We start from the raw sequence: 57,671 nt of genomic DNA, 5'->3' as shown, positions 1-57,671 counted from the left end.
CATCCAGAGTTAATTAAAAGCATTAGACCACGTTATACTAATACGGTTATGGTTCTTTTTGATGATTCCTTAAAGATAGCGGATGCTTCATTTTATTTTCCCGTTGATCGTTTCATGGTCAATCGTTTGTCAAATGATTTTGTGGCAAAGAATGGTGACCTTCTTGATAGCTATTTTTCGATGACCAATGGAACGAAGAAAAATTACCATGATGTTTGGGCGACCACCTGTCATATTCCAGAAGAGAAAGTATATTTATTAGAATTATCATTTGAATAACGCAATGTAAGCTGCGACAAAAGATGTCACAGCTTATTTGTTATAAAGGGAGAGTTTTGTAGTGCTTGTTTCAACGATTGTTTTAACGGTAGCGGCAGTTTTAAGTAGTATTATTTCCAGCTTTTTTCCGCACTTTTCAATTAATTATATTAGTATTTTCGTCGGCTTAATTATTGGCTTAGTTCCCTTTTTTAATAGTCGTGTTGCTCCTTTCCACACAGAAGTATTCATGTATATAGTAGCTCCATTGATTTATTTTAAGGGGCAATCAACGAGAATAAATTTAATTGGAAAAAGGTTGCGACAAATCTTTGAAACGGCTGTCCTCTTAGTGATTGTAGGAACAATATTTGCAGGTTTTACTGTATCGCTTTTAGAAATTCCACTGGCACTAGCATTTCTGATGGGTGCCTTAAGTACTCCGACCGATGCTACTGCAACTGAATCAGTTTCAGAAGGTTTAATTGTTCCTGAAAGATAAGAAAATCTTTTAAAAATGGAGTCATTATTTAATGATGCTTCTGGGATTATCTTAGTAGCTGCAATGGCACTGTGGGTGAAAAACGGTCAGTTCAACTATCAACAAACATTTTTTGACTTTTTGCGTTCAGCTGGTGGCGGGATAATTATTGGCATTTTGGCAGCCCTTGTAATGATCAGTTTTCGTCAATTTTTAGGGCGAATTAACCATGATGCTTATAATGCGCAAATATTATTATTTGTTAGTACGCCATTCTTTATTTACTTTATAGCTGAAGAATTAGAAGTATCTGCGATTATTGCCGTAGTTTGCGCTGGTTTAATGCAGAATAGCGAAAGTGTCCGAAGTCGTTTTATAACACCCCGCCAATTTCATAATGGGCTAGTACTTTTAAAATTGATTCGGGAGCTCTTAAATAATACCGTCTTCGTTATTTTGGGAGTATTGGTTGTCAGAATCATTCGTGATGACTTAATTATTGGGAATACAAATTCACAATGGATTGTGATTGGAATTTTACTCTATCTTACTAATCTCCTTGTTCGTTATTTCTATGGACTATTATCAAAGATGGGTAATAAGGAAAGTATAATTTTTGCTCTGGGGGGAGTCCATGGAGCAGTAACACTAGCCTTAGTATATATGATTATTGACAATGTTAGCTCAGCACAATTTGACATGATTATGTTAGCAGAAATGCTTGTTATTATTTTGAGTATGGTGGTGCCTTCAATCGAATCGTATTTCGCTTTATTCTTGATCATGATATGTCAAGTAAGGAGACGGGAAAACAGATTCAGCGTTTACGGCAAGAAATGGTTAAAGAAGGCTTGAGGGCCTTGGAAAAGATATACCTTCCAGAAAACATTCGAGAAAGTGTCGTTTATGATTCACGGGGTCAAAAGAGTGCTAATTCATTCGCAGACTTTTGGCACCAATGGGCTAAAGCAAGTCGCTATCCAGAGTTCAATGAGCAGGAAAAGGAACTGGAACAACGAGCATTATTATGGGCATTCCGGGCTGAAAGACAATATCTTGATATGGTATCTCAAAAGGAAAATCGTCGCGACTATCTTTTTGAGTTTTACAATGAAATTCTATTAGCAGAATCGATTTTGCTTGACACTGAAAATGAATATTAAATTAATTTGATTTTAAGTTGACGAAAAATTGAAATTAACGTATACTTCTATTTGTACGTTATTGCCCGCTGGTCAAATTGGTTAAGACGTCGCCCTCTCAAGGCGGAGTTACGGGTTCGATCCCCGTGCGGGTGAATATGATTGAGTCTGTTACTCATTTGGTAACAGACTTTTTTATTTATATTACAAATTTAGTAAAAGCGTTAAGAAAAGGTTTAATTGATGCTATGATGGATTTGTGTAAATAGAAAAAGAATAGGATGGATTTGGTGAGTTAATTATGCGAGTAATGAATTTAATGATAGTATTAGCAGTTATTGCGATTATTATTTTAGCTGCTCAATATTTTTCTCAGTTACGGAAGAACCGCAACGGTAATAATTTCGTGAGTGGGGGCCGTGTCTTTTTTAACTGGACGCTGGTCGCTGTCTTAGTAATTTGTGTTGGGGGAATAATTTTTGGTAGCATTCATTCACATCGCCAAGAAGCAAAGCCAGCTCAAACTGATAAGACCGAGAATGTTGAATATACTGCTTCCGACAGTGATGATTTGGGTAAGGTTTCGATTCAGTTTGATCGGAAAGTTACTTTAAATGATAATGGAGAAGCAAAAGTTAAGTTTAAGGTTTCTCCACAAACTACTTTGACAATCCGGGGACATAAGAGCAAAGAGATAGTTAAGACATTTAAAGCAAGTAAGGGCGAATCATTGGTTAACCATACTTATACATTTGATGTAGCTGGTACCTATGATATTATTGCTGAACGTGGTGATCAAAAGGTAACCAAGCAGTTAAAGGTTAAGGAAAATGATAATGCCCAAGAAAGTTCATCAAGTAGTAGTTCAGTAAGTTCTAGCTCTTCTTCAGTTGCTTCCTCAGTAAGTAGCACAGTTTCCTCGTCTTCAAGCTCGACTGCTTCCACCGCGCAAAGTAATAGTGAAAGTTCAAGCAGCACGACAGCAGCTTCATCGAATAACGGAGGAACTTCAAGAAGCTACAATACTTCTCGTCCACGATATAGTGGCAATGGCGGTGGAAATAGGACCTCTGGTAGCAGTACCCCGACTGCTCCTGCGCAAGAACCAAGTACTCCTGCCTATAGTCAAGAAAACAATGGCTATGTTAGCGATGGCCCACAATAATAATTTTTATTCGTAATCAAATATCTAATGATAAAAGAATAAACTGCTTTCAAAGGAACAAAAGATGATTTTTTTATATGAAAAATTATTCTTTTGTTCTTTTTTATTATCACTAATAACGTAAAATCGTTGATATATCAAGAACGAAAAGCAAAAAATACTGAGAGGTATATTCCTAAACAATTTATCAGTATTGAAATAAGAATGAAGTATATTATACTCGATATTAAATAATAGTTATCGAATTATAAAAGTATTTAAGGGGGAGAAAAAAGATGCTTGATACAGATGAGATCAAAAAAATGAGGTACTTGGTGTTGAGCTTGCCCCGGTTGAAACTGTTAGCGGACAAGTGAAATTAGGGGAGAAATCTGCTTCAAGCGTTGCTTCACTCAATAGAACGCCATTATTGGAAAAAATGCTTAAAGCGGTGCCAAATTTTGCGGCTCAACAACAAAAATTGAACGGCCAAGAACCGGTAATAAAAAATAATCCAGCATTAGGTGAATATCAACTAATTGATGATTTAGGTGGCTTAATGCATGGGACTTACTTACAGGCAACTAATAGTGAAAGTCAGGATAAAGATCGTTCGCTTGTTAGTCGTAATTCAATGAGTGAAACGGCATCATTAGTTAATTATCGCGCAGCTACTGATTTTAGTGGATATGGTCATTTGAAAAATAATACAGAAACTACCAAATCAGTTGAAGTTGTCTATACGCTGCCTACATTTGAAGGGAAACAAGGAACGGTACAAATTGTACTTGATGGGGCGCGGATTAATGAATTTGACGGTCTTGAATATAAGGATGAAAAGGGAAATGTAATTCCTGGATTTGATATTACCTATAGTTGCCAAGGACACGAAGGAGAGTATTCAACGATTGATACTCTTAAGCAGCGTGATGATTTTAGCTGGGAAAAGGTAACAGCGGTTATGGTATTTGGTTCCTTATTGCCAAACAGTTCTTACCGTGTTGAATTTCCTTTTAAGATTACAAATCTAGAAAATATTAATACTCAAGAGCAATTTAATTTAAATGAATATGCCTTTTATGATTTAACAGTTAATAAGCATACAACGTCACAATTAAACTTCCGCTTAAGTACGCCTGTTTTTTGCCCATGATGCCTATTAAAATATCCCATTCATGGCATTCAGCCGAACTGAAGATGGTGATGAGGTATTTCCAGAAGATGTTCAAGCAATGATGCCAACTTTGGGTGAAGTACCATATGCGATCAGTAACTTTAACGATGAAATTTCATTTGAGACTGATGGAGATAATGTAATGTGGCAAGGCGGTCAATACTTCTTTAAGCTGGCCGCTATTCAAGGTGCGATTCAAGAAAAGGGATTTTCAGTCAATGTTGATAAGACAGGGAGAAAGTTAATGGAGGCCTCTGCCTTTATGGTTCAACCTACTTATCTTGATTTTGAAAGTTTTGACTTCATTCCTTATGTTGTCATTCACCAACTTCTTATTACTAAATCATTTACGCTTAAGGCAGAGGCAAAAGATGATTGGAATTCATTTGGCGGGATTGAAAAAGTTTGTGGTCTCTCCGCAACTAATGAGGAACTTCCGGTTAGTCCTGAGCAAACATTTATTGTGGATGATTCTGAATTAGTCGATGCAACCCCTGGTGATTATAATGTCATTATTGGTTATTTCCTTAACGGGAGTGAGGACAATGATATGTTAATCACTTCACTGGCAAAGGTAAGGATGGTTGAAAATAAACAGACAATTAATGTTTACTATGTTGACTTGGTTAATATCCCTGATAAAACCAAAGATGATTTACAACCAAGTGACGAAAAGATTCTCGAAAATCAAACCCAAACTTTTACTGGCCAAGGTGATGAAGATTATCATAATGAACTCTGGGGTGAAGAAAACGGCTTTGAGATTTATGAATATGACCAAGGTGCTAAATTAGGGACCTATGTCGGTGGACGACCAGCTAAAGATTATTATGTTTATCTTATTCATAAAATTGAAAAAATCAATGAAGATCATCAAGTAACACGAACAATTACTTTTAATATGCCAGATGGATCCAAGCAGATCATTAAGCAAACTGGAAAAATTCAGCGTTTTGGAATTACTGATAAAACGACTAATGAAAAAACATAGAGTGATTGGAGTAAAGCTACTCTCCCCGCAGTTACCGCACCCCCATGTTCCTGGATATACGGGTAAAAACGTTGATGCTGAACTAATTTCATTAACGTCAAAAGATAGCAATATTAATATTATCTACCATCCAAAGCAAGTTAGTGTCAAGATTAAATATGTTGATGAAGCTGGGGATGTAATTGATGAGCAAATAGTTTCTGGACTTGCTGACGACTTGATCAGTCATATGCCAACAGTTGAAACTGACCGTCTTGCTGATGAAGGTTACGTGATTGTTAATAATGAATTGCCACAAAATGCTCGCTTAATAGCCGAAGACAGTGATCAAGAAAAAGAATATAAGGTTATTATTAGTAAACAAGATTTACAGACACAACAAATTACCGTCTTTTATGTTGATGTCCCTGATAATCGATTACCAATTATCAAGCCTTCTTCTGGGCGGATTATTGATAATCGGACCCAAAGATTAAATGTTACAGAAGGACAAACATATAGTAATGAACTATGGAATTTTGAAGATGACGGGTATGAATTGTTTAAGGCTGATAAAGGGGCATTAAAGGGGAAGTGCTTTGCTGGTAGTCTGGAACAACAATATTATGTTTACCTCACTCACCAAACTACTCCCCTAAAGAAGGAACATCACGTAACGCGAACGATTCAGATTACAATGCCTGATAAAACACAACAAGTTGTAACTCAGGAAGCAATTGCTACTCGTTTTGGCGTTCATGATGAAGTGCTTGGTAGTGACATTTGGTAAGAGTGGAGCAAAGGAGTGATCCCTAAATATATTCCAGCACCAATCGCGGGGTATGATGCATCTGCTATTCTAGCTGAACAGGTTGATGACAATGCGAGCGATCGAAATGAAAAGATCAGTTACACTCCACAACCAGCTAAAATTTTGGTTAAATTTATTGACCAAACTGGTGCAAAATTAACATCCGAGGAACTTACTGGGGTAACCGGTGAAGAATTTAACTACGATCCAACTCCGCAAATTAAGTCATTTGAAGATGAGGGATATGTGCTTGATGAAAATAGTTTCCCTGCTGATCATCATTTTACGGCCGGGGAACAGACCTATACTATTACTTTAAAGAAATTAGTAGCAGTAACCCCTCATGGTAATAGTGAGGCAGAATCAACAATCGAACAAATTAAGTCGAACGATGATGATAAAACTGGAAATAAAAAGGGAATCTTTGCTGCATTTAAAGGCTATTTTAAATAAATGAATTAATAAAGGAGTACAGGAGGAATAAACCGCTAATGGTAAATTCCCTCTGTACTCCTTTTTGAGTTAAAAATATTAATTATCATAATTGCCGGTGATTGGGTTCATTTCATGGATTTGATTTGTAGCGGGGTCATATTGATAGATACCAGTAAGGTGAGCTATATTTGGATCGCCGCCTTGGTTATTGCGAACTTCAATTTGATAATTATTATTTTGATTATTCTTAGTCATGTAATAATGATTGCCATCTTGTTGAACACCACTTGTCTTGACAAAACTCGTTAGGACTTGTTGATCGTTTTGTGCTGAGGAAGTGGAATTGGTAGTTGCTGATTGGCTGCTAGAACTACTAGTTATGGATGAACTAGGAGCTTTTGCCGTTTGATTAGTTGATTTTTCTGAACTGTTAGCTACCTTTGAGTTTGCGCTTGTTGAGCTTGTATTTGTTGAAGAAGTGGACTGTACACTAGTAGGTGCAGAGGTTTGCTCCTTTGCCTTTTCGCTACTAGTGGAGGAGGCCGCCTTTTTACTTGTTTGTTGACTTACTTTTGTCGCAGAAGTAGATGTCTTTGTTGGAGCTGCTGCGCTATTGGTACACCCAGCTAGTCCAAGGGCTGCTAAAATTACTAATGAACTTGCTAAAACTTTATTTGTCATCTTCATCATTTTAATGACCCCCTCAATCTCTCTTATTTTTATAACATCATTACACCTATATTATACCGCCTTTTGAAATGATTTTGTAACATTTTTGACTTATTTGTCACAATTGACTGATTTTGTTTAATAAATTTCTGGATATTTTTCCTTTGTCTGATTTACGTTAAAATAAACCTTATTGAGGAAGTGAATTAAAACGATGAATAAATACGATTTAACAATTACTAAATTACACCAAATGGTTAAAGAGGGAGTTGTTCCAGGAGTTAGCTATTTGATTTTTGATCATCAACATACGATTAAGGAAGTAACAGGGATGGCCCAAATTTATCCCGAGACTGAAATATTAAAACCAGGCATGCTCTATGATATTGCTTCACTAACGAAAGTGATAGGAACAGTTCCGGTTATTGCCCAGCTTATTCAGAAAGGAACATTGTCTTTAGATGATCCGGTAAAGAAGTTCTTACCAGAATTTAATGATGACCGACCAACTATTCGCAATCTTCTTACCCATACTTCTGGGATTACTGGTTATATTCCCCATCGTAATGAGTTGACTGCCTCCGAACTAAAGAATGCTTTTTTGACGAAAATGCATGTGGAGGATAGCTTGAACCGCCAAATCAAATATGCGGATGTAAACTATTTGTATTTAGGATGGATTATTGAACGAATTTATAATCAACCAGTTCAAAAGGTTATTACAGAACAGGTCCTTAAACCATTAAATATGCCAACTGCGACATTTAGGCCTCAACCAGCTAACTGTGTACCAACAGAAGTACAAGAAAAACGGGGCTTAATTAGAGGAGAAACTCACGATCCTAAAGGGTATATTTTGGGAGAAAGTTGTGGATGTGCTGGCCTCTTTGCATCGTTGAAAGATTTAGAGGTCTTTAGTCACGCACTTATTGAAAATAATTTAAAAGGTCTTCTTACTTCTGAAACAACTGATCTTCTTTTTACAGATCAAACACGAATTCCTGGTCCACATAGTCGCTCTCTTGGATGGAAACTGTTTCACGCTAAAGACCACCACCTTTTGATTAGTCACACTGGATTTACGGGAACTTGGATGGTATTAGATCGTCAAACTGACCAAGGCTTTATTGTATTGACAAATCGCGTCCATCCCAGTGCTAAAAATCAAGAATATTTAGATGCTCGTGACCAACTTTTTGCAATTTATTTAAAAGAAAAAGAAAAAACTTTGTGAAATTTATATGCAGTCAATTGAATAACCGCTTTCACAGAATATGCGCTTTAGGGGTAAGAAATGTATAAAAACTGTCGATAATTTATATTAATAACTTCTTTTTATATGATTCACTAAATATTGATTTGACGGCATTTGACAACGTTTACATAAACTAATATGATGTAGTTGTAGTCAAGTGATACTTCAAAAAGGAGTGATATTGTATGCAAAGTCCAATTCACGTTACATCAGAAATTGGAAAGCTTAAGACAGTTATGTTGCATCGACCAGGTAAGGAAATCGAAAATGTTTATCCTGAAATTCTTCACCGGATGCTCGTAGATGACATTCCATACTTACCGATCGCTCAAGAAGAACATGACCTTTTCGCCCAAACGTTACGCGATAATGGCGCTGAGGTATTGTATCTTGAAGATTTATTAACAGACGCACTAGCAGATGATAATATCAAAGAAGAATTCCTTGAAAAGATCATTGCTGAATCCGGTTATGCTGCTGGAGCAATCCATGACGGCTTAAAGGAATTCTTACTTAGTTTCAGTACTAAGGACATGGTTAACAAGATTATTGCTGGTGTACGTAAAGATGAGATTAAAACTAAGTATGCTTCTCTTACAGAATTAGCAGAAGATAAGGATTACCCATTCTATATGGATCCAATGCCAAATGCATACTTTACTCGTGACCAACAGGCATGTATCGGGGATGGAATTACCATTAATCATATGACCTTTAAGGCACGCCAACGCGAATCTCTCTTTACTGAGTACATCATTAAGCACAATAAGCGTTTTGCTGACAAAGGTGTTGAAGTATGGCGAAACCGTTATCCTGAAGGCCGGATTGAAGGTGGAGATGAATTAGTTCTCAGCGATCATGTATTAGCAATTGGTATTTCTCAACGAACATCTGCAAAGGCTATTACAGAATTAGCTGAAAGTCTCTTCGAAAAGTCTGATTATGATACAGTAATTGCTATCCATATTCCTCACAATCACGCAATGATGCACCTTGATACTGTGTTTACAATGATTAACTATGATCAATTTACAGTTCATCCAGCAATCTTACATGATGGCGGACATGTTGATGCATACATTATGCACCCAGGTAATAATGGTGAAATTTCAATTACTCATGAAACAAATCTTAAAGAAATTTTGAAGAAGGCACTTGATAAGCCGGAAATTGATTTGATTCCTACTGGTGGCGGTGACCCAATTATTGCCCCACGTGAACAGTGGAATGATGGTTCTAACACACTAGCAATTGCCCCTGGTGTAGTTGTAACTTATGATCGGAACTATGTCTCAAACGATTTGCTGCGTAAGCATGGTATTCTCGTTCACGAGGTTCGTTCAAGCGAATTATCACGGGGTCGTGGTGGTCCACGGTGCATGTCATGTCCAATTGTTCGTGAAGATCTCAAGAAATAAATAAGATAATAAAAGCAGCAAATTTATCTGAGTAATCTAGAAAGGGTATAATTTTGCTGCTTTTTCTTGTATCATTTTAGTGTAATTAACATGATAAGAAGGGAACACGAATGGATCGAAAGGCAAGAAGAAAATATATTGAACAAGTGGTTAATGATCGTAAAATTGAGACACAAGAAGAATTGCTTAAGCTGTTAACTGAGGCAGGTTTCGAAACAACACAAGCAACAATTTCAAGAGATATTCATGCGTTGAATATTGTTAAAGCAAATGATGGCGATGGTCATACCCATTATGTTCAACTTCATGTGACACCCGAACATAATTTTGAGCGCTTATATCAAGGGATTCATGATAATGTGCGGACAATTGAAACTGTTCAATTTATGAACGTAATCAAAACCGCACTAAATTCTAGCTATGCGACGATTTTGGCTGGAATGTTTGATGAACTTGATATTCCGGAAGTTGTGGGCACACTTGCTGGAAACGACACCTTGATTATCATCAGTAAAGATAATGATGATGCTAAAATGGTCTATGACTTAATCATTCAACATATGCATTCATAAACTGCATAGGAGGGATATTTATGGATGAACAAAAGAAAGGTATTGGTAGAGGCGAATTAATCGCCTTAATTGTAAGTTCATGTATCGGTACCGGAATATTTGGTATCACTAGTGATGTAGCGGCAGCGGCAGCGCCAGGACCTGCATTATTGGCCTGGATCTTTGTTGGAATTGGCTTTTTAATGCTGGTTCTCTCGCTAAATAATTTATCCGAAAAGCGACCAGATCTTACTTCAGGGATTTTCTCATACGCTGGTGCCGGCTTTGGACCATTAGGTGAATTTATTTCTGGATGGTCTTACTGGTTATCCGCATGGCTGGGAAACATTGCTTTTGCCACTATGTTAATGAGCTCGATTGGAACGTTCTTTCCAACATTTAAAGGTGGTCAAAACTTACCATCAATTATTATTGCCATCATCTTCTGTTGGCTATTGACAATCTTAGTTAACAATGGTGTTGAAAGTGCATCCTTTGTTAACATGATTGGGACAATCTGCAAGGTCTTACCATTGGTTATCTTTATTATAATGATGGTTGTTTGCTTCAAAGCTGGGATGTTTACAGCAGATTTCTGGGGACGGGTTGCTAATAATGCTTCTCGCGGTACCACAACTGGTTCTGTTTGGGAACAAATGAAAGGTACCCTAATGACATTAATTTGGGTATTTATCGGTGTTGAAGGTGCCTCTGTTATGGCAAGTCGTGCTAAGTCACTTACAGCCGCTCGTGAAGCTTCTCTTATTAGTTTTGGCCTTTTAGTAGTTATTTATGTATTGATTTCGATTTTGCCTTATGGTGCATTAAATCGGGCAGAATTAGCTGGAATGGGTCAACCAGCTATTGGTCATGTTCTTCAAGCAACTGTTGGTAGTTGGGGCTCGATTTTAATCAATGTTGGTTTAATCATCTCAACAATTGTTTCTTGGCTTTCTTGGACAATGCTTCCAGCCGAAACAACGATGTTAGTTGCCGATGATAAAGCAATGCCAAAGCTTTGGGGAAAGGTTAATGCTAAAAAGGCACCAACTGCTTCCTTGATGATTACAGCGGTATTGCAAACAATCTTCTTGTTCTCGTTGCTTTTCACTGATAAAGCCTATGAATTCGCATATTCCTTATGTAGTGCAGCAATTTTATTCTCATACTTATTTGTTGGACTTTACCAAATGAAATACAGTTCTGCACACCAAGAATGGGGACAATTTACAATTGGTTTGCTCTCGGCTGCATTTATGTTCGCATGTATGTTCCTTGCTGGATGGCAAGAAGTATTATTAGTTTCAATTAGTTTTATTCCTGGATTCTACATTTACTACTTAGCATGTAAAGAAAATGATCGTAAAGTTACAACTGCTGAAAAGTGGACAATGGCGCTGATTTTAATCCTAAGTATCATTGCAATTTGGCTTGTTGCTAATGGAACTATTGCCATTAGCTAGGTAAATAATGTATAATTATTCCACATTTTAAGAATATTTATAAGTGAGGTGATTAAGGTGAAGGAAAAGAAGTTAAATCTCTTCCTCTTAATCACCTTAATTGTAGGAACGATTATTGGTGGTGGGATTTTTAATAGTCCAACCGATTTGATTTTGAAAGCAAATCCAATGGCTGCGTTAATTGCATGGTTAATTGGTGGCTTCGGAATTTTGATGTTAGTATTAGTCTTCTACAAGCTTTCTGTTGTCAAACCGGAGATGAACGGTGGAATTTATACTTATGCAAAGGAAGGCTTTGGCAACTATATTGGTTTTAACTCCTTTTGGGGATATTGGATGGGAGCAGTTTTTGGTAACATTGCTTTTATCTCGCTCTTTTTTAAGACCTTAAATAGTATGCTCGGGACGTATCAACTTTCGCCATTAATGTGTTTTATCGGGGGCTCAATTATTCTGTGGGGATACACTGCGATTACATGGTTTGGTGTCCGCGAGGCAAGTATTCTCAATGCCATTATTACGATTATTAAGATCTTACCGCTTTTATTAGTTGTTATTGTTGGTGTTTTTGCATTTCAGCCGCATGTTTTTAATGTTCCTGATTGGACAAGCATTCTTGCTGTTAATCAAACGCATGTCCCATTTAAAGACCAAATTAGTGGTGCGATGAGTACTATTGTGTGGTGTTTTGTTGGGATTGAAGCAGCTGTTTCAATGTCACGTCGGGCAAAGCAGCCACGTGATGTTGGATTAGCAACGATTATTAGCTTTGTAATTGTATTGGTCCTCTATATTTCAATCTCTATTATTCCAATGGGGATTCTACCTGCTAAAGAACTTAGTCAGACTTCAGTTCCACTGGCAGCAGCCCTTAGTCATACAGCATTAGGAATAGTGGGAAGCCTTATTATTAAAATTGGCTTACTGATTTCTCTATTAGGAGCATTATTGAGTTGGTTTATGATTGGACCAGAAATTGCATATGTAACCAGTTATGATCGGGATATGCCGCGAGCATTTAAACTTGTTAATTGCCATGGTGTTCCTGGGTTTGCATTAATTGTATATACAATTATTATGCAAGTATGTTTACTAGTTTTACTGCTTCCACAGCTTCAAATGGCCTATACAATTGCATATACTTTAGCTGCGACGATGACCTTAGTTGCTTACCTGCTCTCTGCGTTATATGGGTTGAAATTAGCAATTAGCGAAAAAATGGGCCTCGGCTTTAAGATTATTGCTACGTTAGCTTCTCTTTATTCCGTCTATATGTTAGTTGCTTCGGGACTTGAATATGTATTTGCAAGTGCGATTATTTTTGCGCTAGGAATACCATTATTTGCCAGGGCTCCTAATAAAATGAGTAAGAAAGAAAAGTGGTTAGCAACAATTATCGCCTTAGCAGCTGTGATTGCGTTGATGCTGATTATTACTGGAAAGATTAATTTTTAAAAAATTAAAAGGGATGAGGTTAGAAGGAATTTTTACTTTCCTTCAATCTCATCCCTTTTTGTATTCTAATCTTCGCTAGTCATCTTACTTTTCATGTTATCCATTCGCCAGACAACATAGGTTTCAATCAATGTGATTAGGCTTACCCATAAAATCGTGAAATTTGATGAAGTAAGAAATAGTAAGATGATTAGGATCCAAGATATCCAGTTCCAACGACGCTCAAGACGAATAACTTTTGCAAAGCGTGGTGGGATTCTAGTTGGATTTTGAATGGCTAGTGCTTGTAGTTGGGAGAAAAGACGGACTTCACAAAAACTTTCTAGCAAAAAAATAATGGTAAATACAAATGTTATGGTTTGGTTCACTGTTTGTCACCTTAATTAAAATGTAGGTTTAATTTTTAGGGCTTTTTGACTGCTTAAGTCGGCATCGGGGTATTTATGCTCAAGAGCTGCTAAAAGAATCTTTTTAGCAATCTCACCATTTCTTGTAAGAATGGGACCGTGGAAATAAGAGCAATAAGTGTTTTTATAGATTGCTCCTTCGGTATGATCTTCACCGTTATTTCCATTACCAGAAATTACTTTACCAAGCGGACGCTCACCTTTTCCTAAGAATGTGCGGCCGTTGTGATTTTCAAAACCATGGTACTCTTGATTGCTTTCTTCGTTTTTGATGGTGATATCACCAATGAAACGGTGATTATCCTGGCTTAAAGTATAGTGATCAAGGATGCCAAGCCCCGGAATCTTTTCGCCATCAGCACCGATATAATAGTGGCCGAGAAGTTGATAACCTCCACAAATAGCAAGCAGCGGCTTTCCATCATTAATAAACTTGTCAATGCCTGCTTTTTTGTTTGGAAGATCTTTGGAGACAACAAGTTGTTCGTAATCTTGTCCACCGCCGAAAAGAGCTAAATCAAAATCTTGTGGATTAAAGTCGTTGTCGATACTAATGACTTTGACATTAATATCGGTATCCATCTGTTTAGCGTAATATTGAAGGGCGATAATATTACCGACATCACTATAAGTATTTAATAAATCGCCGTAGAGGTGGGCGAGGTGTAAGTGATATTTTGCCATTAGTCCATTCCTCCTTTAATATAGCCCTTTTCTGCTAGTTGTTTGCGTAATTGAAGAACGGCTGTATATGTTGCCAGAATATAGACATGTTCAGTTGGCATTTCCTTGATTTTATCAATTACCTGGGTAAGGTCTGGTTCATGCCACATATCTTTTACGCCAGCCATTGTTAATCTAGTGGTAATATCTTTATAGCGTTCTCCTCCCGTCATGTATTGTGGGATTTGATGTTGGGTAAGTTTTTCAAAGTCGCCGTCCCAGATCCAGCTAGTATCAATTCCATCAGCATAGTTAGCATTTAGTAAGAAGGCAAAGCTAAAGGGCTTGTCATCTGTCTCAATCATATCTAAAACCTGATTAAGACCAACTGGATTTTTAACTAAGATCAAAGTAACTTGTTTTCCATCGATATTAATGACTTCTTGGCGGCCAAAAACTCGTTCGTCTGATTCAAAAGCATCTTTAATATGTGCTTGGCTCACTCCGAGAAAACGACCAAGAGAGTAAGCGGCAAGAGCATTATAGATGTTATATAAACCACCGATTCCGATGGTGTATTTTTGCCCATCAATTTCAAAAGTTGAATGCGTGGGGGTAAGCTTATCAATTTTGGTAACAGCATACGTTAATTCTGGTCGATGGAAACCACAATTTGGACAGAAGTAGTTACCTAGCCCGGCATAAGTTCGCATTCGATACTTTAGAATGTGTTGACATTTAGGACAAAGGAGACCATCAGTGTTAGCTGGGGCGTTGAAAGGCTCTTTTTCTTCGTGGTTAAAGCCATAATAGATGATTGGGTTAGGCAAGTCTTTGCTGTTAAAGAGCTGTTCATCCCCGTTAGCGATGATGGTTGCTTTTGGTGCTAATTTAACCCCCTTTAAGATCTTGTTATAAGTGGTGTAGATTTCACCGTAACGATCCATTTGATCACGGAAAATGTTGGTGAAGACAAAGGCAATTGGGGTGATGTATTTACATACTTTAACTACATTTGCTTCATCGACTTCGAGGACGGCCAGCCCTTTTTTCTTTGGATAGGGAGCCGTAATAAAGGTAGTTACGATTCCTTGCTCCATGTTGGAACCAGTCGGATTAGTAAGAACTTGGTCATACTTTTCCCGTAAAACTCGTACGCTTAATGCGGTGGTTAATGTTTTTCCATTTGTCCCTGTTACAATAACAAGGTCGTACTTTTTGCTAAAGGCTTGGAGAATATTTGGATCAAGCTTTAAGGTTAATTTTCCTGGAAGGGAACTTCCTCCGTTCATAAAAGTATGGAGGAACCAATAGCTTGACCGCCCGGCAAATTCGGCAAATGAACTTCGAACTGTCATGAATATATGTATTCCTTTCGTGTCAATTGTAAGTGATACAATAGTGATGATTAAAATTACCGTTTAATTCTAAACTTTACGATAACAAAAAGAAAGTTATTAAACTGAAATTATTATAAGATTAAAGTTATTCAATGTAAAAAACTCTTTCCTAATGTGGAAGTATTTAAATGACACAAATTTTTGGATATAATGAAGAGTACTATGCAAACAAAAAGGAGCAATTGTAGTGGCACAACTATTCTTTAAATATGGCGCGATGAATTCTGGTAAGTCAATCGATATTTTGAAGGTTGCTCATAACTATGAAGAACAAGGGAAACCGGTTGTTTTAATGACGAGTGGTGTTGACGATCGTTCTGGTCGAGGCATCATTGCTAGTCGGATTGGCCTAGAGCGTAAAGTAAAACCAATTATGGATGATACCAATATTTACGATTATGTTAATAAGATGGACCGTAAGATATATTGTGTATTGATCGACGAAGCACAGTTTTTAAAGAAAGAGCATGTCTTACAATTAATCAAAATTGTTGATGAGCTAAATATTCCGGTAATGGCTTTTGGACTAAAGAATGACTTTCGGAATGAATTATTTGAAGGTTCAAAATATTTACTGATTTATGCTGACAAAATTGAAGAGATGAAAACAATTTGTTGGTTCTGCCCTCATAAAGCTACAATGAATTTACGGATTCATAATGGCAAGCCAGTATATGAGGGAGAACAAGTCCAGATAGGAGGAAATGAATCATATTACCCAGTATGCCGGAAGCACTATTTTCATCCCCAATTAAAACAATAGGAGGAATAATCAAGAATGGAAATGGAAGAAATTTTCGATAAGCTTCAAGCAGTTGCTGATCGTTACGATGAACTAAATGAATTGATCAGTGATCCAGAAGTAATTGCCGACTCGCAACGTTTTATGAAGCTTTCAAAAGAAGAAGGAAGCTTACGTGAAACAGTTGAAAAATATAATCAATATAAAAAAGTCACCCAAACGATTAGTGATGATGAAGAACTATTGCGTGAAACAAATGATGATGATTTAACGGCCTTAACCAAGGAAGAGTTAGCGGAAGCGCGCGAAGAACAAGCACAATTAGAAAAAGAGCTTGAAGTTCTACTAATTCCTAAAGACCCTAATGATGATAAAAACATTATCATGGAAATCCGTGGAGCTGCCGGAGGGGATGAAGCAAGCCTCTTTGCTGCTGATCTATATAACATGTATCTTCGTTATGCTGAAAAGCAAGGCTGGAAAGTAGAAGTTGTGGATCGAAATGAAACTGAAGTCGGTGGCTTTAAGGAAATTGCCTTAATGATTACTGGGGATAAGGTTTATTCTAAGCTTAAGTTTGAAAACGGTGCGCATCGTGTTCAACGGGTTCCTGTTACTGAATCTGCTGGACGTGTCCATACGTCAACTGCGACGGTTGGGGTAATGCCAGAAGCTGAAGATGTGGATGTAGATATCGATCCTAAAGATATCCGGGTTGATGTTTACCGTTCAAGCGGTGCTGGTGGTCAGCACGTTAACAAAACTTCATCAGCTGTTCGAATGACCCACTTGCCAACAGGGATTGTTGTTGCAATGCAAGATGAGCGTTCACAACAGCAGAACCGGGCTAAGGCAATGCGGATTTTGAAGTCACGGGTTTATGATTATTACCAACAACAAGAACAGAGCGCCTATGATCAAAAGCGGAAAGACGCGATCGGGACAGGTGATCGGTCAGAACGGATTCGTACTTACAACTACCCACAAAACCGGGTAACAGATCACCGTATTGGATTAACATTAAATAAGCTTGATAAGATTATGGCTGGTGACCTCGATGAAATTATTGAAGCATTGATTGTTGCCGACCAAACGCAAAAGTTGGAGCAATTACGAAATGAGTAGTTTCGTACCGACCAACTACTTTATGGCTCAGCGATGGGCAAAAGAACAATTACAAGGAACAAATATTGACCCAAGTGCCCCTCGGTTTTTACTTCAGCAATCACATGGTTGGGATGCGACTCACTTACTTTTGCATAATCGTGATGAGATGCCAGCTGACGAAGTAGACTGGTGGAAGGATGCCATAACAAGATTGCTTAATCATGAGCCTGCTCAATATATTGTTGGGCAGGCCCCATTTTATGGACGAACTTTTAAAGTTAATAAAAATGTTTTGATTCCAGAAGCTGAGACAGCAGAGTTAATCGATTGGGTGTTGCAAGAAATGCCATCTCGCCCATTAAGAGTCCTTGATTTAGGAACGGGGAGTGGAGTGATAGGCATTACCCTTGCACTTGAACGGCCAAATTGGCATGTAAGTTTAAGTGATATTTCAACCGCTGCGCTTGCTATTGCTCAGGAAAATATGGCTAAGTTTAACTTGAAGTTGCCGTTAATTAAAAGCGATTTATTTGAAAATATTGATCAGCAATATGATTTAATTGTGACTAATCCGCCTTATATTGACCCAGACGATACTGGTGAAATTGATCAAGCGGTCCTTGAAAACGAACCAGCCCTAGCCCTATTTGCTAGTGAACATGGGTTAGGATTCTATCATCGCTTATTTAAGCAAGCAGGGCAATACCTAACTACAACTGGTCAAATATTTGGCGAAACTGGTTATGATCAAGAGGAGTCAATTCAAGAATTACTACATCAAACCGATGAACACGCACAGATATGCCCACGACATGATGTGGCAGGAAAAATGAGGATGATACACGCATGGGATTTTTCAAACGTAGGAGGAAGATAGTAAGAATGGATACGAAGATTTTTCGACATGGTGAGATTGCCCAAGCAGCAGCTGCGATTAAGCGCGGTGAATTAGTGGCTTTTCCAACCGAAACTGTTTATGGATTAGGGGCTGATGCGACCAATGAAAAAGCCGTTAAGAATGTTTATTTAGCAAAAGGGCGGCCAAGTGATAATCCATTGATTGTTCATGTTAACTCCATCGCAATGGTTAAAAAGTATGCTGCCGAGATTCCTGATAATGCCCGAAAGTTGATGGATGCATTTTGGCCTGGTTCTTTAACTATTATCTTGAAGATTAAGAAGGGCGCACTTTCAAAAACCGTCACAGGTGGTTTGAAAACTGTTGCCTTTCGTTACCCCGACTGTCAACCAACCCTTGACTTAATTGAAGAAGCTGGTGTTCCGATGGTGGGACCATCTGCTAATACTTCTGGGAAACCAAGCCCGACTACTGCCCAACACGTTTATCATGACTTGCATGGTAAGATCTCTGGAATTGTGGATAATGGTCCGACACGGGTAGGAGTTGAATCCACTGTCCTTGATATGTCAACAGACCACCCTGTAATTTTACGTCCTGGTGCTGTTACGAAGAAGGACATTGAAAAAGTGATTGGATCCATTGACCTTAATCATCATAAAGTAGGCAAAAATGAAACTCCTAAAGCACCCGGAATGAAATACAAGCACTATGCACCTAAGGCCCAAGTATATATTGTTGATGAAGATACTGATTGGGATAAAGTTGTTGAATGGATACGACAACAGCCATTTGACGTTGGGATGATGGCTGAAGAAAAGGTTCTCCAACAAGAAGTATTGCCGATGAATGCTATTCAATTTTCATTAGGAAAAAATGTTCAAGATGCCAGTGCTCGTCTATTTGATGGCTTACGGCAATTTGATGACCAACCTAATGTTAAAGCGATTGTCACTCAAGCATTTCCAGCTCATGATTTAGGGGGCGCATACATGAATCGGTTAAATAAGTCGGCTGGTGGTATGCACTTTGATAGGAATGCGGTAAAATAATAAGGGAACGTAGTGGAAGAGGTACCACTCCCTAATTAAAATCTCAATAAAATAATAAAGAGACTGAGTAGGATTCCCAGCCTCTTTATTTATAACCAGAGGAGATGTTGTAAATGAACTATGGTAAAAAATCACCCCAATTATGGGCAGCCATTGAAAATGAAGAACAACGCCAGCAAGATACGATTGAGCTCATTGCCTCCGAGAATATTGTTTCAGATGCTGTTCGTGAAGCTCAAGGGTCAGTTCTAACAAATAAGTATGCTGAAGGATATCCTAATAAGCGGTATTACGGTGGTTGTGAGTTTATAGATCAAGTTGAACAATTAGCAATTGATTATGCTAAAAAGTTATTCAATGCAGCATATGTTAATGTTCAACCTCATTCCGGATCACAAGCTAATATGGCAGTTTATCAAGCACTTCTCAAGCCCGGAGATGTGATTTTAGGGATGGGGATGGATGCTGGTGGGCACCTAACTCACGGAGCAACGGTCAATTTTAGCGGAAAACTATATAAGACGTATGGCTATGGCCTAAATCCAGATACTGAAGAGCTTGATTATGATGAAATTATGGCGTTAGCTAAAAAAGTAAAGCCACAATTAATCATTGCGGGTGCTTCTGCCTATAGTCGAATTATTGATTGGCAGGCATTTCGGAAGATTGCTGATGAAGTTGGGGCTTACTTGATGGTTGATATGGCCCATATTGCCGGATTAGTAGCAACTGGTGTCCATCCAAGTCCACTTCCAATTGCTGATGTCGTTACTACTACTACTCATAAAACTCTTCGGGGCCCACGGGGAGGAATGATCCTCTCTAAATCGACTAAATTAGGACGGAAAATTAATTCAGCAGTTTTCCCTGGGATCCAAGGCGGACCACTGGAACATGTAATTGCGGGGAAAGCTCAAGCATTTTATGAAGATTTGCAACCAGAATATACGGAATATATCCAACAAGTTGTAAAAAATGCTCAAGCAATGGAAAAAGTATTTAATACTAGTAAACAAATTAGGATGGTTTCAGGAAAAACTGAAAATCATCTTCTCGTTCTGGATCTTACTAAGACTGGTTTAACAGGAAAAGATGCGCAAAATCTCCTTGACCGTGTCTACATTACAACCAATAAGGAGGCCATTCCGAATGACCCACGAAGTCCATTTATTACAAGTGGTTTGCGGATTGGGACTCCTGCTATTACTAGCCGCGGATTTAAGGAAGAGGATGCGCAAAAAGTTGCGGAATTAATCAGTACAGCTTTAACTAATCCCACCGATGAAGAGTGTCTACAAGAGGTCGCAAAAGGGGTACACGAACTAACCACAAATTATCCGCTTAACTAAAAAATTAGAATATAAAAAGTTGTTAAGATCCTTTGTCATGACTTGATTTTTTTGGTAGAATAGTGAAGAAATTCAAAGGAGTGTATATAGGCATGGGTAAATTTGAAGTGTTAGATCATCCATTGATTCAGCACAAGCTAACAATGATTCGGGATAAAAATGTTGGGACAAAGTTTTTCCGGGAAACTGTCAAAGAAATTTCAACTTTAATGGCTTATGAAGTTGCACGCGATATGCCATTAAAGGATGTTGAAATTGAAACGCCAATTGCTAAAACGACCCAGAAAGAATTGGCTGGTAAAAAGGTGGCAATTATTCCAATTCTTCGGGCCGGAATCGGAATGGTTGATGGGATGACGGACCTTATCCCCGCAGCTAAAATTGGTTTTATCGGAATGTACCGGGATGAAGAAACCTTAAAGCCACATGAATACTTTGTTAAGTTACCTAATGATATTACAGAACGGCAATTATTCATCGTTGACCCAATGCTGGCAACTGGTGGTTCAGCAATGATGGCAATCGAAGCCTTAAAGAAGCGCGGTTGCTCAGAAAAGAACATGAAATTTGCTTGCTTAGTTGCAGCCCCTGAAGGAGTTAAGGCTGTGCGCGACGCTTATCCAGATGTTGATATTTATACAGCAGGACTTGATGATCATCTTAATGAAGATGGATATATTGTTCCTGGGTTAGGTGATGCTGGTGACCGTCTTTTTGGTACTAAGTAGATAATTAAGAATTAAAAGCATGATCTGTAGAAAACTTTTTAGCTTTCGCAAATTTTGCTTTTATTTTTTTGTTTGTGTTGAAAAGGCTTTCGCTTATAATAGGTACTATACCAGAAAAGGGGAATTGATTAATGGAGACCCAAATTAATGGAATTGCAGCCAGTGATGGAGTGGGAATTGCACCTGCTTACTTATTGACGAAGCCTAATCTTAGTTTTGAAAAATATCATATTAGTGACCCCGATAGTGAAAAAGCGAGATTACACTATGCTTTTGAGAAGATCATTCAGAAACTAAAGGAAACCAAAAAGAAGCTTGTTAATAAACTTAATGCAGAAAATTTGGCAATTTTTGATACCCACATTGCAATCTTAAATGATCCTGAAATGATTAAACAAGTTGAAAATCGGATTACCAATCAACGCTTAAATGCAGAATCGGCTTTTGCAGAAGTAATTACTAAGATGATTAAAACCCTTCAGGCGATGACTGGAAATGAATATATGCAAGAGCGGGCATCTGATTTTCAAAATATTCAAGACCAGGTTTTAGCAGAGTTAGAAGGGAAGAAGCTCCCTAATTTACGTGAATTAGATCACCCTGTCATTGTAGTCGCCCATTCGATTGGTCCGGCCGATACTTCACAGATGGATGGCCGCTTTGTTAAGGGAATTATTACTGATTTGGGTGGGCGGACTAGTCACGCAGCGATTATGGCTCGTTCTTTACAGATTCCAGCAATTGTTGGGTGTAACGACATAACCAAAAAGGTGCAGAATGGCCAACGAGTAATTGTTGACGGCTTTGAAGGCAGTGCAATTGTTGAACCATCAACAAATGATGTTAAACAATACCAAAAAATTACTGATAAGTTTATGAATGTCCGTCAGCAATGGAAAAAAATGATTAACCAGCCCTCAGTAACCGCCGATGGTCAACGGTACAAGATTTCAGCTAATATTGGTTCTTCAGTGGATATTTCGTCAGCAATAGAAAATGGTGCTGATGGTGTTGGCCTATTTCGAACCGAATTTCTTTATATGAAAAGTGACCACCTCCCAACCGAAGAAGAGCAGTTTAATGCTTATCGCCGAGCTGTTGAACAGTTAAATGGGAAACGATTAGTGGTTCGGACCTTAGATATCGGTGGAGATAAACCACTTCAATTTATGCCCTTACCCCAAGAAATGAATCCATTCCTTGGGTACCGGGCTATTCGGATTACTCTTGATCGACCAGAAATGTTTAGGACTCAGCTGCGGGCCTTACTCCGAGCATCCGAGTTTGGGAAGATTAATATTATGTTTCCAATGATTACCACGCTTGAAGAATTACGAGCAGCTAAGAAAATCTATTATGAGGAGCAGCAGAAATTAGCTGTTGATCATCCAGAAATTGGCCGCGATATCCATCTTGGGATAATGATTGAAGTTCCATTAGCCGCGTTAAATGCTGATCGCTTAGCTGCAGAAGTTGATTTCTTTAGCATTGGAACTAATGACTTAATCCAATATTGTTTTGCGGCTGACCGTGGTAATGATTCAGTTTCGTACCTTTACCAGCCGCTAAATCCAACTTTTTTAAAATTAATTAAGCACATTATCGATGCTGGGCATGCTCATGATACAACGGTAGCGATGTGTGGAGAGATGGCAGGAGATCGTTATGCATTGCCACTATTAATCGGGATGGGATTGGATGTCTATTCGATGAGTGCCAGTTCTATTTTACGGACACGTTCAATGATGAAGCAATTAGACAGCAAAAAGTGTCAGAAACTCTACCAACAGGCTGTTACAACTTGTGATTCAATGACCGGTGTGAAAAAGTTAGTTCAAGATTGGTTGGTAGCAAACTAAAAAGGATTTAGGAAAAGTAAAGATTTTTCTTAAATCCTTTTTTTATCTCTTGTTAAGAGTAAAATGGCAATAGTTTTGCTGTACTAAGGGGATGTAAAGTTGTGATTAAGCAATACTGGACAAAGCAAAGAATCTGGTTGTTAATTTTTTTAATGGTTGTTGGAATTGGTGCTCTCTTATTTACCAGCCATAATGAACAGTTTTATCAACAACCAATTGCTAAAGTAATCAGCGAAAAAACGATGAGTAAACAAAGAGTAAAAGACCAGTTTGATAATGTTGACCATCAATATAATCAACAACTCCAAGTAAAACTAATGAATGGCAAATATCGCGGGCAAAAATTAACAGTCCAAAATACATATAGCGATTCGCAACCGATGGATCAACGTTATCGGGTAGGGAATGAAGTATTTTTAACCCAGCTTCGCAAACGAGGCGGAAAACTGACCGCCAATGTTAACGGTTATAAGCGAGACACAGTAATTGTCTTTTTACTTTGGCTTGTTGTCTTGATGCTGCTTCTCCTTATGGGGCGTTCAGGGATGTTTGCATTCTTAAGCGTAGTAATTAATGCTCTTTTGTTTATAATTGCAATTGAGATCGACTTAAAGCAAAATGGTCAGCATATCATGCTGCTTTTTAGCGTTCTTGCCATAATTTTTACGTTTATTAGCTTATTATTAGTTCTTGGTTTTAGTAAAAGGATGCTGGCGACTTTTGCGGCAACAGTTATTGGAACATTTGTTGCCTTGGGAGTAAGTATGCTTGTATTTATGTGGACGCATGAACGGGGGATTTACTATGAATCAATGGAATATGTTACGCAAGTTCCTCGACCGCTTTTCTTAGCTGAAACATTGTTAGGGTCTTTAGGAGCGGTAATGGATGAATCAAGCGACATTATTGCCACACTTTTTGAGTTAAAGCAGTTAAATCCAGCTGTTACCCGCAAACAGTTATTTATCTCTGGCCGCAATGTTGGTAAATCAATTATGGGACCGTTAATAAATGTTTTGTTTTTAATTTTTATGGTGGATACCTTTACTGGTAGTCTTTTGTATATCAAAAACGGTAACTCGTGGGGATATACCTATGCAATGAATATGAGCTTAGGGACTATTCAGAGCCTGATCAGTGGGATTGGAATTGTCCTTTCAGTTCCCCTTGTCAGTCTATTTGGGGCATTATTATTAGGGAAGAAGGTGTAAAGATGACGACAATTACGGGCCTTGGCTTAGTATTGCTAATTTTGATGGTCCTTGTGGGAGGGAAACAGGGCTGGACAGCTTTTTTAAGCTTGCTTCTTAATTTTGGCTTTTTATATTTTGCAATTATTTTAGTCGCGTTTCATGTTCCCCCGTTATTTGTAACGGTAACTATTGGGATTACAATTTTGGCAATAACTATTTTCATGGGGGAAGATGATTTGCGGACAACCGTGACGGCATTTTATGCTTCACTCATCGTGCTATGCTTAATTTTAGTGCTGATCTTTATTGTCGAGCACTGGGCAATGGTGCAGGGCTTTGGAACAGAAGATAGTGATGAGTTAGAAGGGATGTCAATTTTAATTGGAATTAGTTATTTCAAAGTTTCTGTTACTACTACTATTTTGAGTTCACTCGGAGCAATTGCAGAAGCGGCGATGGCGATCTCCTCTGGCCTTACCGAAATCCTTGAGAATCATCCTGAAAGAACTAATCGTCAATTAATTCATAGCGGGATGGCAATTGGGCAACAGATTATTGGAACAACATTTAATACGCTTTTCTTTGGCTTCTTTGGAGGATTCTTAGCACTATTTATTTGGTTCTTAGGTCTCCATTATTCCTTTGGTACAATTATGAATAACAAAATTTTTGTGGCAGAAATGATTGAAATTCTGATCTCTTTCATCGGGGTGCTGATCACTGTTCCTATGACCGCTTGGGTGATGACAAAGCGTCGTAAATCTGTTGTTGACAATTACCCTAAAACAAAGTAACATACGAATAACTTATAAATAGACCTTTAATCGGAGTCCTGTGAGACTTCAAAGGTGCGGATAAATTTTCAATGCTCTTTCCATAGATTTGGATTGAGTAGGGAAGAGACGACTTTGGAGCAGGAATTCCAAGGTCGTTTTTTCTTTAGGAGGATTTATATGGCGCACCGTGATAATGTTGTTTTAGATGTAGATGAACGACCAGCTCCCTGGCAGTGGTTTGGCTTATCTTTGCAACATATGTTTTCTATGTTTGGCTCCACTGTCTTGGTCCCAATTTTGGTAGGATTAAATCCAGGAATTGCTTTATTTAGTTCGGGAGTAGGAACCCTGATGTACTTACTCATTACTAAGCATAAGATTCCGGCTTATATGGGATCGAGTTTCTCATTTGTGGTCCCGATGATGGCCTTAATGAAAACTACTGGTTATCCGGGTATTGCACAGGGGACCATTGCAGTTGGGTGCGTATATTTAATCGTATCAGTAATTGTAACGTTGGTTGGCTCGCAATGGATTGACCGCATTTTGCCACCAATTGTTGTCGGTCCGATTGTTGTTGTAATCGGATTATCATTAGCAGGAACTGCCGCCAAAGATGCTACCATCAATTCGGCTACTGGCCATTATGATTTGCGCTTTTTTGCGGTCGCAATGCTTACGATGGCAATAACAGTTATCTTCAATATGTATTTTAAAGGATTCCTCGGTTTAATTCCGATTTTGATGGGGATTGTCGCTGGTTATATTATTGCGGTCTTATTTGGCATTGTGGATTTTTCTCCAGTTGCGCATGCACATTGGTTTAGTTTGCCAGACTTTCAGATTCCATTTGTTGATTATCATCCCCAATTATACTGGGGTGCGATTTTGAGTATGGCCCCAATCGCTTTTGTTACCATGACAGAACACTTAGGTCATATTATGGTTCTAAACGAGTTGACTGAGCGAAATTACTTCAAGGAACCAGGATTGAACCATACGCTTGCGGGAGATGGGACGGCTTCGATTATTGCTGGTTTCGTTGGCGGCCCTCCCGTAACTAGTTATGGTGAAAATATTGGGGTAATGGCAATTACGCGTGTCCATTCAGTTTACGTTATTGCTGGAGCAGCTGTATTTGCCATCTTCTTTAGCTTTATTGGTAAATTAAGTGCCTTGATTGAATCTATTCCTTCACCAGTTATTGGTGGGATTTCATTCCTACTATTTGGTGTGATTGCTTCTAGCGGATTGCGCGTAATGATTGAAAACAAAATTGATTTTAATGAAAAAAGAAATTTGATGATTTCATCGGTTATTTTAGTAATTGGGATTGGAAATGCCTATCTTCAATTAGGAAAATATCAATTCTCTGGATTAGCTGTTGCAGCTGTCCTCGGGATAATAATGAATTTAATCCTTCCACAAAAAGCCAAAAGTGAAATATAGTTTGAATTTTTAAGCAGAGTAAGAAAAGGCATCCGACCTCTTACTCTGCTTTTTTCGTATGATAACAAAACAAAAAAATTAAGAGGTCGTGGAAAAAAACAGATTATAAGAAAAAGTTTATCAAGTCTAAGAAAACGCTTTCTTTACACTCTTGTCAATTGATTAGTAGGTATATATAAACCTAATGTTTTTTTGAATTTTAACGAAATTAATGATATATTAACATTCGTAACTTGGGGTAGTTCGTTTTATTTGCAACGTTCATCCAATTTACAAGCCAAATTATTGTTATAAGGAAAGAGGTGGAATATGAATGGGCGGTGATGCTTTAACTTTTAAGCTTTTCGGACTTACGTTCAATACTACGAACATTGTTTCTGGACTGATTATCTACGCAATCGTGTTCTTCACTCTTTACGGGATGTCACGAAAGATCCAAATGAAGCCTACTGGTGCACAAAATGTATTTGAGTGGCTAGTTGACTTCACTAATGGAATTGTGCGAAGCCAGATGCCAGCATCCGAACAAGGTCACTATAGTTTCTTTGCCTTTGTTTTGTTTGTTTTCATCTTCTTTGCAAACCAATTCGGTTTAATTTTCCAATTCCATTGGAACGGAGCTGAGGTGCTTAGAAGTCCAACGGCAGATCCAGTTGTTACGTTAACACTTTCTTTAATGGTAATGGTATTAGCATTCGCTGCTGGAGTAGCACATAATGGCCTTGGTGGATACCTGAAAGGGTACACTAAACCATTTACTTTAATGCTTCCTGTTAACATTATCGAAGACTTTGCTAACTTCTTAACTCTTGGTCTCCGTATTTTTGGTAACATTTTTGCCGGTGAACTTTTAATGAGTTTGATTGCTAATATGGCATTCTCACATGGAATCCTAACTATTATTCCAGGGTTGTTCTTGGAACTAGCATGGCAAGGATTCTCCGTATTTATCGGTTCGATTCAGGCATATGTCTTTGTAACATTAACGACGGTTTATATTTCTCGGAAGATTTCCGAATAATAATCCCTAAGGAGGAATTTTAAAATGGCATTAGGAGCAATTGCTGCAGGACTCGCGGCTATGGGTGCCGCTATCGGTGGTGGTATCGGTGACGGTATCTTAATCGGACACACAGTTGACAGTATCGCACGTCAACCAGAATTACAAAGTAGATTACAAGCAACGATGTTTATTGGTGTTGGTTTGATTGAAGCCATGCCTATTATTGCCATCGTTATTGGCTTCCTTGTTATGAACAAGTAATTATTTTAAGTTTTTTATTTTAAGATAAGGAGGTGTCAATAGATGTTTGTAAACAGTGTGTTAGCTGAATCAAACAGTTTATACATTGGTGACTTGGTATTCTACATCGTTACTTTTATCATCTTAATGCTATTAGTTAAGCATTTTGCTTGGAAACCGGTAACAGATATGATGAAGAAACGTGCAGATAAGATTGCTAATGACATTGATAATGCTGCTTGTTCACGTGAAAGTGCTGAAAAGATGGCTGCAAAGCGACAAGCTGAGTTACAAAGCTCACGGCAAGAAGCTGCTGAGATTGTAAGTAATGCTAAAAAGTCTGGGGAAACTCAGCGAGCACAGATTGTTGAAACAGCGCAAAAAGATGCCCAAGCTCTCAAGCAACAAGCACAAAAAGATGCTGAGCAAGCACGTCGCGATGCATTAAACAGTGCTAAGGATGACGTTGCAAACTTATCTATTGAGATTGCTTCCAAACTCATCCAAAAAGAATTAAAGGCAGACGATCAAAAAGAATTGATCGATTCCTATATCGAAGGGTTGGTAGAACATGAGTCTTGATAAGAAGACAGTTGCTGATCGCTATGCGAAAGCACTGTTTGAATTGGTCGATGCTGATAACGAACTCGATCAAACTTATCAAGAATTGATTGCTTTACGCCAAGTCTTTGAGGACAACGAGGGATTGGACGCCGCACTTGCGGGAGTTCAACTGTCACTTGATGAAAAGAAATCATTGATTAAAGATTTACAGCAAGGTGCTTCAAAGTACGTTGCTAACTTAATTCAAATGGTTTTCGATTACGGCCGTATTGACTGCATGGTCGCAATTATTGATGAGTTTGAACGGCGGTATGACCGTAAAATGAAGCGGATGCATGCTGACGTTACCACAGCGATCCAACTCGATAAACAACAAGAGGATCAACTAAAGGCTAATCTTGCAAAACGTTTTGGTGCTAATGAAGTTACCTTAACAGAACATGTTGATCCAGAAATTTTAGGTGGGGTTATTGTCCATGTTGATAATAAGACATTAGATGGTAGTCTCAGCTCAAAGATTAAGCAAATTCGTCGTTTACTAGTTAGATAAATATATCTTTTTTCAAAGAGGTGAGACCTTTATGAGCATTAAAACTGAGGAAATCAGTTCACTCATCAAAAAACAACTCGCCAACTACCAAGACAAAGTATCTGTCGAAGAAACCGGTACTGTTACCTATGTTGGTGATGGAGTTGCTCGTGCCGATGGCTTAGATAATGCTATGGCTGGTGAGTTGCTCGAATTTAGTAACGGGGTCTACGGAATGGCTCAAAACCTCGAAAGTAATGATGTAGGTATTGTTATTTTAGGGGATTACACAGGCATTCGTGAAGGAGACACCGTTAAGCGGACGGGTCGAATCATGGAAGTACCCGTTGGCGATGCATTATTAGGACGGGTTGTTGACTCATTAGGTCGTCCAATTGACGGTCTTGGTGAGATTAAGACAGATAAAACTCGTCCAATTGAACGTAAAGCTCCAGGTGTTATGGAGCGTAAGAGTGTTAGTGTACCACTTCAAACTGGTATTAAGGTTATTGATGCCTTAGTTCCAATTGGACGTGGTCAGCGTGAATTGATTATTGGTGACCGTAAGACAGGTAAAACTGCCATTGCGTTAGACACTATTATTAACCAGAAGAACCAAGACGTAATTTGTATTTACGTTGCTATTGGTCAAAAGGAATCAACTGTTCGGGCTAGTGTTGAAACCCTTCGTAAGTATGGAGCATTAGATTACACAATTGTTGTTTCAGCTAGTGCTTCAAATCCTGCTCCAATGTTATATATTGCGCCATATGCAGGGGCTGCGATGGGTGAAGAATTTATGTTCAACGGTAAAGATGTTCTTATTGTTTATGATGATTTATCAAAACAAGCGGATGCATACCGTGAACTTTCATTAATTCTTCGTCGTCCTCCTGGTCGTGAAGCTTACCCTGGTGATATTTTCTATACTCACTCACGGTTGCTAGAACGTGCTGCTCGTTTGTCTGATGATCTTGGTGGTGGTTCAATGACCGCCTTACCAATCATTCAGACCCAAGCTGGTGATGTTTCTGCATATATTCCTACTAACGTTATTTCTATTACTGATGGTCAGATCTTCTTAGATTCAGATGAATTCTATGCAGGTCAACGTCCAGCTATCGATGCTGGTACTTCAGTTTCTCGTGTTGGTGGTGACGCTCAGATCAAAGCAATGAAGAAAGTTGCTGGTACTTTGCGTTTGGATATTGCTTCATACAACGAATTAGCATCCTTTGCTCAATTCGGTTCCGACCTTGATGCAGCTACGCAAGCTAAATTGGCTCGTGGTCAACGGACTATGGAAGTCTTAAAGCAGGGATTACATGATCCGCTACCAGTAGAAGAACAAGTTGTAACATTATTTGCTCTTTCACGTGGTTTTATCGATAAAGTCGAAATTGAAGATGTTCAACGTTACGAAAGTGAATTGGCTGCTTACATGCATGCTAACCACCAAGACCTCTACGACACCATCAAGAAGACTGGTAAGCTACCAGAAGGCGATGACTTGCAAAATGCTGTTGCTAAGTTCTCTGAAACATTTCAAGGAACTAAAAAGCAAGCCGCTGAAGAAAAATAGTTAATGATGATTAGTCGAAAGGACGGTGAGATTTAGTGCCAGCTTCACTCGCTGCAGTTAAACATAAGATTGATTCCACTAAGAGTACGCGTCAGATTACTTCGGCGATGCAAATGGTTTCAACCGCAAAACTGAATCAAATTCAACACCACACTCAGACCTACGAAGTATATGCTGAGAAGGTTAAGCAAATGTTGTCTGATCTGGTTAAATCTCACAGCGCAACATCTGCAGCTTCGCAAGATGATGTTTACGCTGCACTGTTTAAAAAGCGCGCAGTTAAAAAGACTGGGGTGCTTGTGATTACGTCTGACCGAGGTTTGGTTGGTAGTTACAACAGTAACATTATCAAGCAAACGTTAGATATGATGGCTAAGCACAATCTTGATAAAGACAACACAGTATTTCTGACGGTCGGTAAAACAGGGACAGAATTCTTTAAGAAGAGGGGAATGAATGTCGTTTACGAATATTCAGGCGTTAGCGATGTTCCTACCTATCGTGAAGTTCACAGTATTGTGAAGACCGCTGTTCAAATGTACAGTGATCAAGTATTTGATGAAATGTATATGGTTTACAGTCATTACGTTAACCGGATTACATCAAATGTTATTGTTCACGATGTACTCCCAATTACTGAAAAGTCATTACTCAATGACGAAAATGAAGCACAAGAAAATACAGAATTAAATAATTCTGATGTAAGTACTGCGCACGTTTCTGCCGAGTATGAATTTGAACCGTCAGATACAGAAATCATTTCTGCATTGGTTGCCCAATATGCAGAAAGTTTGATTTATGGAGCGATTCTTGATGCCAAGACATCAGAACACTCTTCAAGTGCGAATGCAATGCGTTCAGCTACAGATAATGCTGATGACATTATCTCTACTCTCGAATTGCAATATAACCGAGCACGGCAAGCAGCAATTACCACTGAAATTACAGAAATTACTGGTGGTATGACTGCTCAAGAATAATTTTTTCTAACGTAGGAGGAAACAACATGAGTTCTGGTAAAGTTTTACAAGTTATCGGACCAGTTGTTGATGTTGAATTTCCCTTAGACGAAAAACTTCCTGAAATTAATGACGCTTTGAAGATTAAGGAAAGCGATGGTAAGACTTTAACAACTGAAGTTGCCTTGGAATTAGGTGATGGTGTTGTTCGAACAATTGCCATGGACGGTACTGATGGTCTTCAACGTGGTATGGAAGTTGAAAACACTGGCGCATCAATTAGTGTACCAGTTGGTGATGATACTCTGGGACGAGTATTTAACGTCTTAGGGGAACCTGTTGACAACGGACCGAAATTTGGTCCTGATGCAAAGCGGATGCCTATTCACCGCGATGCACCAAAGTATGATGACTTAAACAATGCTACCGAAATTTTGGAAACTGGGATCAAGGTTATTGATTTACTAGCTCCATATGTTCGTGGTGGTAAGATTGGTCTATTCGGTGGTGCCGGTGTTGGTAAAACCGTTTTGATTCAGGAATTGATTCATAACATTGCTCAAGGTCATAATGGTATTTCTGTCTTCACAGGGGTTGGTGAACGTACCCGTGAAGGTAATGACATGTACTATGAAATGAAGGCCTCTGGAGTTCTTGAAAAGACGGCCATGGTTTATGGTCAGATGAACGAACCACCTGGTGCCCGTATGCGGGTTGCCTTAACTGGTTTAACAATTGCGGAATACTTCCGTGATGTAAAGGGACAAGATGTTTTGCTCTTTATCGATAACATCTTCCGGTTTACACAAGCTGGTTCAGAAGTTTCTGCCCTCTTGGGTCGGATTCCTTCTGCCGTTGGTTACCAGCCAACATTAGCTACTGAAATGGGTCAGTTACAGGAACGGATTACTTCAACTAAGAAGGGATCTATTACGTCTATTCAAGCCGTTTATGTTCCAGCTGATGACTATACCGACCCTGCACCAGCTACGACATTTGCCCACTTGGATGCAACTACTAACTTGGAACGTCGATTAACCCAAATCGGTATTTATCCAGCCGTTGACCCATTAGCTTCAACTTCTACTGCTCTTACTCCAGAAATTGTTGGTAAAGAACACTATGAAGTTGCTACACAGGTTCAACACGTTCTTCAACGATACCATGAACTTCAAGATATCATCTCTATTTTAGGTATGGATGAATTATCTGACGAAGAAAAGACAATCGTTGCTCGTGCACGGCGGATTCAAAACTTCCTTTCCCAAAGCTTTAGTGTTGCTTCCCAATTTACAGGTTTACCTGGTAAATATGTTCCATTAAAGGAAACAATTAAAGGCTTTAAGGAAATTCTTGCTGGTAAGTATGATGATCTTCCAGAAGAAGCTTTCCGGTTAGTTGGACCAATTGAAGACGTTGTTGAAAAGGCAAAGAAAATGAAGGCTGAGACTGACGAAGATAGCTCAGAAGACTAGGAGGGATAATTATGGCTGAAAATACTTTTAAGGTCACTATTATTACTCCAGATGGCACCGTCTATGATAATGATAAGGTTACTATGCTCGTTATGAACACTGCTGGTGGACAAATGGGAATCATGGCTAACCACGTACCATTAATTGCTGCACTTGAAATCAGTACAGTTCGAATTAAACATTCTGAAGGCACTGATGAAGTTGCAGCGGTTAACGGTGGGATCATTCAATTTGATGGTCAAAATGCTATAATCGCAGCTGATAGTGCTGAAATGCCTGAAGCAATTGACGTTGAGCGGGCACAGAGAGCTAAAAAGCGTTCTGAGTCTGCAATCGAAGAAGCAAAGAAGAAGCATAACCAGAGCGATTTATCACGTGCAGAAGTTCACCTCAAGCGTGCAATTAACCGTTTGAATGCTGCTTCTAAGCAACGCAATATCTAAGGTATAATATCAAAAAGAGGTTGGAGAAAATAATCCAACCTCTTTATTATTTTAAAGTGTAAACTGCTAAAACGCAGTAGCTGCCTAACTATCTTTACGGGGTGGGACTAAAAACTCGCAAGCAATTTAGTCTCATTTCCTTTTCGGTTAAAAGATCATTAAGCTTTTTTACGAATTAATAATTTAATCATGTGATATGATATGATTGAATTTAGTTTAAAAGAGGGTGATCGATTGCAAATTACAGGATTACGAGCGCTAATAGAAATAATAGTGCAACTGGCATTTGTCTGGTTAGCGTTTTTTGCTATTCAAGGGATACATTTTGAGCATTTTTTTAACCGACCACCACGTACATTGCCTCTACTTATTGTTTTGATGGCTACTGGACTAGGATATTTATGTGCGACATTTTTCTTAAATATCCTAAGTGCAATTGGTAATTTGACATATTTAATTCGATAGTATTTACTGGAGGATCTTATGGAAAAAATTGTTGTTAAGGGCGGTCAGAGGTTAACCGGTCGAGTTAAAGTTGAAGGAGCAAAAAATGCAGTCTTACCAATTCAAGCGGCATCTATTTTGGCTTCTAGTGGAAACATTAAATTATCAAATGTTCCCATTTTATCGGATGTAACGACAATGAATCAGTTATTACGGTTCTTAAATATAAAAGTAGATTTTGATAAAAATAAGCATGTTTTAACAATTGATGCAGCTGACCCTGTATTATCTGAAGCACCATTAGAATATGTTAGCCGGATGCGGGCATCGATGGTAGTCTTAGGCCCCTTGCTAGCTCGGACAGGTCATGCGCAAATTGCGCTTCCTGGTGGATGTGCGATTGGTTCGCGGCCAATTGATTTACATCTTAAGGGATTACGTCAATTAGGAGCGGTTATTGAGCAACATGATGGATACTTAGAAGCACGGGCTGAACACTTAATTGGTGATCATATTTATCTAGATTTTCCTAGTGTCGGTGCAACACAAAATCTGATGATGGCAGCAACCCTTGCGCAGGGAATTACAACAATTGAAAATGCCGCCAGTGAGCCTGAAATTGTTGATTTAGCAAATATGTTGAATAAAATGGGTGCACGTGTTCATGGTGCTGGAACAGACATTATCCGGATTCAAGGGGTTAATTTCCTTCATGGTTGTGAACATACAGTAATGCCAGATAGAATTGAGGCAGGAACATTTATGATTGCGACAGCCATTACTAATGGTGATGTAGTGGTTGAAGGAGCAATCGCTGAGCATAACACCTCACTAATTGCTAAATTGGAGGAAATAGGGGTGACAGTCATCGTTCAAGAAGACGGGATCCGTGTTCTTGGGACTTCTGTTCTAATTCCCACGAATATTAAGACTCTTCCATACCCAGGATTTCCTACTGATCTTCAACCACAAATGTCCGTTCTCCAGCTTTTGGCAAATGGGACCAGTACCCTAGATGAGACGATTTTTGAGAAGCGTTTTATGCATTTAGAAGAATTACGACGAATGAACGCCGATTTTCAAATTAATGGTCCAGTTGCGGTTTTAAATGGTCCCACGTGTTTTAGTGGCGCTGAAGTAGCTGCCTCTGATTTACGAGCGGGGGCTGCTTTAGTATTGGCCGGGTTAGTTGCTGATGGAATTACCCAGGTTCGTAACCTAAAATATATTGATCGGGGATATTACCATCTTCACCAAAAGTTACAACAATTAGGGGCCAAGATTGATCGAATTGATGTCGAGGATAAAATTAAATTGGCGGTAAAGCCTTCTAAGAATAAAACAAATCAAGATTAAAGATTCGTAAGCGACGTCTATCTGTATCCCTATTTTGTGGTATAATTACGAACGATATTAACGAGTTTAGTGTTAAAACTTAACTAGCTAAAAGGAGAAGAAATTAATGGCAAAGGATATTGGAATTGATTTGGGAACTGCCAATGTTTTGATTTATGTTCAAGGCAAGGGTATTGTTCTAAATGAACCGTCAGTTGTGGCGGTTGATACAAAAACCAATAAAGTATTGGCTGTTGGTTCAGAAGCATACCGAATGGTTGGACGTACTCCTAGTAACATTCGGGCTATTCGTCCATTAAAGGATGGAGTTATTTCTGATTTTGATGTTACTCAAGAAATGCTTTCCTACTTTATTGGTAAACTAAGCGTTAAAGGGTTTATGTCAAAGCCAAACATCATGATCTGCGCACCAACGAATATTACTGAGATTGAACGAAAGGCAATTATTCAAGCCGCTGAACAATCTGGTGGTGGTAAAGTTTACCTTGAATACGAGCCTAAAGTAGCAGCAATTGGTGCTGGATTAGACATTTTTAAACCTCGTGGAAACATGGTCATTGATATGGGTGGTGGTACCAGTGATATCGCCATTCTTTCATTAGGCGATATTGTCTCAAGCCAGTCAATTCGGATGGCCGGTGATAAGATGAATAGTGATATTGCTTCTTATATTAAGAATAAGCACGGCCTAGTAATTGGTGAACATACTGCTGAAAAGATCAAAATGGAACTCGGGACTGCATTACGGGTTGATGATCCTGAAACAATGGATGTTCGTGGTCGTGATGTAGCTACTGGAATGCCAAAGCAAATCACGGTTAATGAAAATGAAATTGAAGAAGCATTGCACGATACGCTTGAACAAATTGTTTCAGCCGCTGTAAATGTATTAGAAACAATTCCACCAGAGTTAGCTAGTGATATTATTGACCGGGGAATAATGTTAACCGGTGGTACTTCTTTGTTAAAGGGTGTCGATCAATTATTCAGTGCTCGTCTAAAGGTACCGGTTGTTGTTTCACAAGACCCATTAGACAATGTTGCTAAGGGTGCTGGTGAAATGTTAGAACGGATGCAAAAGACTGAACGAAAGAAGTAAGTTGAAATGGTAAGGATTTTATGTGACCTTATACGCTGGTATCAACAAGGCATTTCCGCCCAACGACCATTTCGCGTATGTCGCTTTACCCCCTCATGTTCACAGTACATGTTAGAAGCTTTACAACGCTTTGGTTTAAAGGGGATATTGCTCGGAAGTTGGCGGCTCCTTCGTTGTCAGCCGTTTTCTCGTGGTGGCTATGATCCGGTACCTAATCATTTTACTTTTCGTCGTCAGGGGTAATAATAGTTATTAAGGGTGAAAAAGTGTCAAAGAAAGATAAAAAAGTAGAAGTCAGCGTTAAAGATATTGAACGTCGTAATCAACCGGTTCAACAAATTTTTATTGGAGACCGATTGATTGGTGAAGTTGTAACCGATAATGAACGTTTCAAAGCAATGCTGATAAGTGACCAGAGCGAATTTTATGTTCGTTCTCAAGAAGAGGGATTAGAAATAGTCCTTCAACAATATCATCTTCACCAGCATTAGTTTGGTGAACCATCCTCTTTGATTAATATTTTGTAAAGGAGTTTGGTAATGCAACGTTCGCAAAATGATGTAGAAAGTCGGATTGACTGGGGAATTATATTTTGTGTTCTTTTGTTAGCCTTGATTGGTCTTGCTTCAATCTATGTAGCGGCAGTTCATGATCGGCAGCAAACTAGTGTAGCACGACAGGTTATTACCCAGTTGGTTTGGTATGCGGTTGGAACAATCCTTATTATTGTCATTATGCAATTTGATGCTGAACAATTATGGAAATTAGCACCAATTGTATACTGGCTAAGTGTATTTTTAATGTTCGCAATCCTAGTCTTTTATAGTCGAGCCTATTATGCTAGTACCGGGGCTAAGAGTTGGTTTGCAATTGGACCATTTACGTTTCAGCCTTCGGAAATAATGAAGCCTGCCTATATTTTAATGATGGGGCGTGTTATTACGACTCATAATAACCGATATAGTGTGCATACTGTTGATTCAGATTGGCGATTAATTGGGACGATGTTCTTATGGCTATTACCAATTTTAATTTCGCTGAAGTTTCAAAATGACTTTGGGACTGGGTTAGTATTCTTCGCTATTTTCTGTGGAATGGTCTTAGTTTCTGGAGTTACTTGGCGAATTTTGGCGCCAGCAGCTACGATATTAGTTGTTGTTGGGGGCTCAGCCTTAGCGATGGTAACTAGTTCGGTTGGGCGACAAATACTTGAACATGTTGGGTTTCAAGCATACCAGTTTGATCGGGTTGATACCTGGCTTCATCCAGAACAGGATACAACTAACCAAGGGTATCAGTTATGGCAGAGTATTAAAGCGGTTGGTTCGGGTGGTATTACTGGAACTGGTTTTAATAACTCAAAGGTTTATGTTCCGGTTCGTGAATCAGATATGATTTTTTCCGTTATCGGTGAGAATTTTGGGTTCATTGGTGGGGTTTTATTAATCCTTATCTACTTGTTACTGATCTACTTAATGATTCGAGTAACATTCGATACCAAGAACGAATTCTATGCTTATATCTCAACTGGAGTTATCATGATGATTTTATTCCACGTTTTTGAAAATATTGGAATGAACATCGGTCTATTACCATTAACAGGTATTCCGCTTCCATTTATTAGTGCTGGGGGATCCTCATTAATTGGTAACTTGATTGGGATTGGAATGGTAATGTCGATGCGTTACCATCATCATTCTTATATGTTTAGCAGTAATCGTGAATTTAGATAGTGAGGTTATAAAATGGCAAAAGATTATTTTTGGGTAAAAGAGCAAGCAGATGGTACTAAGCGTGTCGGCTTAAACGATGAAGGCCGTGATGAGTTAGGAGAAGTAAGTTTCATCGATGTACCAGCAGTAGGGACAACTTTGAAACAAGCTGACAAATTTATTACAGTTGAAGCAGAAAAAGCAGTTACCGATGTGGATAGTCCCATTGATGGTAAGATTACCAAAATAAATGAAGCTATTATTGATGATCCGGCTGGATTAAATTCAAGCGATATGGAAAAAAACTGGATTGTTGAAGTTAAATAAAAAATAGGAGACTAGGATTAGGGGAACCTTGATTTTAGTCTCCTATTTAGTATTGGCGGATCTTTCCAGTTCATGTTATACTTAAGGTTCTAGGAAAACGGCTAAGATAAAAATATTTAAGGTGGTATTTATTATGACCAAAAAATTACACATCGCTTTATTATTTGGTGGTAACTCCTCTGAACATGATGTGTCAAAGCGATCAGCACATAATATCTATGATGCTCTTGATAAGGAAAAATATGATGTAAGTCTTTTTATGTTTACAAAGGATGGAATTCTATTAGGCAATGAGGATTCTCAAAAGATCTTTGATGGTGAACCTGAAGACCAAGTGGTAGCAGAAGCATATCAAAAGATGGATATGAGTAGTCTATTAGCACCAATTATGGCCTTAAACGAACAAAAGGAAATTGATTTCTTCTTCCCTGTTATCCATGGTAATTTAGGTGAAGATGGTACAATTCAAGGCCTCTTTAAGCTCCTTAATAAGCCATACGTTGGTTCAAATATTGCAGCTAGTGCGATGTCTTTTGACAAGGATCTTACTAAGAAGATTATTAGTCAAGCTGGTATTCGCAACACCCCCTATGTAGTAGTTACGCCAGAAAACCGGGCTGATTATTCATGGGGCCGGATTGAAGAAAAATTAGGTAATCTCACTTTTGTAAAGCCAGCTAAGCAAGGTTCCTCCGTTGGAATTCATCGAGTTACTAACGCTGAAGAATATGAAAAAGCGTTAGATGATGCTTTTAAGTATGATTACAAGATCTTAGTAGAACAGGGGATCGCTAATCCTCAAGAAATTGAGATTTCAATCTTAGGAAATGAACATCCAATTGCCTCTAAGTTAGGAGCTGTTCGTGTACCTAAGGACGATCCATTCTATGATTACGAAAACAAGTTTGTGGATGCCAGCGGGGTTGTTTTTGAACTTCCTGTTAAATTACCACAATACTTAGTTGATGAAATTACAGATATGGCTTTGAAAGCATACAAGGCATTAGGAATGAAGGGAATGGCTCGGATTGACTTTTTAGTTGACAGCAATAATGTTCCTTATCTTGGTGAACCAAATACATTACCAGGATTTACTAACATTAGTCTGTACCCTCAAATGTGGGAAGTTTCTGGTATTTCATATTCTGACTTGATTGATCGGTTAATTCAATTAGGATTACAAGAATTTGAACGAAACAGCAAGATTAAATACGACTTCCGTAAGCTTGGTACTGAACGTGTTGGTCAAAAGAAATATAACGAAGACTAAAGAATAATTATTTAATGGTTAGGATGTTGTGAAGACAATGTGCTAACTATTTTTATTATTAAAATTATAGCAGGAAGTAAATATTATCATAATGGTATGAAATCCGTGGTTTAGTATTGCAGTAAGCAAAATTTATAATATAATGAAGATACGTAGTTTTTGTAAGCGTTAGAGTAGCTTACAGTCACACTACTTATAGTACTTTATAACCATCGCAGGGGGTGACTTTGAAGGTGGTTATAAGCATTTATTTTTTATAAAATTTATTGTATTTTAAACATAAAAATAGTATTGATTTATTTTTGGCCTATAATAAAAGACCTAGGTAAAACCAAAGTAATTTTTGTTGCTAATGGTGGTATAATACGATTGGCAATGGTACAGTTCATAGAGTACATATTTTATATTCAACAATTATGATTAAGGAAGGTAAACAATGAGACTCCGAGGAGACGTATTAAAACAAATTCGTCGCAAGCGTGGATTGTCCCAAACGGCTTTAGCTGAAGGGATTTGTACTCAAGCGACAATCAGCCTAATGGAAAAACAAAATCGCTTACCCAAAATGGATATTTTAACGGCAATATGTGAACGCTTAAATATTTCTTCTGATCGAATTGTCGAAAATGAAGTTAGTGGAATTAATGAAACATTCAACCAAATCGTTGATAATTTGATTTCACGCAATTTTGAAGATGCTTCAGCGCTTTTGAAGAAGGTTCATGTAAAAAATCTAGAAAGTGATTTTGATAAACAACGTTACTACTATCTAGTAGGAATGGTTCAAGTTGAAAGTAATCAAATTGATGAAGCCATTTTTAATTTTGAACTTGTTTTAACTCAATTTGCTACTACTAGTGCTAATATTTATTTAGCTATGACAACTGCAGGAATGGCGCTTGCTTACTTAAAACGTGGTGATAAAGAACGGGCAGGACGGTTAACTAACCGGTCTGTAAAACTGATTGATAATAAAAAATTGATTGGGAGCCTTTATCAGTGGGCATCAATTGATTGTCAAATTGCAGAATTATATCTGCAACTTGAAGACCCTGATAACGCTATTGAAGTTGCTAATAAGGGAATTGAACTTTGTCGGGAACATGATTCATTATTCTTATTAGATGAACTATATCTTTATATAGGTCGTAGCTACATCCTAAAGAACGACAAGGAAGAAGCTAAAAAGGCTTTAAAGATTGCTGAAAGTCTTAGCATTGCTCGTAATGGATCAGTAGCAGAAGATACAATTCTATTAGAGTTAAAGAATTTAGAAATTTAATTAATATACGTAACTGAAAAACGAAGCTGAGAGATGGTTAAGATGTCTCAGCTTCGTTTTTTAGTATAAATTTAAAGATTTATCCGTATAAATAATTAATAAAAACTTAATTGATTATTAAAGACTAATTTCAGTTTATGTGCATTAAACAAGAATTAGTCTTTTTTAGTAGTAAAAAATAAAAATATTTTTCACATGCATAACTGCTTCTAAATACAAGATAGACATGAAATTGTTAAATGTATAAAATGCTTTTTCACAATTGGTTATGATTAATTTTAAATAATTTACTTGATTTATCCGTACAAATATTTTATAGTAATAATTGTTCAATGAAAGCGCGTTCATGTTCATGAAAAACTATTACTTTTTAATTTTTAAGGAGGATGAATGTAATGGCTAAAGCCGAGAAGAAAATATCAAGTGCATTTATCTACTTCTTCGGATCATTTGGGGGCATCCTATTTGGTTACGATATCGGTGTTATGACTGGTGCCTTACCTTTCTTACAAGCTGATTGGCACCTTGAAAATGCAGCTTCTCTAGTTGGTTGGATTACTTCAGCAGTTATGTTTGGGGCTATCTTCGGGGGCGCATTAGCCGGACAACTTTCTGATAAGTTTGGTCGGCGGAAAATGATTTTAATGTCTGCAATTGTATTCATGGTATTCTCCGTTTTATCTGGTGTTTCACCAGACATGGGCGAAGCAAGTGCCTACTATCTGATTATTGTCCGGATGCTTTTAGGTTTAGCGGTAGGGGCTGCCTCAGCGTTGGTACCAGCTTATATGTCCGAAATGGCACCAGCTAAAGCACGTGGACGTTTATCTGGACTTAACCAAACAATGATTGTTTCTGGAATGTTATTGTCATATGTTGTTGACTTCCTATTGAAAGACCTTCCTGGTGAATGGGCATGGCGTCTTATGTTAGGATTGGCAGCTGTTCCTGCTTTAATCTTATTCCTTGGTGTTCTTCGTTTGCCAGAATCTCCACGGTTCTTATTGCGTAAAGGTGATGAAGCCCAAGCGCGGAAAGTTCTTTCTTACATTCGTAAAAATCCAGCTGAGATTGACCAAGAATTAGCAAGTATTAAAGAAACTGCTAAAGAAGAGCGACAAGCAAATCAAAAGACAAGTTGGTCAACCTTATTCAGTGGCAAGTATCGTTACCTAGTTATTGCTGGGGTTGGGGTTGCAGCCTTCCAACAATTCCAAGGTGCAAACGCGATCTTCTACTACATTCCATTAATTGTTCAAAAGGCAACTGGCCAAGCTGCATCTTCAAACTTAATGTGGCCAATTGTTCAAGGGGTTATCTTGGTTGTTGGTTCCCTGGTTTACATGTGGATTGCTGATAAATTTAACCGGCGGACATTGTTAATGGTTGGTGGTGCTGTCATGGGACTTTCCTTCATTCTTCCAGCCGTTATTAATTGGATGATGCCAAATATGAATCCGATGACAATTGTTGTGTTCTTATGTATCTATGTTGCGTTCTACTCCTTCACATGGGCTCCGTTAACATGGGTGCTTGTTGGTGAAATCTTCCCACTAGCTATCCGGGGTCGTGCCTCTGGTTTAGCTTCATCATTTAACTGGATTGGATCATGGTTAGTTGGTCTTATCTTCCCAATTATGACGGCAAGTATGCCACAAGAAGCTGTTTTCGCGATCTTCGGAATTATCTGTATCTTAGGAGTTATCTTTGTTAAGACTTGTGTTCCAGAAACTCGTGGGCACACTCTTGAAGAAATTGAAGAGCAAGGAACAAACCATGGTCGAGTAAAGGCCAGCAATCCTGAAAACTAGGAGGAATACTCTATGAATTTACGTGAAACAGCGACACAAGTAAAAAATGGTCAGGCTTCACTAGGAATTGAGTTAGGCTCTACCCGAATTAAAGCAGTCTTGATTAATTCAGATTTTGAAACAATCTCTTCTGGGAGCTATACCTGGGAAAACCAATTGAAAGACGGGATCTGGACATACCCGCTGGATCAAGTTTGGGAAGGGATTCAAGCTGCTTATGCCAAGATTAAGGCAGATGTCCAAAGTAAGTACCATGTGAGCTTGGATGAAATTAGTTCAATCGGTGTCAGTGCCATGATGCATGGGTACCTACCATTTGATAAAAATAACCAATTACTTGTTCCATTTAGAACCTGGCGGAATAACATCACTGAGGAATCCGCAGATAAGTTAACTGATTTATTTGATTTTAATATTCCACAACGATGGAGTATTGCTCACCTCTACCAAGCAATTTTGAACAAGGAACCGCATGTTAAAGACATTGATTTCATTACAACTTTAGCTGGTTATGTTCACTGGAAACTTTCGGGTGAAAAAGTTTTAGGAATTGGGGATGCCTCAGGAGTATTTCCAATCGATGATCAAACATTAACTTATCGTCAAGACTTTATTGAAAAATTCAACTCATTACCAGAAGTTGAACAATACCCATGGCAGCTTAAGAATATTTTGCCTGCAGTCCTGGTAGCTGGACGCGATGCAGGTCACTTAACTGCTGATGGAGCAAAGTTACTTGATCCAAGTGGGACTTTGCAAGCTGGTAGTTTGATGGCCCCTCCAGAAGGGGATGCAGGAACTGGAATGGTTGGAACTAACAGTGTTCGAAAACGGACAGGAAATATTTCGGTTGGAACTTCAGCCTTCTCAATGAATGTGTTAGATGCTCCATTAAAGAAGCTTCACCGTGATATTGATATTGTTACTACGCCAACCGGTGATCCAGTAGCCATGGTTCATATCAATAATTGTTCTTCTGATATTAACGCCTGGGTTGGATTATTTAGAGATTTTGCTAATGCAATTGGAGCCAAGATCGATACCAATACGCTTTACGAGACCCTATTTGATTCAACGGTTCACTCCGACCCAGATGCTGGTGGATTAATTAATTATAGTTATCTTTCTGGTGAAAATATTACCAAGATTCAGGAAGGACGTCCCCTATTTGTCCGTACTCCAAATAGTAAGATGAACCTCGCTAACTTCTTCCTTACTCAACTCTATGCAGCATTTGCGCCATTGAAGATTGGGATGGATATCTTACTAAATGAAGAACACGTTCAAACCGATGTCATGGTTGCGCAAGGAGGACTCTTTGGGACACCAGTTATTGGGCAACAAGTTTTGGCGAATGCCTTAAATATCCCAATTACAATCATGAATACTGCCAGTGAAGGTGGACCATGGGGAATGGCGGTTCTTGCTAAGTATGCTGAAACGTACGGAAAAGAATCCCTAGCAGATTACCTTGACGAAAAAGTCTTTAAGAATCCAGAAAGTATGACCCTTACACCAGAACCTGCTGGCGTAAAAGGATATGAAAGCTTTATTACTCGTTACCAAGCAGGCTTACCTGTTGAAGCATTAGCTGGTGATGACATTAAAGAACGTGAAGAGAAAGGGAGTAAATAGTACATGTTAGAAGATTTAAAGAAAGAAGTTTATGAAGCAAATATGCGGCTTCCTAAACTAGGCCTTGTTTCCTTTACATGGGGCAATGTTTCAGGGATTGACCGTGAAAAAGGATTGTTTGTTATTAAACCTTCTGGAGTTCCATATGAAGAGATGAAGCCGGAAGACATGGTTGTTGTCAACTTGGATGGTGAGGTAGTCGAGGGTGACTTGAATCCATCCAGTGATACTCCTACTCACACTTACCTCTATAATCACTTCCCAAAGATTGGTGGAGTCGTTCATACTCATTCACCATGGGCAGTAGCGTTTGCAGCTGCACGGATGGATGTTCCAGCAATGAATACCACTCACGCTGATACTTTCTATACTGATGTCCCAGCTGCTGATGCTTTGACGAAGGAAGAAATTGAAGAAGACTATGAAGGTAATACAGGAAAGGTAATCGTTCGTTCATTCAAGGAACGGGGTTTGGACTATGAAGCAACCCCAGCGGCATTAGTAATGCAACATGGTCCATTTACTTGGGGGCCAACACCTGACAAAGCAGTTTATAATGCTAAGGTGTTAGAAGTTGTGGCAGAAGAAGATTATCATGCAATGCAATTAACGCACCAAGACCTTCACTTACCTCAATACTTGTTGGACAAACACTATTACCGCAAGCATGGTGCGAATGCATATTACGGACAAAATAATGCGCATTCAAAAGATCATGCAGCTCACGCTTAATTAATTTGGTAGCTACATTTAAAAACTTTTTTAGGATAAAAGGAGTGTAATCTCATGGATATTAAGAATTACGAATTTTGGTTTGTTACTGGTAGTCAATTCCTTTACGGTGAAGAACAATTAAAGTCAGTTGCTGCTGATGCTGAAGATATTGTTAATAAGTTAAACGAAAGTGGTAAGTTGCCTTACAAGGTTGTCTTCAAGGGTGTTATGACAACTGCTGAAGGAATCACTAAGTTTATGAAGGAAGCTAACTACAATGACAACGTTGCCGGTGTTATGACATGGATGCATACCTTCTCACCAGCAAAGAACTGGATTCGGGGAACTAAGCTTTTACAAAAGCCACTGCTTCACTTAGCAACTCAATACTTGAACAAGATTCCATATGACACCATTGACTTTGATTACATGAACTTAAACCAATCAGCTCATGGTGACCGTGAATATGCTTACATTAACGCTCGTTTACAAAAGCATAACAAGATTGTTTACGGCTTCTGGGGAGATGAAGAAGTTCAAGAAGAAATCGCTGACTGGCAAAATGTTGCGGTTGCTTACAACGAAAGCTTTAACATTAAGATTGTTCGTTTTGGTGATACAATGCGGAACGTTGCCGTTACTGAAGGTGACAAAGTTGAAGCCCAAATGTTCCTTGGCTGGACTGTTGACTACTGGCCAGTAAGTGACTTAGTAGAATATGTAAATGGTATCAGTAAAGAAGAAATTGATGCTGCTTACAAGGACTTAGCAAGTCGTTATGAAATGGTCCAAGGTGATAATACTAAGGAACACTATGAACACTCAGTTCGTTACCAACTTCGTGAATATCTTGGTTTGAAGAAGTTTATGGATGAAAAAGGCTACACTGGCTTTACCACCAACTTTGAAGACTTGCATGGCCTTGAAGAATTACCTGGGTTAGCTGCTCAATTATTGATGCGTGATGGCTACGGCTTTGGTGCTGAAGGTGATTGGAAGTCTGCCGGAATGGATCGCTTATTGAAGATTGCTGCTGATAATGTTGCTACTGCCTTTATGGAAGACTACACATTAGACCTTCGTTCAGGTCACCAAGCAATTCTTGGTTCACACATGCTTGAAGTTGACCCAACAATTGCTTCAGATAAGCCACGAGTTGAAGTTCACCCATTAGACATTGGTGGTAAAGATGACCCAGCACGGTTAGTATTTACTGGTCGTGAAGGTAAGGCTGTCGATGTTACCCTTTCATACTTCAACGATGGTTACAAGGTTATTGGTTACTCAGTTGATTGTCATAAGCCAGAAGCTGAAACGCCTCATCTTCCAGTTGCTAAGCAGTTATGGACACCAACTGTTGGCTTAAAGGAAGGTGCTGAACGCTGGATGCATGCTGGTGGTGGTCACCACACAATCTTGAGTTTCAGTTTGAAACCACAACAAATTAAAGATCTTTTCGGAATGTTAGATGTTAAAGTTGATTTTATTGAATAGTTAATTCAAATTAAAAATCCTCAAAATGGTTCTACTCGGCAAACCTCGAGACGAGTAGAACCATTTTTTATCAGGAGATGGAAAAATAAAAACTGAAAAAGAGAAAATGCTAGCAGGGGAAGCTTTTAACGTTTACGATCCCGAATTAGTTAAAGAGCGTCAATATGCCCGTCAATTAGTTGAGCGATTTAATGCTCTTGGCGAGATGAACCCGACTGCAAGCAATACTGTGATTCGTCAATTGTTTGGACACGTTGGCGAAAAGTGTGAAGTTCATCCGCAATTCAAATGTGATTATGGTTATAACATTTATGTAGATGATGATTTTTTCGCTAATTATGATTGTGTCATGCTTGATGTTAGTTCAATTCGGATTGGGAAGCATTGTTTATTGGGACCGCGAGTGCAGATTTATACTGTTAATCATCTCTTGAACCCACGATTACGGCGCAATGGAGCTTACGGCCAAAGTAAGGATGTCACTATTGGGGATAATGCGTGGATTGGTGGCGGGGCAATTATTTGTCCAGGTGTAACTTTGGGTAATAATGTAATTGTTGGTGCTGGAAGTGTAGTGACAAAGTCGTTTGGTGATAATGTTGTTATTGCGGGTAATCCAGCACGGATCATTAAAGAGAATCCATATGTAGAATAATTGATTATTTCCCAGGTTATTTTTAATGCAAAAAGGGAACTAAGATATGGTCATGTGACGGCCGTTATCTTGGTTCCCTTTATCATTCTTAATATTTAAGGTTATATTCGTAAACTAGTGCTGGTTCTTTACCTACGCGTGTAAAGTTATTTAAGTTATTAATAGCAGTCATTTCCTCGTCGCTTAATGTGAAGTCATAGATGTTAATATTTTGCTTGATTCGCGCTTCATGAACTGACTTCGGAATGAAGGCGACCCCGCTTTGCAATTGCCAGCGGAGGACAACTTGAGCAGCAGACTTATGATGGTTAGCAGCGATCTTATTGAGGGTTGGATTGTCGAGGATGGTTCCACGCCCAAGCGGACTCCACGCCTGGGTAACAATATCATGTTCCTTATCGTATTGGAGCAATGGTTGTTGGTTTAGGCGAGGATGACGTTCGATTTGATTAATAACGGGCATCTCATGCGCTTGAGTAGCAAGATACTGAAGGTGAATCATTTGATAGTTACTAACACCGATTGAATGGGTCAGACCTTCCTTTTTTAATTCTTCAAGGGCTGCCCAAGTGTCAAAGAAAGCTCGTTCAATTGGCCAATGAATAAGCAGAAGGTTAACATAATCGAGTTTCAACTTTTGAAGGGAGTCTTTAATAGAGGTGATTGTTTGCTTAAACCCTTGATTAGGTTCCGATACTTTTGTGGTAATGAAAAGTTCCTCACGGGGTAAGCCAAGCTCCTGTAAAGCGTTCCCGACCTCTGCTTCGTTTTTATATAATTGCGCGGTATCAAAAAGACGATAGCCAGCATTATAGGCATACTTTATCGCGGAGGTAATCGTACTTTGATCAGTGATTTTATATAAGCCAAATCCTTCTTGAGGCATTGATTGACCATCAGCAAGTAATAATTGTTTTACTTCATTATTCATTGGTATTCTCCTTTGTAATAAGCGGAGCAGTCGATTGTCCCTTAATTATTGTTGGGGTATAAACTTTTGAAGTGACTTCTTCGCCTGCAATCATTTTTAAGATCATTTTCCCAGCATCTTCACCTAGTTGACGTTTGGGGTGATTAGCTGTAGTGAGGCTAGGGGAGATAATTTGTGCCATTTCATAGTTATCAAAACCTATTACTGAAATATCAGTCGGCACTTGTTTTCCCTGTTTCTGAAGATGACTAATAACTCTTGTTGCAAGGCGGTCATTATAGCAGGCAATAGTAGTAATATCATTATTACTATTAAGCATCATATCGATTTTTTTAATAATATCTTCGTAATTTTCGCTCGATTGGTACATAATAACATTTGATTTAGTGGTGGGGATATTATTATCTTGATAGGCTTTGATCATTCCAGCCATGCGGTCAACCCCTTGTTGATCATCGATTTGGAATACTCCTAAAATATTAGTGTGTCCAAGACTGAAGAGGTATTTTACCAAATTCTCCTCTGCTTCCCGGTCTTTTGTCAGTAAAGAAGGAAAATCAAAGCCAGGATAAGTAGAGTGAAATAGGATTGTTGGAATTTTATATTTCTGGACTTGCCGATAAAGGTCTAAGTTAGGATTAGGCATGGCGCTTTCAGTCGGCTCAATAATTAATCCAGCAATTTGAAGATCCAACATATTTAAGATTGTTTGGCGTTCACGTTTATGGTCATTAAGCGTATTTCCAACAATCATTGAGTAACCTTGTTCTGTTACCACACTATCAATTCCGGAAATGATTGGAGGGAAGATATAGTCAGCCATATGAGTGCTGATTACCCCAATGATTTTATTTTTTTCGCTTTTTGTCCAATCGCGTTGCCAGTCTTGAACAAACATCCCACCACCTTGAATACGGTAAATATAGTGCTCGTTTTCAAGGTCCCCAACAGCGCGACGAATTGTATAACGGGACACATTAAAACGTTTCATTAAGGCACTTTCAGTTGGCAGTTTTTCATTGATTTTATATTTTCCATCAATAATTTCGTTTCGTAAAGTTTGCTTTACTGTTTCATATTTCACTTCCAATGCTTTGCACTCCTATCTTAATAAAAGTAGTTTTGAATATATAAAAAATGCTCCATATAATTAGCAACCTGCTAACGCCTATGAAGCATTTGATTGATTTTATCTTGATATTTAGAACCGACGCTTCTTTGGATTTTCGATTGGCTTGTTATCCAAATCGGTCCGTACTACTAGAACATCGCAAATGGCTGTTCTAGTAACAAATTCGGTAACAGAACCGATCAAAATTCGTTCAACAGCGTTTAGCCCAGTAGCACCAATCATAATGAGGTCAGCACCCATTTCCTTTGGCATATCCCGAGCAATAATTGTCTTTGGAGCACCATATTCAATGGAGTAACTAGCATTTTCAACACCGTGCTCTTTAGCATAGTCGATGTACTTGTCTAAAGTCTTCTTTGCAGTTTCTGTAACTTGTTCAACCATTGAAGTATCGAAACTAGAAATATTTTGGAATGCACGTGTGTCAACAACGTGAAGTAAACGTAATTCAGTGTCTGCACCATTACGTTTTGCTACAGCAACAGCTTTCTTAAAAGCCAATTCAGCTTCTTTAGAACCGTCAACAGGAACTAAAATGTGTTTGTATTCTTGTGCCATAATTGTAGTGCCCTCCTGAAATCTTTATATTATATACTTATTATACACTTTTTCACTATTGAGCGTAAAGCGCCTACGAAACATTACTTGCGATGATTTATGCGAAAATCAGCAGTAATTGCGAAAGCCATTAACGTTTCGCTGACACAGCCAATGATTACCATAATAACTAGGAATCCAGTATTGTTTGTCCATCCAGAAATGATACTTAGAATACCGACGACGGTCATCACAATCCCCCAATTTTTTAATTGTGGAGCTAAATATTTACTTTTAGTAGGATCGAAAACAAGAAATGGCTTATGGATGTGGGTTAAGAGAAAGATTCCTTCAAAAAGAGCAATTAAACCAAACAGAGTCATTAGAAGTGGTAACAACATAAAAATCTATCCTATCTATAATGAAATTAAAATGAGGGTGAGAAAAAGCAAAAATCTTTCTCACCCTCACTAAATATGTACGAAAACTCCGTTGGTGCCGTTAATTGTCATTCAGTGTTGACCTGTGTTTAAGACAGGTGGGACACGGCTGTCTAATATTCAACTACCAAGTGTAAAGGCATGTTGTCCAAAAGGCAATGCACTAGTCCCAAAGTAATAAGACTGTAAGGCAAACCTGCGTTTAGACAACGCGTACACTACAGAATTTTCACTTTTATAATAGCATTTTTAAGTGGTTGGTGCAATTATTTGCTCGGGTGATGTTTACCTCTTAAAGTATGTTGTTGAGCTTTTCGTAATTGCCAATATTGTCGGCCCAAACTAGCTTCAAAACGACCATTATTTTTGGGTTGGTAGTATTGGGCATCTTTAATTCGGTCAGGCAAATATTGCTGAGCTACCCAATCTTGAGGGTGGTCATGAGGGTAATCATAATCTATCCCGTGCCCTAGCTTAGCAGCTCCTTTATAATGAGCATCTTTAAGGTGAGGTGGAACGTCACCAAAGCCACCTTGGCGGACCTGAGCAAGAGCTTCATCAATTGCATTAATTCCCGAATTGGATTTTGGTGACAGGCATAGTTCGATGACAGCATCTGCTAAGGGAATTCGTGCCTCTGGAAAGCCCACTCGTTCTGCAGTTTGAACTGCCGTAACAGCTCGTTGCACGGCAGGCATATTCGCAAGTCCAATATCTTCGTAGGCTGTGACCATTAGGCGCCGTGCAATAATAGGCAGGTCACCGGCTTCAATTAAACGAGCAAGATAGTGGAGGGCCGCATCAGTATCTGACCCGCGAATAGACTTTTGAAAGGCTGAGATGACATCATAATGAGCATCGCCATCTTTATCAGCGGATAACGCCTTTTTCTGGACGCTTTCTTCAATAATCGGTAGCGTAAGATGAATTTTCCCATCTTCACTTGGATCAGTTGATTTGGCAGCAAGTTCCAATCCATTTAAGGCACTTCGAAGATCACCATTGGTCGCTGCTACTAGTTGGTCCTCGGCGTTTTCTTCAAGGACTAATGGTAGATTACCCAGACCGCGTTCTTTATCAACTAATGCACGCTGGATAGCGGTCTTCATTTCATCAGTTGAAAGTGAGTAAACTGGGAAAATTTGCGTCCGACTGCGAATGGCGGGATTAATACTAATATATGGATTTTCTGTTGTCGCCCCGATGAGGATAATTCGTCCGTTTTCGAGGTGCGGAAGAAGAAAATCTTGTTTTACTTTATCTAACCGATGGATTTCGTCGAGTAGTAAGATTACAGTTCCGCTCATCTTAGCTTCTTCTGCGACGATTTGTAAATCCTTTTTTGTATCAGTTGCCGCATTTAGTTTTCGAAAAGCATATTTAGTTGAACCAGCAATCGCACTGGCAATGCTGGTCTTACCAGTTCCGGGAGGGCCGTATAGAATCATTGAAGAAAGCATTTTTGCTTTAACCATGCGTGAGATGATTTTACCTGGTCCGACAAGGTGTTGTTGACCGACCACTTCATCTAACGTTCGCGGCCGCATTCGATAAGCAAGTGGTTGTTGCATATATTAGCCACGATCCTTTCTATGGAAGAGATGGTGGAAAAAACTTTGATGTTGATCATTGTTTTTTTCAGTCATACTATTATTTGAATTTACCAGATTAGGATATCGTTTTTTGACGTCGACTGGTGATTGGTAAACAGCTGTTTTTGCCGCCACGACAACTACTAATGAGTCTGGGTCAGTTTTATATTCTGGATCGGTTTTCAATGTAAATTGAGCATTATCTTTAGCAGCAGTTTGAATGTATGGATGAATTTCGTCGTGAGGGAGATTACCGTTGATAAAAACAAGGTTGCCAATTCCACGATCTAACTCGGCAGTTAATGCCTTTGTCCAATCTTGTTCCTGTAGTTCTTGAACACTAATTGTTAGACAGACGCGTTCACGGAATGTTCCGAGATATTTTCGCTGTTCATCGGGCTTGATTTTTGGTGTACCGTAAACAGCATTGTCAATTCGCTGTTGAGCAGCACTTTTTTCTTGTTCAGACATATTGAACGCCTCCTTATCATGCAATTGTAACACGAAATGCAGAAAACTATATTTCTTGATAATGTTATAATTTTTGTTATATCATGACTATGAAGAAACAAAAGTAGGCTAACATATAAGGGAAGTGATTATTATGTTTAGTGCAGTATTTTGGGTTTTAGCATTTTGATTTATTGTCAATCTAGTCTGGACAATTGCGCGCCTTAATAATCGGATGATGTCAAGAACGTTTGCCTGGATAAATGTAGTGGCAGTAGTAATTGGTTTTTGGACGTTTTACGCTGCCAGCAATGGCGGGGGCGGAATTGCTCCTTGGTTTCGGTTGATGAATTGGACTAACATTGTCCTTGCGATTTTTCAATTTTATAATGGATACCACCCACATCAATATAGTAAAAAATCATAGCTCTAATTAAAAAGCTTATAAAAAGGCGAGGCTGAGAGAAAACTTTTGTTTTCTCTCAGCCTCAACTGCTTTTATGAACAATAGTAAGATAACGTGGAAAATAATCACAAGGCTCGAGTCTAAGTACGAACGATAATCAGCCTGTGCCGTGCTAATCATCGTCCTAGCTTAGCCAACCGCCTTGTCGAGGAGGTTATTTTCCACTCGCCTTTGATGTTTTATTTTACAATTTCACAAAATTCGATTGTTTCACTGTTAGGACCTTCAATGTTGAAGAACTTAATTCCCTTATCCCAGAAGTCAAGGTGTTGAACTTCATCGTCCTTTAGGTTGAAACCTTCAGCCTTAGCAGCCTTGAAAGCCGCGTCAGCATCACTAGTATTAAGGGAAATGTGGTTAATAGCACCCGTTTCGTGAACGGCACCGTCGCCAGTCCAGATTTCTAAAGTGAGGTGACCATATTGCATGAAAACAACTTCATTTCCTTGGTCATCAGTATCAAATTCGCCAAGTTTCTTGAAACCAAGCTTTTCCCAAAAAGCAATTGTTTTTGCCATATCATCGGTTGGAATCCCAATGTGTTGTACATCGTCAAAGTAACCTGCTAAACTCTTGTTAAATGCCATAATAAATCACTCCTGTATAAATTTTAATTACCAATATCAAGTGCCTGGTGCTTTAATTTAGGGAAGATATGACGGTCTGCCCAACCAGTAATTGCACCTTGGAAGGCAAGGGCAAATAAAGTTCCTAATCCAAAGTTGTAAATACCGCCTTGCATGAATGCAGCGATAATTGCCATAATTGTTGGTGGAATGTATGATAACCACATCGCAATCGTTGCGTTACCATGGCAATAACGGAAACGAATAATTTGGAAAAGGTCATCAGCGGGGTGTAACACGAGGTTGACACGCTGATAAATTGAAATGGCGGTTCCGATGAAAGCAACCCCTAAGAAGTTAATGAAAACATATAGGATAATCATCGGTAAGGTAGTGGCGTCCGGCATAATTCGGTTAAAGATGTCAGAGAACCACTGGATAAAAATAGAAAATGGCAACATGAAAATAAAATTACCACCAATTCGTCGCCAGTCCCACTTATGCATCAAAATTGCGTTGAGGACAGAAGTTAACATCCCTAAGACCATGAAAGCCCAGAAAAGGGTCATTGAATTGTTCCCTAAAACGGCAATCCCTAGGTTGTTTTCTGCGGCTGTCCAATAAGCGGAGCCAAGAAATTGTGGGTGGACGTGTGAACTTGTAACAAGTGTTAGGACGTTCCCCATTGAGTTAATAACAATTGACAGTGCAAAGTATGCCCAACTAGCAGTTAATGAAATTGTTCGCTCGGCAACTTGACCTTGTACTGGAACTTTTTCTTGTTCCATTTATATTCTCCCTTCCAACTTGACCAATCATTTGGTGAAGTTATTCACTTTCTCTCTACGATGAATTAATTTACAACCATCAAAAAAGCTTGTCAAGCGCTTCACAAGTTGAAATGACGGGATTTATCCTATACCAAAATTATTGAAACGATTTACTGAAAGCGCAATCATCAAGTGGGTGTAGGAAACATAAATCTAATTAGACCAATTAGCTGAAAAAGCTTACAAAAAAATTTTGAAAGGATGAGATATGTGAAAATAATCATTTCTCCAGCACGAACAATGCAAGTTGATACCGACTCTTTACTTTACAAAGATTTGCCGGAATTTCTTCAGCAGACAAAAGACATTTTAGGGTGGATGAGGAGCTTATCTTATGATGAGTTACACAAAGTATGGGGGAATTGCAGCTCGCGTTTAGCGATAAAAAATTATCAATGGCTCCAACAAATGGATCTTCAACGAAAGCTGACGCCAGCAATTATTGCTTTTACTGGTCTGCAATATCAATATATGGCGCCAAGTGTTTTCTCAGATGATGGGTTGAAATACGTTCAAGACAATTTACGGATATTATCAGGATTTTATGGTATTTTACGGCCGTTTGATGGAATAATACCTTACCGCTTAGGGATGGGTGACATGGCGCCAGTGAATGGATATAATAATCTTTATGACTTTTGGGGAGAACAACTTTATCATGAACTCTATAAGAATAATGATTTAGTAATTAGCTTAGCTTCGGTTGAATACGAAAAGGCAATTACTCCTTATCTACAAACTCAAGATCGATTTATCAAATGTATTTTTGGGGAAGAAATAGATGGAAAGATAAAACAAAAAGCAACATTAGCTAAAATGGCTCGTGGGAATATGGTGCGATATTTAGCAGAAAACCAAATTCAAACAATTGAAGGCGTCAAGCAGTTTAATATCGGCGGTTACCATTTTCGGGAAGATCTGTCTACTGATGAAAAATTAGTTTTCGAACTGGTAAAGTAAAAGTAATCATATTATTTGCCAATCTTTTTGAATCTTTTTGAATTGTCTTATAAAAGAATTGTATACAAAGCTATCAACAGTGCACTGATTCTATTAAATTTTTAATGATAGAAGGGAGCCAAATTATGGTAGGCGATTCTTTAAATAAGACAGGTGCCAATTTATTAATAAAGGCCTTGCATGAGAATAATATTAACCGGATGTATGAAATAGTTGGAATCCCGGTAACCGATTTAGCGCGGCTCGCTGAATTACGCGGAATGAAATATTATGGTTTTCACCGTGAAGATTCAGCAGTTAATGCCGCCGCGGCAACTGGTTACTTAACGCAAAAAACTGGCGTTACATTGACTGTTTCAGCACCCGGTTTTTTGAATGGATTAACAGCTTTAGCTCAAGCTACTAAGAATTGTTTTCCGTTGATTATGATTTCAGGTTCGTCTGAACGCCATATTATTGACTTATCACAGGGCGATTATGAAGGTTTTGACCAATATAATGCGGCAAAACCCTTCTGCAAAAAAGCTTATCGGGTTGATCGAGCAGAAGATATGGGATTAGCTGTTGCAAGAGCAATTCGGACAGCAGTTTCAGGCCGCCCTGGTGGTGTTTATCTTGATATTCCAGCTGACACAATTGTTCAAGAAGATACTGCTGATCAATCTAATTTTGGGGTTTATAAGTTAGTTGATCCTGCCCCTAAACAGGTACCTAATGATGAAGCAATATCACGAGCGGTTGATTTAATCAAGAATGCCAAAAAGCCCCTTATTATTTTAGGAAAAGGAGCTGCCTATGATCAGACCGAAAAACAAGTGCAACAATTAGTAGCTGAAACGAATATTCCATTTTTGCCAATGTCGATGGCAAAAGGGTTAATTCCAGATGATAGTCCTCATTCTGCTGCAGCGGCTCGTTCTCTTTCACTATGAAATGCCGATGTAGTAATTGTAATTGGTGCCCGTTTAAACTGGATGCTTTCATATGGGGATGCCCCACAATTTAACCCGCATGCAAAATTTGTTCAGCTAGACATCGATGCCACGCAGTTTGATTCCTCACAGCCAATTAGCGCCCCGCTCCAAGGAGATCTTAAGTCGATTTTAGGTAAATTGGTTCCGGCGCTATTGGCAACTGGATATCAAGCGCCCACAGCATGGTTAGAGCAAATTGCGCAAGATACTGAGAAAAATGACAAAAAGTTTGCGCAACGAATTGCTAATGGTAAAGTAGCACAAAAATTTGGATATTATGGAGCGATTGCGCCTATTGCTGAATACTTCCAACAACACCCAGACACCTATCTAGTCAGTGAGGGGGCTAATACGCTTGACATTGGACGCGATATGATTGGAATGCAGCTCCCCCGTCATCGGCTCGATACGGGAACTTGGGGCGTCATGGGTGTTGGCCTTGGTTATGCAATTGCTGCGGTGGTTGAAACAGGAAAACATGTTGTTGCGCTTGATGGCGATAGTGCATTTGGTTTTGATGGGATGGAGATTGAAACGATTTGTCGATATAAGTTGCCGATTACGGTCGTTATTATCAATAATGGCTGAATTTATAACGGGATCGGCCAAGTTGTTCCCAATCAACTTGGGCCAACTACTCTTGATCCAACTGCAAGGTATGATTTAATGGCTAAGGCCTTTGGTGGCGATAATTATTTTGTAAGTAATTACGATGAGATGAAAAATGTCTTTGCAAGAGCTGTTAACTCGGGACGCCCAAATATTATTAATGTTCAAATTGCACCATCGATGGGGAAAGAATCTGGCCATATTGGGAATCTAAATCCAAAGCTTAATTTACAACCACTTGAAGAAAATGAGAGGAGCTATCATAATGACTGAACAAAGTGAAAATGCACCATTAAAAGGAATTAAAATTGTGGACTGGACACAGGTTCAATCGGGGCCTTCCTGTACTTAGCTTTTAGCATGGCTAGGAGCGGAAGTGATTAAAATTGAACGGACTAATACCGGAGACCCAACTCGTAATGAGCTGCTTGATATTAAAGATTCATGGAGCCTTTATTATTTACAACGCCGTTTGTAAAATTAAGTTAGAAAAATAGAAAAGCCATTTGTGGTAGACTTTTGAATACCCCTAAACAAAAGAAAGGAAACCACAAATGACTTACACCCATCTTACCACAAACGAGCTGACAATCATCGCCCATTCTTTCGTGCAAAAGCTTAAAGCGTACCGAGTGGCCCAAATGATCAACCGTTGTGCCGAAACCGTTTATCGCGTTTATCGTTACCTGGAAACCGGTGCCTCAATTGCTGATTATCAAGATCACTATATGCGCAATAAGCAACGTTGTGGCCGAAAACGTACTCAGTTGTCACTGGCTG

General features: G+C 38.7%; 58 protein-coding genes, 1 tRNA gene, 1 other RNA gene and 4 pseudogenes (1 of these 64 running past the window's edge). 51 read left to right on the top strand and 13 right to left on the bottom strand.

Annotated features, from left to right (window positions below; translation table 11 throughout):
- The 9 genes and pseudogenes from QOS06_RS04695 to QOS06_RS04655 form a co-directional block, all read left to right on the top strand.
- Positions 1–279, top strand: partial view of a hypothetical protein gene (locus tag QOS06_RS04695; RefSeq protein ID WP_003670393.1) — the 3' portion only. The gene continues 51 nt to the left of window position 1, outside the view; only the last 279 of its 330 coding nucleotides appear in the window; its start codon lies beyond the left edge, outside the window; the stop codon is at positions 277–279.
- A 61-nt stretch (positions 280–340) separates the two neighbouring features.
- Positions 341–1,594, top strand: a pseudogene (locus tag QOS06_RS04690) (cation:proton antiporter).
- A 5-nt stretch (positions 1,595–1,599) separates the two neighbouring features.
- On the top strand, positions 1,600–1,902 hold the full coding sequence (locus QOS06_RS04685) for a hypothetical protein (RefSeq protein ID WP_225364326.1): 303 nt from the start codon (positions 1,600–1,602) through the stop codon (positions 1,900–1,902).
- Between the two features lie 62 nt (positions 1,903–1,964).
- Positions 1,965–2,037 (top strand) — tRNA-Glu (locus QOS06_RS04680).
- 145 nt (positions 2,038–2,182) lie between these two features.
- The gene (locus QOS06_RS04675; protein ID WP_085680305.1) at positions 2,183–3,046 is read left to right on the top strand and encodes a hypothetical protein; all 864 of its coding nucleotides are present in this window, start codon (positions 2,183–2,185) and stop codon (positions 3,044–3,046) included.
- 409 nt (positions 3,047–3,455) lie between these two features.
- Positions 3,456–4,178, top strand: a complete 723-nt coding sequence (locus QOS06_RS04670; protein WP_283595572.1) for a hypothetical protein — start codon at positions 3,456–3,458, stop codon at positions 4,176–4,178.
- Between the two features lie 22 nt (positions 4,179–4,200).
- The gene (locus QOS06_RS04665; RefSeq protein ID WP_152704032.1) at positions 4,201–5,190 is read left to right on the top strand and encodes a hypothetical protein; all 990 of its coding nucleotides are present in this window, start codon (positions 4,201–4,203) and stop codon (positions 5,188–5,190) included.
- Positions 5,177–5,959 (top strand): MucBP domain-containing protein, encoded by a 783-nt coding sequence (locus QOS06_RS04660; protein WP_283595571.1) that lies wholly within the window; start codon positions 5,177–5,179, stop codon positions 5,957–5,959. Before QOS06_RS04665 ends, QOS06_RS04660 begins: the two co-directional genes overlap by 14 nt.
- A 15-nt stretch (positions 5,960–5,974) precedes the next feature.
- Complete coding sequence (locus tag QOS06_RS04655) at positions 5,975–6,433, top strand: mucin-binding protein (RefSeq protein WP_225358416.1); 459 nt, start codon at positions 5,975–5,977, stop codon at positions 6,431–6,433.
- Positions 6,434–6,511: 78 nt separating this feature from the next.
- On the opposite strand, the gene QOS06_RS04650 is transcribed toward QOS06_RS04655, so the two are convergent.
- Positions 6,512–7,105, bottom strand: a complete 594-nt coding sequence (locus QOS06_RS04650) for a hypothetical protein (protein WP_078009132.1) — start codon at positions 7,103–7,105, stop codon at positions 6,512–6,514.
- Positions 7,106–7,298: 193 nt separating this feature from the next.
- Between QOS06_RS04650 and QOS06_RS04645 the strand changes: the two genes are divergently transcribed.
- The 5 genes from QOS06_RS04645 (at position 7,299) to QOS06_RS04625 (ending at position 13,226) form a co-directional block, all read left to right on the top strand.
- Positions 7,299–8,318 (top strand): serine hydrolase domain-containing protein, encoded by a 1,020-nt coding sequence (locus QOS06_RS04645; protein ID WP_078009133.1) that lies wholly within the window; start codon positions 7,299–7,301, stop codon positions 8,316–8,318.
- Positions 8,319–8,524: 206 nt separating this feature from the next.
- Positions 8,525–9,757, top strand: coding sequence for an arginine deiminase (arcA, locus tag QOS06_RS04640; protein WP_078009134.1), 1,233 nt, complete (start codon positions 8,525–8,527; stop codon positions 9,755–9,757).
- 110 nt (positions 9,758–9,867) lie between these two features.
- A complete protein-coding gene (locus QOS06_RS04635; protein WP_003666533.1) occupies positions 9,868–10,329 on the top strand; it encodes an arginine repressor in 462 nt (153 codons plus the stop codon).
- 20 nt (positions 10,330–10,349) lie between these two features.
- Complete coding sequence (locus QOS06_RS04630) at positions 10,350–11,771, top strand: basic amino acid/polyamine antiporter (protein WP_228340517.1); 1,422 nt, start codon at positions 10,350–10,352, stop codon at positions 11,769–11,771.
- Between the two features lie 48 nt (positions 11,772–11,819).
- Entirely contained in the window at positions 11,820–13,226 is a 1,407-nt protein-coding gene (locus tag QOS06_RS04625; RefSeq protein WP_078009136.1) for an amino acid permease, read from the top strand.
- A gap of 65 nt (positions 13,227–13,291) precedes the next feature.
- Here the strand turns inward: QOS06_RS04625 and QOS06_RS04620 are convergent, their stop codons facing one another.
- Genes QOS06_RS04620 through QOS06_RS04610 form a run of 3 tightly spaced genes read right to left on the bottom strand, consistent with a single transcriptional unit; the run spans position 13,292 to position 15,654 of the window.
- Positions 13,292–13,594: a hypothetical protein gene (locus tag QOS06_RS04620; RefSeq protein ID WP_003672585.1), complete on the bottom strand. Its 303-nt coding sequence runs from the start codon at positions 13,592–13,594 to the stop codon at positions 13,292–13,294.
- A gap of 15 nt (positions 13,595–13,609) precedes the next feature.
- Complete coding sequence (locus QOS06_RS04615; RefSeq protein WP_085680307.1) at positions 13,610–14,317, bottom strand: type 1 glutamine amidotransferase; 708 nt, start codon at positions 14,315–14,317, stop codon at positions 13,610–13,612.
- Positions 14,317–15,654 carry a Mur ligase family protein gene (locus QOS06_RS04610; RefSeq protein ID WP_107690430.1) on the bottom strand — a complete coding sequence of 446 codons (1,338 nt, stop codon included), beginning with the start codon at positions 15,652–15,654 and terminating at the stop codon, positions 14,317–14,319. Before QOS06_RS04610 ends, QOS06_RS04615 begins: the two co-directional genes overlap by 1 nt.
- 229 nt (positions 15,655–15,883) lie before the next feature.
- Between QOS06_RS04610 and QOS06_RS04605 the strand changes: the two genes are divergently transcribed.
- From QOS06_RS04605 to QOS06_RS04450, 32 genes are all read left to right on the top strand, one after another.
- Complete coding sequence (locus tag QOS06_RS04605) at positions 15,884–16,459, top strand: thymidine kinase (protein ID WP_003667548.1); 576 nt, start codon at positions 15,884–15,886, stop codon at positions 16,457–16,459.
- A gap of 21 nt (positions 16,460–16,480) precedes the next feature.
- A complete protein-coding gene (gene prfA, locus QOS06_RS04600) occupies positions 16,481–17,563 on the top strand; it encodes a peptide chain release factor 1 (protein ID WP_003676159.1) in 1,083 nt (360 codons plus the stop codon).
- On the top strand, positions 17,556–18,422 hold the full coding sequence (prmC, locus tag QOS06_RS04595) for a peptide chain release factor N(5)-glutamine methyltransferase (RefSeq protein ID WP_283595568.1): 867 nt from the start codon (positions 17,556–17,558) through the stop codon (positions 18,420–18,422). Before prfA ends, prmC begins: the two co-directional genes overlap by 8 nt.
- A gap of 5 nt (positions 18,423–18,427) precedes the next feature.
- The gene (locus QOS06_RS04590) at positions 18,428–19,456 is read left to right on the top strand and encodes an L-threonylcarbamoyladenylate synthase (protein WP_078009141.1); all 1,029 of its coding nucleotides are present in this window, start codon (positions 18,428–18,430) and stop codon (positions 19,454–19,456) included.
- Positions 19,457–19,569: 113 nt separating this feature from the next.
- Entirely contained in the window at positions 19,570–20,805 is a 1,236-nt protein-coding gene (glyA, locus tag QOS06_RS04585; protein WP_085680313.1) for a serine hydroxymethyltransferase, read from the top strand.
- Positions 20,806–20,897: 92 nt separating this feature from the next.
- Positions 20,898–21,533, top strand: a complete 636-nt coding sequence (upp, locus tag QOS06_RS04580; protein ID WP_003676152.1) for a uracil phosphoribosyltransferase — start codon at positions 20,898–20,900, stop codon at positions 21,531–21,533.
- Between the two features lie 131 nt (positions 21,534–21,664).
- Positions 21,665–23,392, top strand: coding sequence for a phosphoenolpyruvate--protein phosphotransferase (gene ptsP / locus QOS06_RS04575; RefSeq protein ID WP_085680314.1), 1,728 nt, complete (start codon positions 21,665–21,667; stop codon positions 23,390–23,392).
- Between the two features lie 101 nt (positions 23,393–23,493).
- Positions 23,494–24,603, top strand: coding sequence for a YibE/F family protein (locus tag QOS06_RS04570; protein WP_283595567.1), 1,110 nt, complete (start codon positions 23,494–23,496; stop codon positions 24,601–24,603).
- A 2-nt stretch (positions 24,604–24,605) separates the two neighbouring features.
- Positions 24,606–25,379, top strand: a complete 774-nt coding sequence (locus QOS06_RS04565; RefSeq protein ID WP_078009145.1) for a YibE/F family protein — start codon at positions 24,606–24,608, stop codon at positions 25,377–25,379.
- Between the two features lie 159 nt (positions 25,380–25,538).
- Positions 25,539–26,810 (top strand): uracil permease, encoded by a 1,272-nt coding sequence (gene uraA / locus QOS06_RS04560; RefSeq protein ID WP_113896691.1) that lies wholly within the window; start codon positions 25,539–25,541, stop codon positions 26,808–26,810.
- Between the two features lie 313 nt (positions 26,811–27,123).
- On the top strand, positions 27,124–27,831 hold the full coding sequence (atpB, locus tag QOS06_RS04555; RefSeq protein WP_003666558.1) for a F0F1 ATP synthase subunit A: 708 nt from the start codon (positions 27,124–27,126) through the stop codon (positions 27,829–27,831).
- 24 nt (positions 27,832–27,855) lie between these two features.
- Entirely contained in the window at positions 27,856–28,074 is a 219-nt protein-coding gene (atpE, locus tag QOS06_RS04550; RefSeq protein WP_003666561.1) for a F0F1 ATP synthase subunit C, read from the top strand.
- A 42-nt stretch (positions 28,075–28,116) separates the two neighbouring features.
- Positions 28,117–28,635, top strand: a complete 519-nt coding sequence (atpF, locus tag QOS06_RS04545) for a F0F1 ATP synthase subunit B (RefSeq protein ID WP_283595565.1) — start codon at positions 28,117–28,119, stop codon at positions 28,633–28,635.
- The gene (gene atpH, locus QOS06_RS04540) at positions 28,625–29,167 is read left to right on the top strand and encodes an ATP synthase F1 subunit delta (RefSeq protein ID WP_003666566.1); all 543 of its coding nucleotides are present in this window, start codon (positions 28,625–28,627) and stop codon (positions 29,165–29,167) included. The genes atpF and atpH overlap by 11 nt, the downstream gene beginning before the upstream one ends.
- Positions 29,168–29,198: 31 nt before the next feature.
- Positions 29,199–30,728 (top strand): F0F1 ATP synthase subunit alpha, encoded by a 1,530-nt coding sequence (gene atpA, locus QOS06_RS04535; protein ID WP_003672565.1) that lies wholly within the window; start codon positions 29,199–29,201, stop codon positions 30,726–30,728.
- Between the two features lie 35 nt (positions 30,729–30,763).
- Entirely contained in the window at positions 30,764–31,708 is a 945-nt protein-coding gene (locus QOS06_RS04530; protein ID WP_003672563.1) for a F0F1 ATP synthase subunit gamma, read from the top strand.
- 26 nt (positions 31,709–31,734) lie between these two features.
- Complete coding sequence (gene atpD, locus QOS06_RS04525; RefSeq protein WP_003666573.1) at positions 31,735–33,162, top strand: F0F1 ATP synthase subunit beta; 1,428 nt, start codon at positions 31,735–31,737, stop codon at positions 33,160–33,162.
- A gap of 11 nt (positions 33,163–33,173) precedes the next feature.
- Positions 33,174–33,605, top strand: coding sequence for a F0F1 ATP synthase subunit epsilon (locus QOS06_RS04520; protein WP_098046379.1), 432 nt, complete (start codon positions 33,174–33,176; stop codon positions 33,603–33,605).
- Between the two features lie 201 nt (positions 33,606–33,806).
- A complete protein-coding gene (locus QOS06_RS04515) occupies positions 33,807–34,070 on the top strand; it encodes a DUF1146 family protein (RefSeq protein WP_003667560.1) in 264 nt (87 codons plus the stop codon).
- 18 nt (positions 34,071–34,088) lie between these two features.
- Complete coding sequence (murA, locus tag QOS06_RS04510) at positions 34,089–35,405, top strand: UDP-N-acetylglucosamine 1-carboxyvinyltransferase (protein WP_283595564.1); 1,317 nt, start codon at positions 34,089–34,091, stop codon at positions 35,403–35,405.
- A 106-nt stretch (positions 35,406–35,511) separates the two neighbouring features.
- Entirely contained in the window at positions 35,512–36,504 is a 993-nt protein-coding gene (locus QOS06_RS04505) for a rod shape-determining protein (RefSeq protein ID WP_003666578.1), read from the top strand.
- A 6-nt stretch (positions 36,505–36,510) separates the two neighbouring features.
- Positions 36,511–36,747 (top strand): membrane protein insertion efficiency factor YidD, encoded by a 237-nt coding sequence (gene yidD, locus QOS06_RS04500; RefSeq protein ID WP_011953410.1) that lies wholly within the window; start codon positions 36,511–36,513, stop codon positions 36,745–36,747.
- 23 nt (positions 36,748–36,770) lie between these two features.
- A complete protein-coding gene (locus QOS06_RS04495) occupies positions 36,771–36,995 on the top strand; it encodes a DUF2969 domain-containing protein (protein ID WP_003666580.1) in 225 nt (74 codons plus the stop codon).
- A gap of 48 nt (positions 36,996–37,043) precedes the next feature.
- Positions 37,044–38,237, top strand: coding sequence for an FtsW/RodA/SpoVE family cell cycle protein (locus tag QOS06_RS04490; RefSeq protein ID WP_003666583.1), 1,194 nt, complete (start codon positions 37,044–37,046; stop codon positions 38,235–38,237).
- 12 nt (positions 38,238–38,249) lie between these two features.
- The gene (locus tag QOS06_RS04485; protein ID WP_283595563.1) at positions 38,250–38,543 is read left to right on the top strand and encodes a glycine cleavage system H family protein; all 294 of its coding nucleotides are present in this window, start codon (positions 38,250–38,252) and stop codon (positions 38,541–38,543) included.
- Between the two features lie 133 nt (positions 38,544–38,676).
- The gene (locus tag QOS06_RS04480) at positions 38,677–39,813 is read left to right on the top strand and encodes a D-alanine--D-alanine ligase family protein (RefSeq protein WP_085649438.1); all 1,137 of its coding nucleotides are present in this window, start codon (positions 38,677–38,679) and stop codon (positions 39,811–39,813) included.
- A 436-nt stretch (positions 39,814–40,249) separates the two neighbouring features.
- Complete coding sequence (locus QOS06_RS04475; RefSeq protein ID WP_283595562.1) at positions 40,250–41,095, top strand: helix-turn-helix domain-containing protein; 846 nt, start codon at positions 40,250–40,252, stop codon at positions 41,093–41,095.
- Between the two features lie 386 nt (positions 41,096–41,481).
- Entirely contained in the window at positions 41,482–42,906 is a 1,425-nt protein-coding gene (locus QOS06_RS04470) for a sugar porter family MFS transporter (protein WP_065532721.1), read from the top strand.
- Positions 42,907–42,918: 12 nt separating this feature from the next.
- Entirely contained in the window at positions 42,919–44,541 is a 1,623-nt protein-coding gene (locus QOS06_RS04465; RefSeq protein ID WP_085649436.1) for a xylulokinase, read from the top strand.
- Positions 44,542–44,544: 3 nt separating this feature from the next.
- A complete protein-coding gene (locus QOS06_RS04460; RefSeq protein WP_003666594.1) occupies positions 44,545–45,273 on the top strand; it encodes an L-ribulose-5-phosphate 4-epimerase in 729 nt (242 codons plus the stop codon).
- A 54-nt stretch (positions 45,274–45,327) separates the two neighbouring features.
- A complete protein-coding gene (gene araA / locus QOS06_RS04455; protein ID WP_078009152.1) occupies positions 45,328–46,749 on the top strand; it encodes an L-arabinose isomerase in 1,422 nt (473 codons plus the stop codon).
- A gap of 85 nt (positions 46,750–46,834) precedes the next feature.
- Positions 46,835–47,404, top strand: a complete 570-nt coding sequence (locus QOS06_RS04450) for a sugar O-acetyltransferase (protein WP_283595580.1) — start codon at positions 46,835–46,837, stop codon at positions 47,402–47,404.
- 88 nt (positions 47,405–47,492) lie between these two features.
- On the opposite strand, the gene QOS06_RS04445 is transcribed toward QOS06_RS04450, so the two are convergent.
- The 7 genes from QOS06_RS04445 to QOS06_RS04420 all read right to left on the bottom strand — a co-directional run bounded on the left by QOS06_RS04445 (position 47,493) and on the right by QOS06_RS04420 (position 52,507).
- Entirely contained in the window at positions 47,493–48,335 is an 843-nt protein-coding gene (locus QOS06_RS04445) for an aldo/keto reductase (protein ID WP_283595561.1), read from the bottom strand.
- Positions 48,328–49,425 (bottom strand): GntR family transcriptional regulator, encoded by a 1,098-nt coding sequence (locus QOS06_RS04440; protein WP_283595560.1) that lies wholly within the window; start codon positions 49,423–49,425, stop codon positions 48,328–48,330. The genes QOS06_RS04445 and QOS06_RS04440 overlap by 8 nt, the downstream gene beginning before the upstream one ends.
- A gap of 111 nt (positions 49,426–49,536) precedes the next feature.
- Positions 49,537–50,025: a universal stress protein gene (locus QOS06_RS04435; protein WP_003666602.1), complete on the bottom strand. Its 489-nt coding sequence runs from the start codon at positions 50,023–50,025 to the stop codon at positions 49,537–49,539.
- 83 nt (positions 50,026–50,108) lie between these two features.
- Positions 50,109–50,405, bottom strand: a complete 297-nt coding sequence (locus tag QOS06_RS04430) for a hypothetical protein (protein ID WP_107690438.1) — start codon at positions 50,403–50,405, stop codon at positions 50,109–50,111.
- Positions 50,406–50,486: 81 nt separating this feature from the next.
- Positions 50,487–50,674, bottom strand: a non-coding RNA gene (gene ssrS / locus QOS06_RS11135) — 6S RNA.
- A gap of 36 nt (positions 50,675–50,710) precedes the next feature.
- Positions 50,711–52,015, bottom strand: a complete 1,305-nt coding sequence (locus tag QOS06_RS04425) for a replication-associated recombination protein A (protein WP_107690439.1) — start codon at positions 52,013–52,015, stop codon at positions 50,711–50,713.
- A gap of 3 nt (positions 52,016–52,018) precedes the next feature.
- Positions 52,019–52,507: a YueI family protein gene (locus QOS06_RS04420; protein ID WP_283595558.1), complete on the bottom strand. Its 489-nt coding sequence runs from the start codon at positions 52,505–52,507 to the stop codon at positions 52,019–52,021.
- A 172-nt stretch (positions 52,508–52,679) separates the two neighbouring features.
- Between QOS06_RS04420 and QOS06_RS04415 the strand changes: the two genes are divergently transcribed.
- Entirely contained in the window at positions 52,680–52,913 is a 234-nt protein-coding gene (locus QOS06_RS04415) for a hypothetical protein (RefSeq protein WP_225364327.1), read from the top strand.
- A gap of 218 nt (positions 52,914–53,131) precedes the next feature.
- On the opposite strand, the gene QOS06_RS04410 is transcribed toward QOS06_RS04415, so the two are convergent.
- Together QOS06_RS04410 and QOS06_RS04405 are read right to left on the bottom strand one after the other, a co-directional pair.
- On the bottom strand, positions 53,132–53,539 hold the full coding sequence (locus QOS06_RS04410; protein ID WP_003672370.1) for a VOC family protein: 408 nt from the start codon (positions 53,537–53,539) through the stop codon (positions 53,132–53,134).
- Positions 53,540–53,562: 23 nt separating this feature from the next.
- A complete protein-coding gene (locus tag QOS06_RS04405) occupies positions 53,563–54,306 on the bottom strand; it encodes a DUF6198 family protein (protein WP_229285956.1) in 744 nt (247 codons plus the stop codon).
- A 252-nt stretch (positions 54,307–54,558) separates the two neighbouring features.
- On the opposite strand from QOS06_RS04405, the gene yaaA reads away from it, so the two are divergent.
- From yaaA to QOS06_RS04385, 4 genes and pseudogenes are all read left to right on the top strand, one after another.
- Positions 54,559–55,308 (top strand): peroxide stress protein YaaA, encoded by a 750-nt coding sequence (gene yaaA / locus QOS06_RS04400; RefSeq protein ID WP_283595556.1) that lies wholly within the window; start codon positions 54,559–54,561, stop codon positions 55,306–55,308.
- Positions 55,309–55,433: 125 nt separating this feature from the next.
- Positions 55,434–57,164 (top strand): annotated as a pseudogene (oxc, locus tag QOS06_RS04395) (oxalyl-CoA decarboxylase).
- Positions 57,157–57,357: pseudogene (locus tag QOS06_RS04390) on the top strand (CoA transferase); the annotation flags it as partial. The pseudogenes oxc and QOS06_RS04390, both read left to right, overlap by 8 nt.
- An 88-nt stretch (positions 57,358–57,445) precedes the next feature.
- Positions 57,446–57,671 (top strand): annotated as a pseudogene (locus tag QOS06_RS04385) (IS30 family transposase); the annotation flags it as partial.

This window comes from Limosilactobacillus sp. DJ3M12 (assembly GCF_947381695.1).
In the GTDB taxonomy this organism is placed as follows: domain Bacteria; phylum Bacillota; class Bacilli; order Lactobacillales; family Lactobacillaceae; genus Limosilactobacillus; species Limosilactobacillus kinnaridis.
Note: the sequence above shows the minus strand (reverse complement) of the source record. Positions and strands in the feature narration are given on the sequence as shown.

Bases quoted from the DNA above. Each gene is read 5' to 3' on its own strand.
- QOS06_RS04645 (WP_078009133.1), top strand. From the start codon at position 7,299: ATGAATAAATACGATTTAACAATTACTAAATTACACCAAATGGTTAAA.
- prmC (WP_283595568.1), top strand. From the start codon at position 17,556: ATGAGTAGTTTCGTACCGACCAACTACTTTATGGCTCAGCGATGGGCA.
- QOS06_RS04445 (WP_283595561.1), bottom strand. From the start codon at position 48,335: ATGAATAATGAAGTAAAACAATTATTACTTGCTGATGGTCAATCAATG.
- QOS06_RS04430 (WP_107690438.1), bottom strand. From the start codon at position 50,405: ATGTTGTTACCACTTCTAATGACTCTGTTTGGTTTAATTGCTCTTTTT.
- upp (WP_003676152.1), top strand. From the start codon at position 20,898: ATGGGTAAATTTGAAGTGTTAGATCATCCATTGATTCAGCACAAGCTA.
- QOS06_RS04635 (WP_003666533.1), top strand. From the start codon at position 9,868: ATGGATCGAAAGGCAAGAAGAAAATATATTGAACAAGTGGTTAATGAT.
- QOS06_RS04665 (WP_152704032.1), top strand. From the start codon at position 4,201: ATGGCATTCAGCCGAACTGAAGATGGTGATGAGGTATTTCCAGAAGAT.
- araA (WP_078009152.1), top strand. From the start codon at position 45,328: ATGGATATTAAGAATTACGAATTTTGGTTTGTTACTGGTAGTCAATTC.
- QOS06_RS04505 (WP_003666578.1), top strand. From the start codon at position 35,512: ATGGCAAAGGATATTGGAATTGATTTGGGAACTGCCAATGTTTTGATT.
- QOS06_RS04515 (WP_003667560.1), top strand. From the start codon at position 33,807: ATGATTGAATTTAGTTTAAAAGAGGGTGATCGATTGCAAATTACAGGA.
- QOS06_RS04480 (WP_085649438.1), top strand. From the start codon at position 38,677: ATGACCAAAAAATTACACATCGCTTTATTATTTGGTGGTAACTCCTCT.
- QOS06_RS04615 (WP_085680307.1), bottom strand. From the start codon at position 14,317: ATGGCAAAATATCACTTACACCTCGCCCACCTCTACGGCGATTTATTA.
- QOS06_RS04490 (WP_003666583.1), top strand. From the start codon at position 37,044: ATGCAACGTTCGCAAAATGATGTAGAAAGTCGGATTGACTGGGGAATT.
- prfA (WP_003676159.1), top strand. From the start codon at position 16,481: ATGGAAGAAATTTTCGATAAGCTTCAAGCAGTTGCTGATCGTTACGAT.
- ptsP (WP_085680314.1), top strand. From the start codon at position 21,665: ATGGAGACCCAAATTAATGGAATTGCAGCCAGTGATGGAGTGGGAATT.
- atpA (WP_003672565.1), top strand. From the start codon at position 29,199: ATGAGCATTAAAACTGAGGAAATCAGTTCACTCATCAAAAAACAACTC.
- glyA (WP_085680313.1), top strand. From the start codon at position 19,570: ATGAACTATGGTAAAAAATCACCCCAATTATGGGCAGCCATTGAAAAT.
- QOS06_RS04630 (WP_228340517.1), top strand. From the start codon at position 10,350: ATGGATGAACAAAAGAAAGGTATTGGTAGAGGCGAATTAATCGCCTTA.
- arcA (WP_078009134.1), top strand. From the start codon at position 8,525: ATGCAAAGTCCAATTCACGTTACATCAGAAATTGGAAAGCTTAAGACA.
- QOS06_RS04660 (WP_283595571.1), top strand. From the start codon at position 5,177: ATGAAAAAACATAGAGTGATTGGAGTAAAGCTACTCTCCCCGCAGTTA.
- atpB (WP_003666558.1), top strand. From the start codon at position 27,124: ATGGGCGGTGATGCTTTAACTTTTAAGCTTTTCGGACTTACGTTCAAT.
- QOS06_RS04565 (WP_078009145.1), top strand. From the start codon at position 24,606: ATGACGACAATTACGGGCCTTGGCTTAGTATTGCTAATTTTGATGGTC.
- atpD (WP_003666573.1), top strand. From the start codon at position 31,735: ATGAGTTCTGGTAAAGTTTTACAAGTTATCGGACCAGTTGTTGATGTT.
- QOS06_RS04520 (WP_098046379.1), top strand. From the start codon at position 33,174: ATGGCTGAAAATACTTTTAAGGTCACTATTATTACTCCAGATGGCACC.
- QOS06_RS04675 (WP_085680305.1), top strand. From the start codon at position 2,183: ATGCGAGTAATGAATTTAATGATAGTATTAGCAGTTATTGCGATTATT.
- QOS06_RS04420 (WP_283595558.1), bottom strand. From the start codon at position 52,507: ATGTCTGAACAAGAAAAAAGTGCTGCTCAACAGCGAATTGACAATGCT.
- QOS06_RS04590 (WP_078009141.1), top strand. From the start codon at position 18,428: ATGGATACGAAGATTTTTCGACATGGTGAGATTGCCCAAGCAGCAGCT.
- QOS06_RS04410 (WP_003672370.1), bottom strand. From the start codon at position 53,539: ATGGCATTTAACAAGAGTTTAGCAGGTTACTTTGACGATGTACAACAC.
- QOS06_RS04470 (WP_065532721.1), top strand. From the start codon at position 41,482: ATGAATGTAATGGCTAAAGCCGAGAAGAAAATATCAAGTGCATTTATC.
- uraA (WP_113896691.1), top strand. From the start codon at position 25,539: ATGGCGCACCGTGATAATGTTGTTTTAGATGTAGATGAACGACCAGCT.
- QOS06_RS04465 (WP_085649436.1), top strand. From the start codon at position 42,919: ATGAATTTACGTGAAACAGCGACACAAGTAAAAAATGGTCAGGCTTCA.
- QOS06_RS04475 (WP_283595562.1), top strand. From the start codon at position 40,250: ATGAGACTCCGAGGAGACGTATTAAAACAAATTCGTCGCAAGCGTGGA.
- QOS06_RS04405 (WP_229285956.1), bottom strand. From the start codon at position 54,306: ATGGAACAAGAAAAAGTTCCAGTACAAGGTCAAGTTGCCGAGCGAACA.
- yidD (WP_011953410.1), top strand. From the start codon at position 36,511: ATGGTAAGGATTTTATGTGACCTTATACGCTGGTATCAACAAGGCATT.
- atpE (WP_003666561.1), top strand. From the start codon at position 27,856: ATGGCATTAGGAGCAATTGCTGCAGGACTCGCGGCTATGGGTGCCGCT.
- QOS06_RS04485 (WP_283595563.1), top strand. From the start codon at position 38,250: ATGGCAAAAGATTATTTTTGGGTAAAAGAGCAAGCAGATGGTACTAAG.
- QOS06_RS04610 (WP_107690430.1), bottom strand. From the start codon at position 15,654: ATGACAGTTCGAAGTTCATTTGCCGAATTTGCCGGGCGGTCAAGCTAT.
- QOS06_RS04650 (WP_078009132.1), bottom strand. From the start codon at position 7,105: ATGATGAAGATGACAAATAAAGTTTTAGCAAGTTCATTAGTAATTTTA.
- atpH (WP_003666566.1), top strand. From the start codon at position 28,625: ATGAGTCTTGATAAGAAGACAGTTGCTGATCGCTATGCGAAAGCACTG.
- murA (WP_283595564.1), top strand. From the start codon at position 34,089: ATGGAAAAAATTGTTGTTAAGGGCGGTCAGAGGTTAACCGGTCGAGTT.
- atpF (WP_283595565.1), top strand. From the start codon at position 28,117: ATGTTTGTAAACAGTGTGTTAGCTGAATCAAACAGTTTATACATTGGT.
- QOS06_RS04425 (WP_107690439.1), bottom strand. From the start codon at position 52,015: ATGCAACAACCACTTGCTTATCGAATGCGGCCGCGAACGTTAGATGAA.
- QOS06_RS04460 (WP_003666594.1), top strand. From the start codon at position 44,545: ATGTTAGAAGATTTAAAGAAAGAAGTTTATGAAGCAAATATGCGGCTT.
- QOS06_RS04435 (WP_003666602.1), bottom strand. From the start codon at position 50,025: ATGGCACAAGAATACAAACACATTTTAGTTCCTGTTGACGGTTCTAAA.